Origin of the sequence: Obesumbacterium proteus (genome assembly GCF_001586165.1) — a bacterium.
GTDB classification, from domain to species: Bacteria; Pseudomonadota; Gammaproteobacteria; order Enterobacterales; family Enterobacteriaceae; genus Hafnia; species Hafnia protea.
In genome coordinates, this window is the sequence record NZ_CP014608.1 from 4882703 (window position 1) to 4939792 (window position 57090).

57 protein-coding genes, 2 tRNA genes and 1 pseudogene (2 of these 60 only partly in view) are annotated in these 57090 nt (G+C 49.0%); 20 read left to right on the forward strand and 40 right to left on the reverse strand.

All coding sequences use genetic code 11. From position 1 onward, the window contains the following. The 10 genes from infB to rlmE all read right to left on the reverse strand — a co-directional run. Positions 1-708, reverse strand: partial view of a translation initiation factor IF-2 gene (gene infB, locus DSM2777_RS22845; RefSeq protein WP_061555228.1) — the 5' end (the start) only. Its footprint begins 1995 nt before the window's first position; the window shows 708 of its 2703 coding nt (coding positions 1-708); its start codon is at positions 706-708; the stop codon falls past the left edge of the window. A gap of 24 nt (positions 709-732) precedes the next feature. After that, on the reverse strand, positions 733-2220 hold the full coding sequence (gene nusA, locus DSM2777_RS22850) for a transcription termination factor NusA (RefSeq protein WP_025798853.1): 1488 nt from the start codon (positions 2218-2220) through the stop codon (positions 733-735). Between the two features lie 21 nt (positions 2221-2241). Then, positions 2242-2694: a ribosome maturation factor RimP gene (rimP, locus tag DSM2777_RS22855; protein ID WP_025798851.1), complete on the reverse strand. Its 453-nt coding sequence runs from the start codon at positions 2692-2694 to the stop codon at positions 2242-2244. A 215-nt stretch (positions 2695-2909) separates the two neighbouring features. Continuing rightward, positions 2910-2986: transfer RNA gene (locus DSM2777_RS22860), tRNA-Met, on the reverse strand. 56 nt (positions 2987-3042) lie between these two features. Further along, positions 3043-3129: transfer RNA gene (locus DSM2777_RS22865), tRNA-Leu, on the reverse strand. A 126-nt stretch (positions 3130-3255) separates the two neighbouring features. Next, positions 3256-3591: a preprotein translocase subunit SecG gene (gene secG, locus DSM2777_RS22870; protein WP_025798849.1), complete on the reverse strand. Its 336-nt coding sequence runs from the start codon at positions 3589-3591 to the stop codon at positions 3256-3258. 223 nt (positions 3592-3814) lie between these two features. After that, positions 3815-5152 carry a phosphoglucosamine mutase gene (glmM, locus tag DSM2777_RS22875; protein WP_046459327.1) on the reverse strand — a complete coding sequence of 446 codons (1338 nt, stop codon included), beginning with the start codon at positions 5150-5152 and terminating at the stop codon, positions 3815-3817. A 6-nt stretch (positions 5153-5158) separates the two neighbouring features. After that, the gene (folP, locus tag DSM2777_RS22880) at positions 5159-5992 is read right to left on the reverse strand and encodes a dihydropteroate synthase (RefSeq protein WP_061555229.1); all 834 of its coding nucleotides are present in this window, start codon (positions 5990-5992) and stop codon (positions 5159-5161) included. Between the two features lie 116 nt (positions 5993-6108). Further along, the gene (gene ftsH / locus DSM2777_RS22885; protein WP_046459325.1) at positions 6109-8052 is read right to left on the reverse strand and encodes an ATP-dependent zinc metalloprotease FtsH; all 1944 of its coding nucleotides are present in this window, start codon (positions 8050-8052) and stop codon (positions 6109-6111) included. Positions 8053-8108: 56 nt separating this feature from the next. Continuing rightward, positions 8109-8735: a 23S rRNA (uridine(2552)-2'-O)-methyltransferase RlmE gene (gene rlmE / locus DSM2777_RS22890; RefSeq protein ID WP_025798842.1), complete on the reverse strand. Its 627-nt coding sequence runs from the start codon at positions 8733-8735 to the stop codon at positions 8109-8111. 140 nt (positions 8736-8875) lie between these two features. Here rlmE and yhbY point away from each other — a divergent pair, with 140 nt between their 5' ends. Beyond that, a complete protein-coding gene (gene yhbY / locus DSM2777_RS22895; RefSeq protein WP_040046298.1) occupies positions 8876-9169 on the forward strand; it encodes a ribosome assembly RNA-binding protein YhbY in 294 nt (97 codons plus the stop codon). 139 nt (positions 9170-9308) lie between these two features. Here yhbY and greA read toward each other — a convergent pair whose 3' ends face one another. Next, on the reverse strand, positions 9309-9785 hold the full coding sequence (gene greA, locus DSM2777_RS22900; RefSeq protein ID WP_025798838.1) for a transcription elongation factor GreA: 477 nt from the start codon (positions 9783-9785) through the stop codon (positions 9309-9311). Positions 9786-10061: 276 nt separating this feature from the next. Here greA and dacB point away from each other — a divergent pair, with 276 nt between their 5' ends. The 3 genes and pseudogenes from dacB to pmrB all read left to right on the forward strand — a co-directional run bounded on the left by dacB (position 10062) and on the right by pmrB (position 13257). After that, on the forward strand, positions 10062-11495 hold the full coding sequence (dacB, locus tag DSM2777_RS22905; RefSeq protein WP_061555230.1) for a serine-type D-Ala-D-Ala carboxypeptidase: 1434 nt from the start codon (positions 10062-10064) through the stop codon (positions 11493-11495). A gap of 37 nt (positions 11496-11532) precedes the next feature. Beyond that, complete coding sequence (pmrA, locus tag DSM2777_RS22910; protein WP_061555231.1) at positions 11533-12195, forward strand: two-component system response regulator PmrA; 663 nt, start codon at positions 11533-11535, stop codon at positions 12193-12195. Then, positions 12192-13257: pseudogene (pmrB, locus tag DSM2777_RS22915) on the forward strand (two-component system sensor histidine kinase PmrB). Before pmrA ends, pmrB begins: the two are co-directional and overlap by 4 nt. A 68-nt stretch (positions 13258-13325) precedes the next feature. On the opposite strand, the gene cgtA reads toward pmrB, so the two are convergent. The 4 genes from cgtA to rplU form a co-directional block, all read right to left on the reverse strand. Continuing rightward, positions 13326-14504: an Obg family GTPase CgtA gene (cgtA, locus tag DSM2777_RS22920; protein ID WP_025798833.1), complete on the reverse strand. Its 1179-nt coding sequence runs from the start codon at positions 14502-14504 to the stop codon at positions 13326-13328. Between the two features lie 66 nt (positions 14505-14570). Next, entirely contained in the window at positions 14571-15512 is a 942-nt protein-coding gene (locus tag DSM2777_RS22925) for a DMT family transporter (RefSeq protein WP_156088301.1), read from the reverse strand. 90 nt (positions 15513-15602) lie between these two features. After that, complete coding sequence (rpmA, locus tag DSM2777_RS22930; protein WP_004093693.1) at positions 15603-15860, reverse strand: 50S ribosomal protein L27; 258 nt, start codon at positions 15858-15860, stop codon at positions 15603-15605. 18 nt (positions 15861-15878) lie between these two features. Further along, a complete protein-coding gene (rplU, locus tag DSM2777_RS22935; RefSeq protein ID WP_004093692.1) occupies positions 15879-16190 on the reverse strand; it encodes a 50S ribosomal protein L21 in 312 nt (103 codons plus the stop codon). A 259-nt stretch (positions 16191-16449) separates the two neighbouring features. Here rplU and ispB point away from each other — a divergent pair, with 259 nt between their 5' ends. After that, positions 16450-17421: an octaprenyl diphosphate synthase gene (gene ispB, locus DSM2777_RS22940; RefSeq protein WP_061555232.1), complete on the forward strand. Its 972-nt coding sequence runs from the start codon at positions 16450-16452 to the stop codon at positions 17419-17421. A gap of 214 nt (positions 17422-17635) precedes the next feature. Continuing rightward, on the forward strand, positions 17636-17947 hold the full coding sequence (locus tag DSM2777_RS22945; protein ID WP_043490711.1) for a helix-turn-helix domain-containing protein: 312 nt from the start codon (positions 17636-17638) through the stop codon (positions 17945-17947). Positions 17948-18000: 53 nt separating this feature from the next. Here the strand turns inward: DSM2777_RS22945 and mdh are convergent, their stop codons facing one another. After that, the gene (mdh, locus tag DSM2777_RS22950) at positions 18001-18939 is read right to left on the reverse strand and encodes a malate dehydrogenase (protein WP_025798823.1); all 939 of its coding nucleotides are present in this window, start codon (positions 18937-18939) and stop codon (positions 18001-18003) included. Positions 18940-19407: 468 nt separating this feature from the next. On the opposite strand from mdh, the gene argR reads away from it, so the two are divergent. The 3 genes from argR to yhcN (DSM2777_RS22965) all read left to right on the forward strand — a co-directional run bounded on the left by argR (position 19408) and on the right by yhcN (DSM2777_RS22965) (position 20956). Further along, a complete protein-coding gene (argR, locus tag DSM2777_RS22955) occupies positions 19408-19878 on the forward strand; it encodes a transcriptional regulator ArgR (protein WP_004093684.1) in 471 nt (156 codons plus the stop codon). 414 nt (positions 19879-20292) lie between these two features. Then, a complete protein-coding gene (gene yhcN, locus DSM2777_RS22960; protein WP_025798820.1) occupies positions 20293-20556 on the forward strand; it encodes a peroxide/acid stress response protein YhcN in 264 nt (87 codons plus the stop codon). Positions 20557-20692: 136 nt separating this feature from the next. After that, positions 20693-20956: a peroxide/acid stress response protein YhcN gene (yhcN, locus tag DSM2777_RS22965; protein ID WP_025798818.1), complete on the forward strand. Its 264-nt coding sequence runs from the start codon at positions 20693-20695 to the stop codon at positions 20954-20956. 180 nt (positions 20957-21136) lie between these two features. Here the strand turns inward: yhcN (DSM2777_RS22965) and mpl are convergent, their stop codons facing one another. Further along, positions 21137-22516, reverse strand: coding sequence for a UDP-N-acetylmuramate:L-alanyl-gamma-D-glutamyl-meso-diaminopimelate ligase (mpl, locus tag DSM2777_RS22970; protein WP_061555233.1), 1380 nt, complete (start codon positions 22514-22516; stop codon positions 21137-21139). A gap of 168 nt (positions 22517-22684) precedes the next feature. Between mpl and fbp the strand changes: the two genes are divergently transcribed. Beyond that, a complete protein-coding gene (gene fbp, locus DSM2777_RS22975; protein ID WP_025798814.1) occupies positions 22685-23689 on the forward strand; it encodes a class 1 fructose-bisphosphatase in 1005 nt (334 codons plus the stop codon). A gap of 134 nt (positions 23690-23823) precedes the next feature. Then, positions 23824-24354, forward strand: coding sequence for an inorganic diphosphatase (gene ppa / locus DSM2777_RS22980; protein ID WP_025798812.1), 531 nt, complete (start codon positions 23824-23826; stop codon positions 24352-24354). Between the two features lie 76 nt (positions 24355-24430). On the opposite strand, the gene DSM2777_RS22985 is transcribed toward ppa, so the two are convergent. The 3 genes from DSM2777_RS22985 to tamA are packed head-to-tail and all read right to left on the reverse strand — an operon-like array spanning position 24431 to position 30443. After that, positions 24431-24784 (reverse strand): gamma-glutamylcyclotransferase family protein, encoded by a 354-nt coding sequence (locus DSM2777_RS22985; protein WP_061555234.1) that lies wholly within the window; start codon positions 24782-24784, stop codon positions 24431-24433. Further along, a complete protein-coding gene (tamB, locus tag DSM2777_RS22990; RefSeq protein WP_061555235.1) occupies positions 24784-28710 on the reverse strand; it encodes an autotransporter assembly complex protein TamB in 3927 nt (1308 codons plus the stop codon). The genes DSM2777_RS22985 and tamB overlap by 1 nt, the downstream gene beginning before the upstream one ends. Beyond that, on the reverse strand, positions 28707-30443 hold the full coding sequence (gene tamA / locus DSM2777_RS22995) for an autotransporter assembly complex protein TamA (RefSeq protein WP_046460114.1): 1737 nt from the start codon (positions 30441-30443) through the stop codon (positions 28707-28709). Before tamA ends, tamB begins: the two co-directional genes overlap by 4 nt. Before the next feature lie 273 nt (positions 30444-30716). On the opposite strand from tamA, the gene msrA reads away from it, so the two are divergent. Together msrA and paeA are read left to right on the forward strand one after the other, a co-directional pair. Then, complete coding sequence (gene msrA, locus DSM2777_RS23000) at positions 30717-31337, forward strand: peptide-methionine (S)-S-oxide reductase MsrA (protein WP_156088305.1); 621 nt, start codon at positions 30717-30719, stop codon at positions 31335-31337. Positions 31338-31587: 250 nt separating this feature from the next. Further along, the gene (gene paeA, locus DSM2777_RS23005) at positions 31588-32934 is read left to right on the forward strand and encodes a polyamine export protein PaeA (RefSeq protein ID WP_061555237.1); all 1347 of its coding nucleotides are present in this window, start codon (positions 31588-31590) and stop codon (positions 32932-32934) included. 139 nt (positions 32935-33073) lie between these two features. Here paeA and DSM2777_RS23010 read toward each other — a convergent pair whose 3' ends face one another. Beyond that, positions 33074-33280, reverse strand: a complete 207-nt coding sequence (locus DSM2777_RS23010; RefSeq protein WP_004093669.1) for a DUF1107 domain-containing protein — start codon at positions 33278-33280, stop codon at positions 33074-33076. A 331-nt stretch (positions 33281-33611) separates the two neighbouring features. Here DSM2777_RS23010 and DSM2777_RS23015 point away from each other — a divergent pair, with 331 nt between their 5' ends. Continuing rightward, a complete protein-coding gene (locus DSM2777_RS23015; RefSeq protein WP_061555238.1) occupies positions 33612-34169 on the forward strand; it encodes a YtfJ family protein in 558 nt (185 codons plus the stop codon). 4 nt (positions 34170-34173) lie between these two features. Here the strand turns inward: DSM2777_RS23015 and cysQ are convergent, their stop codons facing one another. Beyond that, positions 34174-34914, reverse strand: a complete 741-nt coding sequence (cysQ, locus tag DSM2777_RS23020) for a 3'(2'),5'-bisphosphate nucleotidase CysQ (protein WP_061555239.1) — start codon at positions 34912-34914, stop codon at positions 34174-34176. 906 nt (positions 34915-35820) lie between these two features. On the opposite strand from cysQ, the gene DSM2777_RS23025 reads away from it, so the two are divergent. Further along, positions 35821-37770 (forward strand): bifunctional 2',3'-cyclic-nucleotide 2'-phosphodiesterase/3'-nucleotidase, encoded by a 1950-nt coding sequence (locus DSM2777_RS23025; RefSeq protein ID WP_061555240.1) that lies wholly within the window; start codon positions 35821-35823, stop codon positions 37768-37770. Positions 37771-37821: 51 nt separating this feature from the next. Here the strand turns inward: DSM2777_RS23025 and DSM2777_RS23030 are convergent, their stop codons facing one another. Next, on the reverse strand, positions 37822-38619 hold the full coding sequence (locus DSM2777_RS23030; RefSeq protein WP_061555241.1) for an aminoglycoside phosphotransferase family protein: 798 nt from the start codon (positions 38617-38619) through the stop codon (positions 37822-37824). Between the two features lie 130 nt (positions 38620-38749). On the opposite strand from DSM2777_RS23030, the gene ytfE reads away from it, so the two are divergent. Continuing rightward, complete coding sequence (gene ytfE / locus DSM2777_RS23035; protein WP_046457077.1) at positions 38750-39421, forward strand: iron-sulfur cluster repair protein YtfE; 672 nt, start codon at positions 38750-38752, stop codon at positions 39419-39421. A 70-nt stretch (positions 39422-39491) separates the two neighbouring features. Here ytfE and DSM2777_RS23040 read toward each other — a convergent pair whose 3' ends face one another. Next, entirely contained in the window at positions 39492-40112 is a 621-nt protein-coding gene (locus DSM2777_RS23040; protein WP_025798793.1) for a peptidylprolyl isomerase, read from the reverse strand. Positions 40113-40359: 247 nt separating this feature from the next. Between DSM2777_RS23040 and DSM2777_RS23045 the strand changes: the two genes are divergently transcribed. Beyond that, entirely contained in the window at positions 40360-41052 is a 693-nt protein-coding gene (locus DSM2777_RS23045) for an OapA family protein (protein WP_061555242.1), read from the forward strand. On the opposite strand, the gene DSM2777_RS23050 is transcribed toward DSM2777_RS23045, so the two are convergent. From DSM2777_RS23050 to rpsF, 5 genes are all read right to left on the reverse strand, one after another. Beyond that, positions 41049-41411 carry a DUF488 domain-containing protein gene (locus tag DSM2777_RS23050; protein ID WP_061555243.1) on the reverse strand — a complete coding sequence of 121 codons (363 nt, stop codon included), beginning with the start codon at positions 41409-41411 and terminating at the stop codon, positions 41049-41051. The two genes, DSM2777_RS23045 and DSM2777_RS23050, sit on opposite strands and share 4 nt — an antisense overlap. 137 nt (positions 41412-41548) lie before the next feature. Next, the gene (gene rplI, locus DSM2777_RS23055; protein ID WP_025798787.1) at positions 41549-41998 is read right to left on the reverse strand and encodes a 50S ribosomal protein L9; all 450 of its coding nucleotides are present in this window, start codon (positions 41996-41998) and stop codon (positions 41549-41551) included. 39 nt (positions 41999-42037) lie between these two features. After that, positions 42038-42265, reverse strand: coding sequence for a 30S ribosomal protein S18 (gene rpsR, locus DSM2777_RS23060; RefSeq protein WP_000135199.1), 228 nt, complete (start codon positions 42263-42265; stop codon positions 42038-42040). Positions 42266-42269: 4 nt separating this feature from the next. After that, positions 42270-42587: a primosomal replication protein N gene (priB, locus tag DSM2777_RS23065; protein ID WP_038501926.1), complete on the reverse strand. Its 318-nt coding sequence runs from the start codon at positions 42585-42587 to the stop codon at positions 42270-42272. 8 nt (positions 42588-42595) lie between these two features. Then, positions 42596-42994, reverse strand: coding sequence for a 30S ribosomal protein S6 (gene rpsF / locus DSM2777_RS23070; protein ID WP_025798785.1), 399 nt, complete (start codon positions 42992-42994; stop codon positions 42596-42598). A gap of 389 nt (positions 42995-43383) precedes the next feature. Here rpsF and DSM2777_RS23075 point away from each other — a divergent pair, with 389 nt between their 5' ends. Further along, positions 43384-43659: a YdgH/BhsA/McbA family protein gene (locus DSM2777_RS23075; protein WP_025798783.1), complete on the forward strand. Its 276-nt coding sequence runs from the start codon at positions 43384-43386 to the stop codon at positions 43657-43659. A 147-nt stretch (positions 43660-43806) separates the two neighbouring features. Here DSM2777_RS23075 and yjfP read toward each other — a convergent pair whose 3' ends face one another. Continuing rightward, entirely contained in the window at positions 43807-44556 is a 750-nt protein-coding gene (gene yjfP / locus DSM2777_RS23080; protein ID WP_061555244.1) for an esterase, read from the reverse strand. Between the two features lie 178 nt (positions 44557-44734). On the opposite strand from yjfP, the gene bsmA reads away from it, so the two are divergent. After that, on the forward strand, positions 44735-45043 hold the full coding sequence (bsmA, locus tag DSM2777_RS23085) for a biofilm peroxide resistance protein BsmA (RefSeq protein ID WP_052439942.1): 309 nt from the start codon (positions 44735-44737) through the stop codon (positions 45041-45043). Between the two features lie 171 nt (positions 45044-45214). Beyond that, complete coding sequence (locus DSM2777_RS23090) at positions 45215-45490, forward strand: YdgH/BhsA/McbA family protein (protein WP_046457081.1); 276 nt, start codon at positions 45215-45217, stop codon at positions 45488-45490. 2 nt (positions 45491-45492) lie between these two features. Here DSM2777_RS23090 and DSM2777_RS23095 read toward each other — a convergent pair whose 3' ends face one another. The 10 genes from DSM2777_RS23095 to hfq all read right to left on the reverse strand — a co-directional run. Next, entirely contained in the window at positions 45493-47127 is a 1635-nt protein-coding gene (locus DSM2777_RS23095; protein ID WP_061555245.1) for an isovaleryl-CoA dehydrogenase, read from the reverse strand. A 153-nt stretch (positions 47128-47280) separates the two neighbouring features. Then, on the reverse strand, positions 47281-48015 hold the full coding sequence (gene rlmB, locus DSM2777_RS23100) for a 23S rRNA (guanosine(2251)-2'-O)-methyltransferase RlmB (RefSeq protein WP_040046316.1): 735 nt from the start codon (positions 48013-48015) through the stop codon (positions 47281-47283). Between the two features lie 254 nt (positions 48016-48269). Further along, complete coding sequence (rnr, locus tag DSM2777_RS23105) at positions 48270-50822, reverse strand: ribonuclease R (RefSeq protein ID WP_046457083.1); 2553 nt, start codon at positions 50820-50822, stop codon at positions 48270-48272. A 41-nt stretch (positions 50823-50863) separates the two neighbouring features. Continuing rightward, positions 50864-51289, reverse strand: a complete 426-nt coding sequence (gene nsrR, locus DSM2777_RS23110) for a nitric oxide-sensing transcriptional repressor NsrR (RefSeq protein WP_025798770.1) — start codon at positions 51287-51289, stop codon at positions 50864-50866. A 279-nt stretch (positions 51290-51568) separates the two neighbouring features. Continuing rightward, the gene (locus DSM2777_RS23115) at positions 51569-52867 is read right to left on the reverse strand and encodes an adenylosuccinate synthase (RefSeq protein WP_040046318.1); all 1299 of its coding nucleotides are present in this window, start codon (positions 52865-52867) and stop codon (positions 51569-51571) included. 98 nt (positions 52868-52965) lie between these two features. Next, complete coding sequence (locus tag DSM2777_RS23120) at positions 52966-53166, reverse strand: DUF2065 domain-containing protein (protein WP_025798767.1); 201 nt, start codon at positions 53164-53166, stop codon at positions 52966-52968. Positions 53167-53286: 120 nt separating this feature from the next. Next, a complete protein-coding gene (gene hflC / locus DSM2777_RS23125; RefSeq protein WP_040046320.1) occupies positions 53287-54288 on the reverse strand; it encodes a protease modulator HflC in 1002 nt (333 codons plus the stop codon). Continuing rightward, on the reverse strand, positions 54288-55538 hold the full coding sequence (gene hflK, locus DSM2777_RS23130) for an FtsH protease activity modulator HflK (protein WP_046457084.1): 1251 nt from the start codon (positions 55536-55538) through the stop codon (positions 54288-54290). The genes hflC and hflK overlap by 1 nt, the downstream gene beginning before the upstream one ends. A gap of 70 nt (positions 55539-55608) precedes the next feature. Next, on the reverse strand, positions 55609-56889 hold the full coding sequence (hflX, locus tag DSM2777_RS23135; RefSeq protein ID WP_046457085.1) for a ribosome rescue GTPase HflX: 1281 nt from the start codon (positions 56887-56889) through the stop codon (positions 55609-55611). A 98-nt stretch (positions 56890-56987) separates the two neighbouring features. Then, on the reverse strand, positions 56988-57090 hold the end of the coding sequence (gene hfq / locus DSM2777_RS23140) for an RNA chaperone Hfq (protein ID WP_025798759.1). The gene runs 203 nt beyond the window's last position; 103 of the gene's 306 nt are visible here — the last part of the coding sequence; the start codon falls outside the window, past its right edge — the gene reads right to left on this strand; the stop codon is at positions 56988-56990.

Sequence of the window (57090 nt, forward strand, 5' to 3'; positions counted from 1 at the left end):
AGAAGTATCTTCTGCGGTCTCTGCTTCTGGCGCTTTGCCTTCGTTAGCTTCAGCCATTTTGCGAGCTTCTTCAGAAACACGCTTAGCGTCTTCTTCAAGCTTACGCAGTGCTTCTTCTTCGGCTTTGCGTTTCAGTGCAGCAGCTTCGGCTTCACGGCGCGCTTTCTCAGCATGCGCAGCTTTGGTTTTTTCGTCGGTATTTTGATTCGTCACTTTTTCACTTTCCGCTGCGCCACGCTTAGCTTTATCAGCGGCCTCACGTTTGGCTTGCTCTTCCAGGTTACGTTTCGCCTGATCTTCAGCAATACGCTTCGCTTTTTCTTCTGCTTCACGTTTTGCTTTCTCTTCAGTCTCACGACGAGCCTGCTCTTCCGCTTCACGCTGTGCCTGTGCTTCTGCTTCAGCCTGTTCAGCTGCCGCATCGCCTTTTACATAAGTGCGCTTTTTGCGGACCTCAATTTGCACGGCTTTGCTTTTTCCGCCAGTGCTTGGAACATTCAATGTGCTGCGTGTTTTACGCTGCAGCGTCAGTTTACCTGATGCGCTGCCATGCTCACGATTTAAATGAGCTAATAATGTTTCTCTTTCCTGTGGGCTCACAGAATCATTTTCTGACTTATTAATCCCTGCATCAGCTAACTGCTGTACCAGGCGATCAACGGAAGTCTGTATCTCTGCTGCCAGTGATTTTACGGTTACTTCTGTCATGCTGTTCCTTCCCGCTACAGTTCATTATTCACTATCGCCAAACCAGCAAATATTACGTGCGGCCATAATCAGCTCGCCGGCCTTTTCACTATTCAGGCCTTCAATATCTGCCAGATCGTCGATGCCCTGCTCGGCAAGATCTTCCAGCGTACAAACCCCACGAGCGGCCATTTTAAAGGCGATACCACGGTCTAAACCTTCCAGACCCAACAGGTCGTCGGCTGGCTTTTGGTCACCCAGGCTTTCTTCCTGAGCCAAAGCCAGAGTGGTTAACGCATTTTTTGCGCGCTCGCGCAAAGCGTCTACCGTATCTTCATCCAGACCGTCAATGGCCAGCAGTTCCTGTTCAGGAACGTAAGCCAGTTCTTCCAGAGTAGAGAAGCCTTCTTCAACCAATAGAGTTGCGAAGTCTTCATCAATATCGAGATATTTGGTGAATGTATCGATAGCTGCGTGAGCTTCGGCCTGATGTTTAGCCTGAAGATCATCAACGGTCATTACGTTCAGTTCCCAGCCGCTCAGTTGAGCTGCCAGACGAACGTTTTGGCCATTACGCCCAATTGCCTGAGCCAGATTGCTTGCTTCAACCGCGATGTCCATTGTGTGTTTATCTTCATCCACAACAATAGAAGCCACGTCGGCTGGCGCCATAGCATTGATAACGAACTGTGCTGGATTGTCATCCCACAATACGATGTCGATACGTTCGCCACCCAGTTCGCTAGAAACGGCCTGAACACGCGCACCGCGCATACCCACACACGCCCCTACCGGGTCAATACGTTTATCGTTGGTTTTCACCGCGATTTTCGCACGGGAACCCGGATCGCGGGCTGCGGCTTTAATCTCGATGACTTCTTCGCCGATTTCCGGCACTTCAATGCGGAACAGCTCGATCAGCATTTCTGGACGTGAACGGCTCACAAACAGCTGAGCGCCACGTGCTTCTGGACGCACGTCATACAGCACACCGCGGATACGGTCGCCTGGACGGAAGTTTTCACGCGGAAGCATGTCTTCGCGGCCAATAACGGCTTCGGCATTGCTGCCCAGATCTAATGAGATGTTGTCGCGATTTACTTTTTTAACCACGCCGGTGACGATCTCACCTTGGTGTTGACGGAATGCATCAACCACCATCGCGCGTTCAGCTTCACGTACTTTTTGTACGATAACCTGTTTTGCGGTTTGAGTCGTGATACGGTCGAAGGTTACAGATTCGATCTGATCTTCTACATACTCACCCAACTGTAAAGCTGGATCTTCAAACTGAGCCGCATCAAGAGTAATTTCGCGGGTTGGTTGAGTAACTTCATCAACGATAACCCAGCGACGGAAAGTATCGAAATCGCCAGTTTTGCGATCGATGCAAACACGAACGTCGATTTCTTGTTCGTATTTTTTCTTGGTGGCAGTCGCCAGTGCAGTTTCCAGTGCTTCAAAAATTTTTTCGCGAGGAAGCGATTTTTCGTTGGAAACTGCCTCAACAACAGCCAGAATTTCTTTGTTCATCCTAGTGGCCTCATCCAAACTTTAAAAGTGGGGTACCAGGTTCGCTTTCTGGATGTTGCTCAGCGCGAACACTTCGTCTTTTCCATCTACAGTAACCGTGATCATCTCGCCTTCGACAGCTTTAATAATACCCTGCCATTTGCGACGATTCTGCACCGCCATACGCAATACCAAAGAAACTTCTTCGCCCATAAAACGGACGTAGTGTTCAGCGGTAAACATCGGACGATCAAGGCCAGGAGATGAAACTTCCAGGTTATATGCAACCGTAATTGGATCTTCGACGTCAAGAACGGCACTGACCTGGTGGCTGACATCAGCACAATCATCAACATTGATCCCTTCGTCACTATCAATATAGATGCGTAGCGTTGAATGGTGACTGCGGATGAACTCAATACCAACCAATTCGAAGCCTAATGCCTCAACCGGCGCCGAAATCATCTCTGTCAATTTTTGCTCTAATGTGGACAAGCCCACCCCCAAGACATAAAAAAAGGGCTAAATAGCCCAGTGATTCTGTTGTCAGATAACAAAAAACCCCGAAAAATCGGGGCTTTATGCAACTGGACCCCATATACTGCCGAACGAATTCAGTGCCGCTTTCTGACAATATTTTTTTCAAAACACCCGTTTGAGTCGTTGGCTGAACGTAAACAGTATATTTGAAAAAAGATACTTTAGGAAAGTGGTTGCGGGGGCCGGATTTGAACCGACGACCTTCGGGTTATGAGCCCGACGAGCTACCAGGCTGCTCCACCCCGCGTCCGAATCGTGGCGAATACTACTCTAATAACGTTGAAAAAACAAGTTATCAAGGATTGGTACCGAGGACGGGACTTGAACCCGTAAGCCCTATTGGGCACTACCACCTCAAGGTAGCGTGTCTACCAATTCCACCACCTCGGCATTACGAAAGTGATAAGCCGTATTCAAAACTTATCACCTTTTACTTCAGTTTCTAAAAGATAGCTTTTAAAAACTTTACTGCTGAATTCTGTACTTCTTGGTTACTGCGGCTTCGAGCTAGTGCGATTAGTGAGGAATATCGCTACTTGGGGTTACCGGAGCTGCTGGTGCAGCAGGCTGCTCAGTTTTCACTGGCGCACCCAGATTTTCCCACTCACTGCCTTTCTTGCCTTGCTGACCGCTCAGGTTACCCAGAACCAGACTCAGTACGAAGAACAACGTCGCTAGGACAGCTGTTGTACGGGTCATGAAGTTACCAGAGCCGTTGGAACCGAACAAAGTTGCAGATGCGCCAGCGCCGAATGAAGCGCCCATATCAGCACCTTTACCTTGCTGCAGCATAACCATGGCAACTAAGCCAATTGATACCAGCAGGAAAATTACTAAAAGAGCTTCATACATAGTCGTACCTGTTTCCTTGCGGGATTTCCGCAGCCAAAAGCTTCAACCATTAAAGCAGACGAAAATAAGTCTACTGAAGCGGGTGTGAATACTACCCAATGCCGCCAAGGCGTGCAAGAGCAATTTATGATGTGTGGTGCGATTGCAGAAAAAACCAGCAAAACATCAAGATTCACTGGTTTTTCATCACATAACTACACTGACAAAATTGCTCGGCAGTTAGTTAGCCTGCTGCTTTCACGGCGTCAGCGATGCGGTTCGCCATTTCTGTCACTTGCGCATCATCTTCACCTTCCACCATCACGCGAATCAACGGTTCGGTACCTGATTTACGTAACAAGACGCGGCCACGGCCATTAAGCTGAGCCTCAACTTCTGCCGTCACCGCTTTTACGCTTTCTGTTTGCAGTGGATCATGATTGCCCGCAAAGCGCACGTTGACCAGAACCTGTGGCAATAGCTTCATGCCGCTGCACAGATCGTGCAAAGTCATGTGGTTACGCACGATAGCAGCCAACACTTGCAGACCCGCCACAATACCGTCACCGGTGGTTGTTTTGTCGAGGATAATCACATGGCCTGAGTTTTCAGCGCCTAAACGCCAGCCTTTAGCGGCCATCATTTCCAGCACATAACGGTCACCGACTTTCGCACGTGCAAATGGAATACCCAGCTGCTTCAGTGCCAGTTCTAAGCCCATATTGCTCATCAGCGTGCCTACTGCACCGCCGCGCAGGTTGCCCTGACGCAGATTTTCACGCGCGGTAAGATAAAGGATCTGGTCACCGTCAACTTTATTGCCTAAATGGTCAACCATCATGACGCGGTCACCATCGCCATCAAATGCCAAACCAACATCCGCTTTCTCGGCTAAAACACGAGCCTGAAGCTGACGGACATCCGTTGCGCCACACTCTTTGTTGATGTTCATACCATCAGGCTCACAGCCGATGGTAATCACCGTTGCACCGAGCTCACGCAGCACGCTAGGCGCGATGTGGTAAGTTGCACCGTTGGCACAATCGACAACAATTTTAAGCCCGCTCAGGCTTAATTCCGTTGGGAAAGTACTCTTACAGAATTCGATATAGCGGCCCGCAGCATCTACGATGCGGTTCGCTTTACCCAGCTCAGCCGACTCTACGCAGGTCAATGGTTTTTCCATTTCGGCTTCAATCGCTTCTTCAACCTCATCGGGCAGTTTAGTACCGTCGATGGAGAAGAATTTAATCCCATTATCGTAATAAGGGTTATGCGACGCGGAGATAACAATACCGGCTTCAGCGCGGAAAGTGCGCGTGAGATAAGCGACAGCTGGCGTTGGCATTGGCCCTGTGAAAGAAGCCGATAGCCCCGCCGCAGCCAAGCCTGCTTCTAAAGCAGACTCCAGCATATAACCAGAAATACGGGTATCTTTACCGATGATGATTTTACGCGAACCGTGACGCGCCAAAACCTTACCCGCAGCCCAGCCGAGCTTTAACACAAAATCAGGAGTAATCGGGCAGTCACCCACTTTTCCGCGAATCCCGTCCGTACCAAAATATTTGCGCTCGCTCATAAATCTTTATCCCTTCGCTGAAAGTGTAGCTTCGACGACACGCATCGCCTCAACTGTCTCTTTAACATCATGAACCCGAATAATATGGGCTCCTTGCATTGCGGCAATCACTGCACATGCCACACTTCCCGTCACGCGTTGTGTCGGACCAACTTTCAGAAGCTGACCAATCATTGATTTACGAGACATACCGACCAGAAGCGGTAGACCAAAATGATGGAAATGCGCTAGGTGAGCCAGAAGTTGGTAATTATGCTCCAGATTCTTGCCAAAACCAAAACCGGGATCAATCAATAAGCGGCTTTTATCGATGCCAGCCGCGGTGCATCGTTCAATTTGTGATGTCAGATAGCTATCTACCTCGGCAACCACGTCGGTATACACAGGTTTGTGCTGCATGGTTTTTGGATCGCCCTGCATATGCATCAAGCATACCGGCAAACCCGATTGTGCTGCCGCTTCTAACGCGCCGGGCTCACTCAGAGAACGAATATCATTGATCAACGTTGCACCCGCCTGAGCGCTAGCGGTAATCACTTCAGCTTTAGACGTATCCACCGAAATCCAAACGTCGAAATAGCGAGCAATCAGCTCAACGATAGGTACCACGCGTTCAAGTTCTTCTTCGGTGCTCACTTCTGCGGCACCGGGGCGAGTCGATTCACCGCCAACGTCAATGATGGTTGCCCCTGCGCTGATCATCGCTTCTGCATGGCGTAAAGCGGCATCCAATCCATTATGTTTACCGCCGTCGGAAAATGAATCCGGCGTGACATTCAGAATCCCCATCACTTGAGGATAAGTCAGGTCCAGAGTTAACCCTTGCGCTTTCAGCTGCATGCAGTCTCCATATATCATTTTTATTGTTGAGGTGGGTATTTGAACGCAAAAAAAAACCCCGAGCAAGTCGGGGTTTGTCTGTCAGCACACGATATTGGCTACATCAGCCAGCGCGATTACTTCTCGCCGGTATTGCCAGTCGTGATGTTGTCATCAGAAGATGGCGTATTCAGCTGCTCTTCCGCAGGCTTGTTCACTGGAGCTTGGGGAGCGCCACCGTTGTCTGAACGGTTATTTTGCTCTTCTTCCCAACCAGCCGGTGGACGAACTTCGCGGCGAGCCATCAAATCATCAACCTGTGGAGCATCGATAGTTTCATATTTCATCAATGCATCTTTCATCGCATGCATGATATCCATATTGTCTTCCAGCAACTGGCGCGTGCGCGCATAGTTACGTTCAATCAATGCTTTCACTTCTTGGTCGATGATGCGTGCAGTTTCGTCAGACATGTGTTTTGTCTTAGAAACAGAACGGCCCAAGAATACTTCACCTTCTTCTTCCGCATACAGCAATGGACCCAGTTTTTCTGAGAAGCCCCATTGGGTCACCATGTTACGAGCGATTGTGGTCGCCTGTTTGATGTCCTGTGATGCGCCAGTAGAAACGTTTTCAACGCCGTAAATCAGTTCCTCAGCCAAACGACCACCGTAAGCAACGGAAATCATACTTTCCAGTTTCTGACGGCTGTAGCTGATAGCATCGCCCTGTGGCAGGAAGAAGGTCACACCTAACGCACGACCGCGCGGAATAATCGTGACTTTGTGTACCGGGTCATGTTCAGGAACCAGACGACCGATGATCGCATGGCCTGCTTCATGATACGCGGTAGATTCTTTCTGCTCTTCGGTCATGACCATAGAACGGCGCTCTGCGCCCATCATGATCTTATCTTTGGCTTTTTCAAACTCAACCATCGATACAACGCGTTTGTTAGTACGGGCAGCAAACAAGGCCGCTTCGTTGACTAAGTTAGCCAAATCAGCACCGGAGAAGCCCGGAGTACCACGTGCAATAACAGATGCATCAATGTCTGTTGCCAATGGCACGCGACGCATATGAACTTTCAGGATCTGCTCACGACCACGCACATCTGGCAAACCAACCACAACCTGACGGTCGAAACGACCTGGACGCAGTAACGCAGGGTCCAGTACGTCTGGGCGGTTAGTTGCGGCAATAACGATAATACCTTCGTTGCCTTCAAAACCATCCATCTCAACCAGCATCTGGTTCAGGGTTTGTTCACGTTCATCGTGACCACCGCCCAAACCTGCACCACGTTGACGGCCTACGGCGTCAATTTCATCGATGAAGATGATACATGGAGCCGCTTTCTTCGCCTGTTCAAACATGTCACGAACGCGGGATGCACCCACACCGACAAACATCTCAACAAAGTCAGAACCGGAAATAGTAAAGAACGGAACTTTAGCTTCACCCGCAATGGCTTTCGCCAGCAAGGTTTTACCGGTACCTGGAGGACCAACCATCAAGATGCCTTTCGGGATCTTACCGCCCAGTTTCTGGAAACGGCTTGGGTCACGCAGGTATTCCACTAATTCAGCAACTTCTTCTTTTGCTTCGTCACAACCGGCGACGTCAGCAAAAGTGGTTTTGATCTGATCTTCGGTCAGCATGCGAGCCTTGCTCTTACCGAACGACATGGCACCTTTGCCACCGCCGCCCTGCATCTGACGCATAAAGAAGATCCAAACCCCAATAAGCAATAGCATTGGGAACCAAGAAATGAAGATTGAAGCCAGCAAGCTTGGCTCTTCCGGCGGTTCACCAACCACTTTTACATTCTTCGTTAACAGAGAATCCAGCAGCTTAGGATCGTTAACAGGAATGTAGGTCGTGTATTTACCGCTATCTTTCTTGGTTACGTTAATTTCACGTCCATTAATACGGACCTCACGTACCTGATCCTGATTAACCTCAGTTAGGAACGTAGAGTAATCCACCCTACGGCTGTTCGATTCGCTGGGCCCAAAGCTCTGGAACACAGACATCAGCACTACTGCGATGACCAGCCAGAGGATTAGGTTTTTCGCCATGTCACTCAAGGGATTAACCTCATATTACAACTGTGTTAACAATAAGCATCAGGGTACTATAGTTTCCGCCCTGTCGCTACGATGTATACTTCCCGCGAACGTGCTCGGGATGCATCAGGCTTACGAATCTTAACCTTCGTAAACAGGGAGCGGATCTGCGTAAGGTACTCGTCAAAGCCCTCTCCCTGGAACACTTTCACCAAAAAACTACCGCCAGGGGCTAAAACATCCTTGGCCATTTCCAGCGCTAATTCAACCAGATACATTGAGCGTGGAATATCTACCGACGGCGTGCCACTCATGTTGGGAGCCATATCTGACATCACAACCTGTACTTTATCCTCGCCTACGCGTTCGGTCAGCGCTTTGAGAACTAATTCATCACGAAAATCGCCCTGAAGGAAATCGACACCAACGATAGGATCCATAGGCAGAATATCGCAGGCAATCACTCGCCCGCTGTTTCCGATTTGTGTGACCACATACTGTGACCACCCTCCCGGCGCAGCACCCAAGTCGACAACGGTCATCCCTGGTTTAAACAGTTTGTCAGTGCTTTGTATTTCATCAAGTTTAAACCAAGCACGAGAACGAAGTCCCTTTTTCTGCGCCTGAATTACATATTTGTCACTAAAGTGTTCGTGCATCCAGCGGTTTGAGCTGGCGGAACGTTTTTTACCCATCTGATATTAACTCTCTAAACAACAGTTTCATCCACTCAGTTGCTTCGGAGTGTCCATGACTATGTAAGACCGATTTGGTGATACACTGGAGATGGCGGTAGAATGTACCGTTTTCAATCCCAACCTAAGCAAAAAAGACGATGAATCTGAATAACAAGCAAAAACAGCACCTAAAAAGCTTGGCCCATCCGCTCAAACCTGTTGTGCAGTTAGGCAACAATGGTTTGACTGAAGGTGTTCTCGCTGAAATTGAACAGGCGCTAACGCATCATGAACTCATCAAGGTGAAAATTGCCGCTGAAGAGCGCGATACCAAAACCTTGATTGCTGACGCCATCGTCCGAGAAACTGGTGCGTGTCAAGTGCAGCTGATCGGTAACGTATTAGTCATTTACCGCCCAAGCCAAGAACGCAAGATCAGTTTACCGCGTTAATACCTTTTCGTATAAAGAAAAGATATAGCACAAACTGAGATGCTTTCTCACCCTAATAGAAAGGCCGCATTGCGGCCTTTTTCTTATCTTTACAAAACTTATTGCCGATTGTACAAACTCTCAGCAATATTCAGAAAAATCAGATGTATTCGACCTTCAGAATTTCGAATTCAACTTCACCGCCAGGGGTTTTGATCACCACAATATCCCCTTGCTCTTTACCGATAAGGCCGCGTGCAATCGGTGAGTTCACCGAGATGCGGTTATGTTTAAAATCAGCCTCATCATCGCCAACAATCGAATAAGTCAGCTTATCTTCAGTGTCGAGATTCTCAACGCTCACCGTACAACCAAAAATCACACGGCCAGTATTTGGGATTTTAGTAACATCAATCACGTTAGCGTTTGAAAGCTTCGCTTCGATTTCCTGAATGCGGCCTTCACAGAAACCTTGCTGTTCACGAGCTGCGTGGTATTCGGCGTTCTCTTTCAAGTCACCATGCTCGCGCGCATCGGCGATGTCGGCAATGATTTGCGGACGACGAGTACCTTTCAAATACTCTAACTCTTCACGCAGTTTTTCTGCGCCACGCAACGTCATAGGAATCTGGTTCATAATTTAGTCACCTTAAAATCTATTCTGCTTAAGTCGCCCTCATCCTGACGCCATCGTTCGATGGCCGGAAGCGATCGGCTGAAGGTTCGAAAATGCGCCCTCAGACCTTGGCGTTGAATAAAAAAATATTAACTCGGGGCCAAAAAACCCAAGTTAAAATCGATTTTGCATTTTGACGGCTATTTTAACGTAGAGTTCAGCAAGTATCATCGTTTACTTTAACCCTAGATGCACCGTAGTATGACAGGCACGTTACTCTGTAGTTATCCCGGGATTATGCAATTTTCACGAATTATCAGTGGATTGGCTTGTGCCTTAGCTTTTAGTACTCAAGCTGCGCCCGTCCAAGATTACACCCAATATTTGCCAGATGGCGCTAACTTAGCCCTTTTGGTTCAAAAAATAGGCTCACCGACCCCTGCCATTGATTTTCATGGGCAGCAAATGGCGTTGCCTGCTAGTACGCAAAAAGTCATCACTGCACTAGCGGCACTGCTTCAGCTCGGGCCTGACTATCGTTTTTCAACCACCATGGAAACCCGTGGTTCTATTAGCGACGGAAAACTGAAAGGCGACTTAATCGTTCGCTTTGGCGGTGACCCAACGCTGCGGCGCCAGCATATCCGCAATATGGTAACGGCGCTGAAAAAACAGGGCATCAATGAAATTACGGGGGATATTTTGATCGATACCTCCGTGTTTGCCAGCCATGACAAAGCTCCCGGATGGCCATGGAATGACATGACCCAGTGCTTTAGTGCGCCGCCTGCGGCAGCGATTGTCGATCGCAACTGTTTCTCGATTTCACTTTATAGCGCGCCGAAAGCTGGTGATACCGCGTTTATCCGCGTCGCGTCGTATTATCCCGTACATATGTTTAGCGAAGTGCGCACCTTGGCCAAAGGCTCGCCTGACGCGCAATACTGCGAGCTGGACGTTGTTCCGGGAGAGCTAAACCGCTTTACCGTTACGGGCTGCCTGACTCAGCGTTCTGAGCCACTACCGCTGGCATTTGCCGTCCAAGATGGCGCGAGCTACGCCGGTGCTATTGTAAAAGATGAACTTCGTCAGTCTGAAATTCAAATTGATGGCAACCTGCGCCGCCAAACAACGCCTAACACCGCTGCGACTATTTTGGCTCAGACCCAATCAGCCCCGCTGAGCAGCTTGCTGCATACGATGCTGAAAAAATCTGACAACATGATTGCCGATACCGTCTTCCGCACTATCGGCCATGAACGCTTAGGCGTTCCGGGCACATGGCGGGCAGGCGCTGACTCTGTGCGACAGATCCTGCGCCAAAAAGCAGGGATCAACTTGGGCAATACGATTTTGGTCGATGGCTCTGGTTTGTCTCGCCACAATCTGATTTCACCCGCCACCATGATGCAAGTTCTGCAATACATTGCGCAAAACGATCAGCAACTGAACATTATCTCAATGCTGCCTTTGGCAGGTCACGACGGAACCTTACAGTACCGCGGCGGTCTTCATGAGGCAGGGGTCGATGGGAAAGTCTCAGCGAAAACCGGCTCTCTGCAAGGGGTATATAATTTAGCTGGCTTTATTACGACGGCAAGCGGTCAGCGAATGGCATTCGTACAATATCTTTCGGGTTATGCTGTTCCACCACAGGATCAAAAAATCCGCCGTGCACCGCTGGTTCGCTTTGAAAGTCGGCTTTATCGAGATATATACCAAAACAATTAGTGATATCTAAATAACAGGCTATTTGAAGCTAAGTGCTATGAAAATACTGATTGTTGAAGATGATGAACTCATCCAGCAGGGGCTTGCAAAAGCCCTCGCTAACGAAAGTTACGCCTGTGATTGTGCCGCTACGGCGGCGCAAGCTAAAAGTTTGGTGCAAGTTGGGCAATATAGCTTAATCATTCTTGATCTTGGATTGCCCGATCAAGACGGCGCATCGCTGCTCCGCCAATGGCGACGCAGCGGCGTTGACATACCGGTTCTCATACTCACCGCACGCGATGCAATTGAAGATCGCGTTGGTGGTTTAGACGCCGGCGCAGATGACTATCTGGTAAAACCTTTCGCTCTGGTTGAGCTTCAGGCCCGTGTTCGCGCACTAATTCGTCGTTTTCAGGGCCATAGCGATAATCTGCTGCAGGTTGAGAACATTGTTCTCAACCTTTCAACCCAGCAGGTGACTTTCGAAGGCCAGCAAATTGAGCTCACACCGAAAGAGTTTGCCCTATTATCTCGCCTGATGATGCGCGCTGGCCAAACGGTCAATCGCGAGATCTTGCAGCAGGATCTTTATTCTTGGCAGGACGATTTAAGTTCTAACACGCTAGAAGTCCATATTCACAATCTTCGTCGCAAACTGGGTAAAGAACGCATTAAAACAGTGCGCAGCGTGGGCTATCGGTTGGAAAGCCAATTATGATCAGCATGCGGCGCAGTCTATTAATCATGCTGGCGCTGATTCTGCTAGTCACTCAACTCGCAAGCGCGCTCTGGCTTTGGCATGAAAGCCGCGAGCAAATCGGTTTTCTCGTCAACGAAACGCTCAGTGCCAAAGCACGTGATGCACACGTGGAAAAGGAAATCAGGGAAGCAATCGCTTCGCTGCTGGTTCCTTCTCTGGTCATGATGTCTTTCACGTTAATTTTATCTGCCATTGCCATCAGTTGGATAATTCGCCCCCCTCAATAAGCTGCAACGGAGACTCGACAAACGCTCCGCAGACAATCTCACACCGATTATCATTGATAGTAATATGCAGGAGATTGCGGCAGTTACCGGAACGTTGAATCAGTTATTTGCCCGTCTTAGTCACACCATTCAGCAAGAGCGATTATTTACCGCTGACGCGGCGCATGAATTACGCACGCCTTTAGCCGGTATTCGTTTGCACCTAGAGCTGTTAGAGCAAGGCGGTGTGGCTGAAGCACGTGCTTTAGTGACTCGCATCGACCAGCTCATGCATACCGTTGAGCAATTGCTGATGCTGTCGCGCGCGGGGCAAAATTTTGCCAGCGGTCATTATCAAACCATCGATCTGACGCAAGATGTTATTCCGCCGCTCAAAAGCGAACTTACCGAAATGCTGGCACTAAGGCATCAAACCTTAGAGATCGACACGCCAGAGCCTGCACAGGTTCTTGGTGATGCCGTACTGATACGATTGATGCTACGTAATCTCGTCGAGAACGCCCATCGCTATAGTCCTGAACATTCGACCATTCGAATCAAAACGGTCAGCAATGAAAAAGGCGTTGAACTTAAGGTTATCGATCAGGGATGTGGAATTGATGAATCTAAGGCTGGCGAACTCACACAGGCATTTCGTCGCATGGATCAACGCTACGGCGGCAGTGGATTAGGCTTAAACATCGTGATTAGGATCATGCAGTTGCATCAAGGAAAACTGACGCTCAAAAACGTTGAAACCGGCACAGGGCTCATCGCGAACTGCTGGTTACCCCATGACATTCTAGCTCGCTAGTATTAGATTTCGTGCATGAAAAAGGCTGCCATTGGCAGCCTTTTGCTTAACAAGCAGACTAAGCAGGATTACTTCTGATAAATGATTTCGACGCCTTCGTCGTCATCTTCATCCCAATCATCATCCCAGTCTTCGTCGGCTTCGGCTTCAGCCTGTTCCAACTGTTCGCGATGATAGTCATCCCACATGAACTCGGCTTTCTTGGCTTTTTCTTTCTCTTCTTCCACTTCAGCGTCACGTGGCTGTGTATCCAGGAAGTGCATAACATCCCAGCACAGCGCGTTAACGCCTTCGCGGTTAGCCGCAGAAATCAGATAGTGCTTGTCTTCCCAGCCCAGAGCGTCTGCAATCGCCTGTGCGCGTTGTTTGGCTTCTTCAGGATCAAGGATGTCGATCTTGTTGAAAACTAACCAGCGTGGCTTTTGGGACAGTTTTTCGCTGTATTGGCCCAGCTCGTTGATGATCACTTTCGCATTCTCGATAGGATCACTTTCATCGATAGGTGCTAAGTCAATCAGGTGCAACAGCACGCGGCAACGTTCCAAATGCTTGAGGAATCGGATCCCCAAACCAGCGCCTTCAGAGGCACCTTCAATCAGACCAGGGATATCCGCAACCACAAAGCTTTTTTCGTGGTCCATACGCACAACGCCAAGGCTTGGAACCAGCGTGGTAAATGGATAGTCAGCAACTTTCGGTTTTGCAGCAGAAACGGCGCGAATGAACGTGGATTTACCCGCATTCGGCAAGCCCAGCATGCCCACATCGGCCAGCAACAACAGTTCTAATTTCAGATCGCGCTTGTCGCCTTTGGTCCCCATCGTCTTTTGACGTGGAGCACGGTTTACGGATGATTTGAAACGGGTGTTACCCAGTCCATGCCAACCGCCTTTACCGACCATCAGCTTCTGACCGTGACGAGTCATATCGCCAAGGACTTCACCGGTATCTAAATCGACAACGCGCGTTCCGACTGGAACTTTGACCGTAATATCATTACCACGCTTACCAGTACAGTCACGGCTTTGGCCGTTCTGACCACGTTCTGCACGGAAAGACTTTTCAAAACGATAGTCAATCAGGGTATTCAGGTTTTCATCGGCCAGCAGATAAACATCGCCGCCGTCACCGCCATCGCCGCCGTCTGGGCCGCCACGCGGAATATATTTTTCACGACGGAAGCTGACGCAGCCATTGCCGCCATCACCGGCTTCGATGTGAATCGCTGCTTCATCTACAAATTTCATTTACTGTCTCCGTAAATCATTTACCGGGCTGCTTAAGCTGAGCAACCTAGCTGTGTAAGCTGTTAGCTAGTTTTGTTCGGCCCGACGCGGCCACCAACGGTGACCCACCGCGGAAAACATTGCTCCGGCTACCACCACAAGTGCTCCGATGTACCCCACCGCATTTAACGAAGGAGGAAGGAACATATCTGGCCATACCAAAGCTAACAAGTCAGAGAACATCAGGGTAAACAGCGGGGTTAACGTCACCACCGCACTGACCTGAGCTGCCTGCCAGCGCGCCATAGCTTCTGCTAGCGCGCCATAACCAATCAACGTGTTGGCACCACAAAATATGAGGCAGGCTAACTGCCAGCCATCCAGCTGAAAAATAACCGCTGGCTTCGCCAACGGAAATAAACATATCGCACATAAAGTGTACAACAGCCAAAGGATCTGTTGTGAAGCTAATCGCCGTAACAGCACTTTCTGAGCGACACCATAGCTTACCCAAACGGTCGCAGCGCCGACGCCGAGAATAACGCCCAGCGTATAGGCCGTGAGTTGGGTAAAGATTTCTTTCAGGCTGACGTTAAAAAATAACAGCAGCCCGCTAATCAACACACATGCGCCGATTACCTGAGTAATGCGCATCTTTTCTTTCAAAATCAGGACACTGGCAAACATCATCCCAACGGGAGATAGCTGGCCTATGACCTGTGATGCCGTAGGACTTAAATACTGCAACGAACTGCTGAACAGAACGAAGTTACCCAGTAAGCCGCAGGTCGCAATAATGAGCAGAACCAGCCAGCGTCGATGCTTAAAAACACGCATCGGCGGCAGTTGCTTACGTGAGTAAAGAATGAAAAACAATCCAACTGAAGCGATTAAAAAGCGATACCAGACAATGGTGTAAGGTTCCATCACCTGTAAAACCTGCTTCATTGCGATTGGCAATGCGCCCCAGAAAACCGCCGTAGTGAGAGCAAGACATATGCCCACTTTGACGTTCTGATTGCTTTCCATACTCAGCATCCTTGGCCTGATTTGGCCCTAAACGTAAAAAAGCCCCGCAAGATTATTGCGGGGCCTTACATCTATTTAGACGCGAAAAACTTATTCAGCAACGATGCTGATGAACTTACGGTTTTTCGGGCCTTTAACTTCGAACTTGACTTTACCGTCAGCCAAAGCAAACAGAGTGTGGTCACGGCCGCAACCTACGTTGTTGCCAGCGTGGAATTTAGTACCACGTTGACGAACGATGATGCTACCTGCCAATACTGCTTCGCCGCCAAAGCGTTTTACGCCCAGACGTTTAGCTTCTGAATCGCGACCGTTACGAGTCGAGCCGCCAGCCTTTTTATGTGCCATTAATCTGCTCTCCTAGAATTAAGCGCTGATACCAGTGATCTTAACATCAGTGAACCACTGACGGTGACCCTGCTGCTTACGATGATGCTTACGACGACGGAACTTAACGATAGTTACTTTCTCGCCACGACCGTGAGCAACGATTTCAGCCTTAACTTTGCCACCAGAAACAAATGGAACGCCAATCTTGATGTCTTCGCCATTGGCGACCATCAGGATCTGGTCAAACTCAACAGTTTCACCAGTTGCGATGTCCAGCTTTTCCAGGCGAATAGTCTGACCTTCGCTTACTCGGTGTTGTTTACCACCACTTTGGAAAACCGCGTACATATAAACTCCGCATTTCCGCACGCATGGTTCGTTGCCCAATACGCGCTATAAATATTCACAATAGGGCGCGAATTCTACGCAAAAATCATTCAGAAGACAAGGGTAGAATCAGGAGAAAAGAAGAAAAAAAACACAGTTCTCTTCGCGCCGTTTATCTAATACGTTTTTCAAGTACAATCATACTATAGTTGGTGGCTTGTGACAGCCTGCATGCGGGCTTTCGCCTGGCGGAAAATGGAAACACAGTTGAATTAATACAATGAACCTAGAACAAATTACTGAGTTAACCGCGCAGGACATGGCGGATGTAAACGCAACAATTCTTCAGCAACTAAACTCTGAAGTTAGTCTAATCAACCAGTTAGGCTACTACATTATTAGCGGTGGAGGTAAACGGATTCGCCCGATGATCGCCGTATTGTCGGCTAGAGCATTAAATTACGAAGGGAATAAACACATCACCGTTGCGGCGTTAATTGAATTTATTCATACCGCGACCCTGCTGCACGACGACGTGGTCGATGAATCCGACATGAGACGTGGCAAAGCTACGGCAAATGCGGCTTTCGGCAATGCTGCCAGTGTTTTGGTTGGTGATTTTATCTATACCCGCTCGTTCCAGATGATGACAAGCCTACAGTCTTTACGCGTTTTGGAGCTGATGTCCGAAGCAACTAACGTTATTGCTGAAGGTGAAGTTTTACAGTTGATGAACGTTAACGATCCGAACATTACTGAAGAAAACTACATGCGCGTTATCTACAGCAAAACGGCGCGTTTATTTGAAGCAGCGGCGCAATCTTCGGCGATCCTTGCTGGAGCCACGCACGAACAGGAAATCGCCTTGCAAGACTATGGGCGCTATCTTGGCACCGCATTCCAGTTGATCGACGATCTGTTGGATTACGATGCAGACGGGAAAACACTGGGTAAGAATACTGGTGATGACCTAAACGAAGGTAAACCAACATTGCCTCTGCTACATGCAATGAAGCATGGCTCACCTGAGCGTTCTGCGATGATTCGTAAAGCCATCGAAGAAGGCAATGGACGCCATTTGCTTGAGCCTGTGCTGGAAACAATGCATGAGGTGGGTTCACTCACGTACACCCGCCAACGAGCAGAAGAAGAAGCTGATAAAGCGATATTAGCGCTACAAGTATTGCCAGAATCAAGCCACAAAGATGCACTGATTGGACTCGCTAATATGGCAGTAGATAGAAAATTCTAATTTTCTATTTTTAGAAACAGAGAAAGAGCCGAAAGGCTCTTTTTTTTTATGAAAAATCGTTATTAAACATAAAAATAGAATAAACATAACGAGTTTCTTATTATTGAAATAATTGGAAATTAATTGAAATTTATAGAGTGTTTTTAGATAGTAGCAAGACACGCAAACCTTATTTCTCTCCCCCTGTTTATGTGTCATTGCAAAGGAATGAATTATGGCAGAGAGTCAATGCCTAGAAGATTGGCATCATGCAGATATTATTGCTGCATTGCATAAAAGAAATATTACGCTCAGTGGGTTATCAAGAGCCTCAGGGCTCTCAAGTACAACGTTATCGAACGCCTTGACTCGCCCTTGGCCAAAAGGCGAATTAATTATTGCTCACGCCCTAGGCATACACCCTTCTGAAATATGGCCAAGTCGCTATTTTGATATCAGTACGCATCAACTTATTGATAGACAGCGACTCATGCGCCAACGCAAGCCAAAAAAAATAAAACCGCCAGCAATAAAGGCCGGCGGTTAAATTCAGATTGAACAGGCAAACGGGTGTGTTAGCCACCCGTATTCCATCAACAATTATTTGTTAACGAAGGTTTCGCCCAGTTCGATATCTTTATGCAGAACATCTAACATGCCTTCCAGCGCTTTTTGTTCAAAGGCGCTTAAAGTACCAATAGATTTGCGTTCAACAATGCCTTCTTTACCCAGCAGCAATGGCTGCGCGAAGAAGCGAGCATATTTGCCATCACCTTCAACGTAAGCACATTCCACAACGTTGCTTTCGCCTTGCATAGCACGAACCAGAGACAAACCGAAACGTGCAGCAGCTTGACCCATAGACAGCGTTGCTGACCCGCCACCGGCTTTAGCTTCAACAACCTCGGTACCCGCGTTTTGAATACGTTTGGTCAGATCGGCAACTTCCTGCTCAGTGAAGCTCACACCTGGGATCTGAGACAACAGAGGCAAAATAGTCACGCCAGAGTGGCCACCAATAACAGGCACTTCAACTTCTGCTGGGTTTTTACCTTTCAGTTCACCAACGAAAGTATTTGAACGGATAACGTCCAGCGTAGAAATACCGAACAGTTTATCTTTGTTATAAACGCCAGCTTTCTTCAGCACTTCTGCTGCGATAGCGACCGTGGTGTTCACAGGGTTAGTGATGATACCTACACAAGCTTTAGGACACGTGCTAGCAACCTGCTCAATCAGATTACGTACAATACCGGCGTTCACATTAAACAGGTCGGAGCGATCCATGCCTGGTTTACGAGCAACACCAGCAGAAATCAGTACGATATCCGCGCCTTCCAAAGCTGGGCGAGCATCTTCACCGCTGAAGCCTTTGATTTTAACGGCTGTAGGGATGTGGCTGAGATCGACGGCGACACCTGGGGTGACTGGCGCAATGTCATAAAGGGAGAGTTCTGAACCTGAAGGAAGCTGAGTTTTGAGAAGAAGGGCTAAAGCCTGACCAATACCGCCGGCTGCGCCGAGAACTGCAACTTTCATTCTATACTCCTTGATTTATCTTTAATTTAAGAGTGCCGTGAATGCATTACCGCGCACCTTAGTCCATCATGTCTTAAAAAACAATCTGTTAACACAAAGATTGGGATATGACGCACTAATTCCATGTCCTACTGCAAGGTTTATAATGAAAAATAGCTTATGCATGAAAGATATAGGGCCACAGAGTAGGAATTCGTTGCGCACTTATCACAGCTCATTACCCGGCCATTACATTACACCCTTCTTTTACATCACAACAACATCATTTTAATAACAATCCATTTACGAATGCCGATGACATAGCCAAAGTTCCCGCCAACATATTCATTTTATGGGCAAGGTGGTAAAATCATCCCCTTGCCGGTTTGAACTCTATCGTGACCGACTTAACGTTTTCCGCACTTAAATTGCATAAAAATTCATTATTACGCATAATAATGTTCTCTATTTCTATTCCTACGGTGAAGAATGCGAACTCCAACAAAGCAAGAAGACTTGATCAAGGCATTCAAGGCGCTGCTCAAAGAAGAGAAATTCAGTTCTCAGGGTGAGATCGTGCAGGCTCTGCAAGATGAAGGCTTTGAGAATATCAACCAATCCAAAGTATCTCGTATGCTGACCAAATTTGGTGCCGTCCGCACACGAAATGCCAAAATGGAGATGGTATACTGCCTGCCAGCAGAGCTTGGCGTTCCTACCACGAGCAGCCCATTGAAGAATCTGGTTCTCGACGTGGATTACAACGAATCCGTTGTGGTGATCCATACCAGTCCGGGCGCTGCACAATTAATTGCACGCCTATTGGACTCATTAGGTAAGTCAGAAGGGATTCTGGGAACTATCGCAGGTGATGACACAATTTTCACCACGCCTGCAAAAGGGTTCTCCGTTGAGCAGCTGCACGACGCTATTTTGTCGCTATTTGATCAAGAGCTGTAATCCTGTTCTCAGGCCTGGTATCTATCAGGCCTATGATTTTCTTCCTGCTCCCCCTTAAACCTGCCGTACTCTTTTCCGCTTAATTACACAACTCATACAGCATGATTCGCTACTTCAAATAGCATTAATGGTCAATCAGCCCTATATCTATATTCCTACCGGTCACAAACGCTACAGACCGCACATTTTGCAACATGATGTTACTTTGTTGATTTAATTAAACTTTAGTCTTGAAAGTGTGTTTTTTGCACTGTTTTTATTCCATTTAGATCTATTCATCAAAGCAATATCAAACAAATAAACCTAACAAACCATTAGCTCGCTATTAATTTTTCAGGTTACTAGGTGTACACTTGTTTTCGTGATTTGAATCACACTTCAAAACTAAATAAAACAATATCTGAGGGATACATCATGAAAATCAAAACTACTATTGCAACTCTTGCCGTTCTTTCATCTCTTTCTTTCGGCGCATTTGCTGCTCAATTAGTTGATAACGCACAGGCATCAAAAATGCAGCCTGTTGGCACCATCAGCGTAAGCGGTGTAAGTGCAGCCCCTTCTGATATCAGAGCAGCACTGTCAGCTAAAGCCGACGCACAAGGCGCAACAGCATACCGCGTCGTAGAAGCCCGTAATGAAGGCTCTTTCCACGCAACTGCTGAAATCTACAAATAAAATACGGATTCACCTGCTTAACGGAGCACAAACTCCGTCAATGAATCGCTAAAGTTAAACCGCAGTGACCAAAAGAATATCGTCATTGAATCTAAGATCGAAGTACTGCGGCAGAATGAAAAATAGGAAAATAATCATGAAAATCAAAACTACCGTTGCTGCTTTAAGTCTTCTCTCTATGGTTTCTTTTGGTGCTTTTGCTGCGCAGTCCATCAGCGCACAGCAGGCGTCCTCTATGCAATCCATCGGCACCATAACCATCAGTGGTATTGATGGTTCGCCTTCAGATATCAAAGCACAGCTGTCTGATAAAGCTGATGCCAAAGGCGCTACCGCATTCCATATCGTTGAAGCTCATTTGGATGGCAACTACCACGCCACCGCTGAGATTTACCGCTAATTGCTAAGATGTTTCATCATAAGGCTGGCGCTTCCTGTGTCTAACCCGATTCAGCCAGCTAACACTATCGTCTAACCCGACGAACCCCATTGCCTCCGCTTGCGGAGGCTTTTTTTTATCAAAATGTTAGGCATAAAAAAGCCGTGGACTAAGCCACGGCTGATTCATTAGAGCGGCAACTTACTGTTGCTCAGCAATCTCTTGCTTATGCTCAAGCGCTTTCAACAGCTTGCTGTGGATCCCTTCAAAGCCACCATTGCTCATCACCAAAATATAATCGCCCGGCTGAGCCGTTTTAGCGATCATATCCACCAGCACATCAACGTCTGCGCTCCAGTGAGCCGGTTGAACACAGGCCTCTGCCACTTCAGTGACCAGCCACGGAATGTGATGTGGCTGGAATAAGAACACCTCATCCGCACGGCCAAGCGCCGGGGCTAGGTCATTCTTAGATACGCCCATTTTCATGGTATTAGAGCGCGGCTCTAACACAGCAAGAATGCGAGCGGTTCCACCAACTTTACTGCGTAAAGCCGCCAGCGTTGCCAAGATAGCCGTCGGATGGTGAGCAAAGTCATCATAAACCTTCACGCCGAAGGCTTCGCCACGAAGCTCTAAGCGTCGGCGGGCGTTGATAAAGCTACCCAAGGCACGGCAAGCATCGGCAGGCAACACGCCAACATGACGGGCAGCGGCAATCGCCATCAGACCATTATGCATATTGTGCTCACCCACTAAGCCCCAGTTAACCTCTCCCACGACTTCGCCATCCAGTAGAACCTCGTAATGGCTGGCATCTGGATTGAGCTTACGCGCGTTCCACGTTCCCTCTTCGCCACTCAGTTCTTGTTCGCTCCAGCAGCCCATCCCCATAACCTGTTTCAGATTGGCATCGTTACCCGGCAAAATAATTCGGCCTTTGCCCGGAACCAAACGCACCAGATGATGGAACTGTTTCTGGATCGCTTTCAGATCGTCGAAAATGTCCGCATGATCAAACTCAAGATTATTGAGGATCAAAGTGCGCGGGCAGTAGTGCACGAACTTGGATCGTTTATCAAAGAAGGCACAGTCGTACTCATCGGCTTCGATCACAAAGAATGGGCTATTGCCCATACGGGCGGAAACGTCAAAGTTTCCAGGAACGCCACCAATCACAAAGCCCGGCTCATAGCCGCACTCTTCCAAGATCCAAGTGACCATCCCTGCCGTTGTCGTTTTGCCGTGAGTACCGGCAACCGCAATAACCCAACGGTGGCGCAGAACTTCATCATGCAGCCACTGTGGACCAGAAACGTATGGGATCCCTTGCTCCAGAATAACTTCCACGCAAGGGTTACCACGCGTCATTGCGTTACCAATGATCACCAAATCAGGTACAGGATCCAAATGGGAAGGATCATAGCCTTCCATCAATGTGATCCCTTCTTTTTCAAGCAGCGTGCTCATCGGCGGATAAACATTGGCATCAGAACCCGTCACTTCATGTCCTAACGTCCGAGCCAGCAAAGCAAGGCCGCCCATAAATGTGCCGCAGATTCCAAGAATATGAATGCGCATATCGTTTCCAGTTGATTACATCGAGTCAGTTCACATTCTAACGCTGTGAACGGCTTAGGCGAAATGGAATTACCTAGGAATCACTTTATACATTGGCTAGAATAGCTGCGAAAACGTTGGCGGTTTGTAAATAAATCGCTACTCCTTCGCAGAATCAGGGAATGTGTCATGAAAACTTTAGGCGAGTTTATCGTCGAAAAGCAGCAAGATTTTCCACACGCTACTGGCGAACTAACCGCTCTCCTCTCCGCAATTAAACTGGGTGCCAAAATTATCCACCGCGATATAAACAAAGCGGGTTTAGTGGATATTCTCGGTGCAAGTGGTGCGGAAAACGTGCAGGGTGAGGTTCAGATGAAACTGGATCTCTATGCCAATGAAAAACTCAAAGCCGCCTTAAAAGCGCGTGGAGAGGTGGCGGGTATCGCATCGGAAGAAGAAGACGATATTGTTATCTTTGAGGGCGACCGCGCCAACAACGGTAAATATGTCGTTTTAATGGATCCGTTAGACGGTTCTTCCAACATCGACGTTAACGTGTCGGTCGGTACGATTTTCTCTATCTATCGCCGCATTACGCCAATTGGGCAGCCGGTTACCGAAGAAGATTTCCTGCAACCGGGAAATTGTCAGGTTGCCGCTGGTTATGTGGTTTACGGCTCTTCAACGATGCTGGTATACACCACTGGCAACGGGGTTCATGCCTTTACCTATGACCCATCGCTGGGCGTATTCTGCCTGTCACATGAACGCGTGCGTTTCCCTGAAAAAGGCAATATGTACTCCATCAACGAAGGGAACTACATCAAATTCCCTCTCGGCGTGAAGAAATACATTAAGTATTGCCAAGAGCAAGACGAAGCGACTCATCGCCCTTATACCTCACGCTATATTGGTTCTTTGGTTGCCGATTTCCATCGTAACCTGCTTAAGGGTGGTATCTACATCTACCCAAGCACCGCAAGCCATCCATCTGGCAAGCTGCGTTTGCTGTATGAATGTAACCCTATGGCATTCTTAGCAGAGCAAGCGGGCGGTAAAGCGACCGACGGTTTCCGTCGTATTCTGGATATCGCACCGGAAAAACTGCATCAACGAGCACCTTTCTTCGTTGGCACCAGTTCTATGGTAGAAGACGCTGAACGCTTCATGAGCGATTTCCCAGACGCCTAATCCTGCCTCCCGGTAAATTTCAAGCGTGAGGCGACAAACCGAACGCTTGAAAGATGTCGGGCAGACTGTTCATTTGTGGAGTGACCGCTATAATAGCCGTCACTCCATTTCTGGTTTGATTAAAGGAAACCGACATGAGCTTGATTAACGTCCCTGCTGGCAAAGATATGCCAGAAGACATCTACGTAGTTATCGAAATTCCAGCTAACGCTGATCCAATCAAATATGAAGTAGACAAAGAAACAGGCTGCCTGTTCGTAGACCGTTTCATGTCTACCGCAATGTTCTACCCATGCAACTACGGCTACATCAACCACACCCTGTCTCTGGACGGTGATCCGGTTGACGTTCTGGTCCCAACTCCGTACCCACTGCAGCCAGGTTCAGTCATTCGTTGCCGCCCAGTTGGCGTGCTGAAAATGACTGACGAAGCCGGTGAAGATGCGAAACTGGTTGCTGTTCCACACAGCAAAATGACCAAAGAATACGATCACGTCAAAGATGTGAACGATCTGCCTGAACTGCTGCGCGCCCAAATCTCCCACTTCTTTGAACATTACAAAGATCTGGAAAAAGGCAAGTGGGTTAAAGTTGAAGGTTGGGATAACGCTGAAGCCGCTAAAGCTGAAATCGTTGCCTCTTTCGAGCGCGCTAAAAACAAATAATTGTTTTCACGTGCACGAAAAAAAACACCGCCATTGGCGGTGTTTTTTTATGTTTTACTGTCAGATAAGCAGCGTGTTATTCGCCACATTCCTGATCGCGTTTCAACCAGTCGCCGCATTTGATACGTGGCAAACTGTCTACCGAGTACAGATAGATATATATCCACGCACTGCCAAATGGCGTTTGAATCAGCTCTCTACGATAATCCTTGCTGTTGCTCTTCAGCTCATCCAGCTCGGCTAAAATGGAAGAGTTAATGCGATAGACTTCGCAAAACACCTTTCCCTCGCCCGGAACTACTGCCGGGAAATGGCCGAGATCGTACATCTCGTACCCTTCAAGCTCACATTCACCCAGCAACATGGCGTTAGTCATCCAATGACTATTGCCCTGCTTACGACGTAGACTTCCATATACAATAATTCGCATCACTCAAACTCAAACTGATAGAGCAAATCGAGTGCCTGATCGAGTCCAGACACCGCTTCCAGATATAATTTTGGCATTAGGCGATAGCGTAACGTTAGCGTCGCCAACGAATCAAATATCCCAACACCATATTTTACCTGTAATCCTGGTAGTACATAACCACTCACAACAACCTGTGAGCTGTCTCCAACGCCCTGAGCGTCCAGAGATAAATTACTCACGCCAAAGGTTTCGCCGATTTTACCCACCAGCTTACCACTTTGCGCCACACCCATGCCGATCAGCATTGATGTCATGGCATTACTGTCCGTTCCCGAACTTTCTAATCCTTGCCCACGCAGCAAATAAGACAGCGCCATCTGCTGTGACATGGCAGGATCTGAGAATACTTCTAGTTTCGGCTGATCAGCAAGTCCTGTTACACGTACCCCGGCAGTTACGTCATCTTCCGTGGCGTCAGGGTTACGAATTGCCTCAATATTCAGCAATGGCTGCTCTGGTGGCCCAGAGAAGATCAGTTCACCTTTGCGGATCAACAAATCTTGTCCATACGCGGCAAAACGACCTTCAGGAATATTCACCTGACCATTTAAGCCAAGACCATGTTCGTCTTGAACCATCTTCAGATCGCCCTGCAATTTCGCTTTCAGACCGAATGCATCCAAGCGAACGTTAGGGCCAATGTGAATATTCAAATTACTGTTAATCGGAATCGACGCCGACGCAGGCGTTATCGGCTGACGCTGGTTATTCAGCATCACCTCATCCGACGATACCGACACCGCGCTTTCAGGCAGTTCCTGCACCGTAATTCGCGCCCAAGGAATACCCACCGAGCCGTTTAAAGCAAACATCTTCGGCGTCGCTTCAAACACAATATCCGGTGACACATCCAAACGCACCATCGGCGGAACAGTTACGCGAACGCGATCTCCTTTCACTGCAATCTGCGCTCGCCATGCATCAATCACACGCCAATCCGCATTACCCGTCAGATTAAGTTGCCCACGCGAGGTTTTGATCACCCCTTGCAGCGCCGAACTCATCCCCGCAAAGTTAACCGCTAGATTGCCGTCAGTGATATCAAATGGCATAAACTGCCCATCGATATCTACTTTATCTAGCGCCATACGTCCGAAGATCTGCGGCTGCTGAGCGTTACCACCTAAGCGTAACGCCGCATTCAACATCCCCTGCGCTTTTTCTCCAGACATCAGCGCAGGATTCAACATCGCCAGCGAGATGCTCTTGATGTTCACGTTACCCGACAGATTTCTGCGTCCTTGAGGATCGGCAATCTGAACGTTTCCATCGAGCTGGCCATTGCCAGCAATTCGTATCAGCCAATCAAGCTGAGCACGACCATGATTCAGCGCTGCGTTCAGGTTTAACGTGTCAAAGGCAATAGGTAGCTGATTCCCCTGAACGGCCTGCTGCACCTTAACGCCTTTGCCAATAAGCGAAACTTTCGCCTCCGGCAGCGCCTGACCTTCCTTCCAGCTCACGTCCGCTCGCCCGGTAAATACCCCGTTCAATGCGGTATCTGGCCCCAAGAACGGCTTAATCATGGCTAAATCGAAGCGGTTTAATACCACGCTGGCGTTGCCGCTCGCGCCTGCTTCAATCGTTTTCGGAACACAAACCTCAGCGTTCGGGTTTAACCAGCAATGTGGGCCAACGCTAATCTTCTGCTGCTGATTAAGATAATCGAGCGCGATAGGTCGGGTTAAGCGCCACTCGCCAACCGGAGTATCAAAGCGCGTATCGTTTAAAGTCCCCTGCCAGCGCTCAGTGGCGCGATCAAAACTGCCTTTCAGCGCTAACTGACCAGAAAGCGGATCGCCATTGATTTTCAGCTGCAGCTGATGCTGTTTCTCACTGCCTTTGGCATCCAGCGTTAATAGGCTTATCAGGAAATCATCCTGTTTCAGTTGCTCAACGCGCGCGTTCAGATTGCCTTCAATCTGCTCGCCAGAACGAACATCGCCGTCCAGCTTCACTCGATTGATGGTTAGCGTCTGCCACTGCAAACCAGACGCCGTGAGATCGGCCAATACCTGCGGCGCTTTTAGATTGCCACGCAGTTTCAACGTGCCTTTCGCCGTGCCCGCTAAACCCGGCAGATTACCATCAAGGCGAGGCGCATCAATAACGGCATCCAGCGCCCACTTATCAGAGAGCTCGCCGGTGATATCAATCTTGTTGCGGCCTAGGCCAATATGCATCTGTGGAATTTTCCACTGACCCGCCTGATTGCCCGTCAGATTCCCACGCACATCAACCTGATTTTGCTTCACGTTACCATCGAGCTGAAGCACCGGAACACGTAGCTGCCAGTTTCCACCGTATAAACTGCCCTGCGTTTCAATATTGCCGTTCAGCTTAGCCGGCCATTCAGGCCACTGTTTCGCCGTATTGATACCATCAAGCGTGAGCTTACTCTTCCAACTGATGGCTTTGCTCCAATCAACCAAGGCTGAAAGATCGGTATTCCCCTGCAAAGCAGCGACACGCAAACGAGTTAAATTAAATTGTTGGTCGGTCCCTTTACCATCAAGGGTAATTTTGGCTGCTGGAATTTCATTGCCGCTAACATCGGTTCGCAATGACAGCGCATAGGCCTTACCACTACCGTTCAAGCGCAGGCGAATATTTTTCGCTTGATACTCTGGCGTCCCCACCAAAGGCCACTGCACGCCTGGGCTTTCCAGCGTCAAAGCCAGTGGTAAGCCCGCCGTGGCTAATTGGGTTTCTGCCGCTAACGTCGCTTTTACCGGGCCGGATAAATTAGCATCCAGCGTTAATACATCGCGCAGATCGCCTTTGATACCGAGCTTCAATTTTTCGCCTTTAACCGGATCAACGTTCAAATCTGCATTCAGGCGGAAATCCATCGGCCACTGATCGCTCAGCGTCGCCTGACCATGCATGGATACGTTACCCTGCGGCGAACGAACCTCCAGCGTATGCAAACGCAGCGCGCTATCTTTAGTCACTGCCCTCACCAGCAACGAATTCACCACAATATCGCTGTCGCCGGTGATACGTAATTGCTCACCAGAAATCCGCTTAACGGTCAGATCCAGTGGCAAACGCAGTTCTGGCAAATCAGGCAGCAATGGTTTAGCAAACAGCTCAGCCAGTACTTCACCTAATGGCTTCTCAATCGCTGCTTTTTCCGCCTCAGCCTGTGCATCTTTCTGCGCTTCGGCCTTTGCCTGCTCAGGCTTGGCAACCTGCTTCACCACGTGCTCCGCGGCATCGGAAGCTGCCTGCTTGGCGCTATCGGCTGCGGCATCCATCGCTGCCTGAGTCACCGGCTTATCTTTAACAGCAACCGCAACCACCTGATCCTGAACCGGCGTTGCAGGCGTTTTCGGCAATGCCACCAGCAGAGACTTAATGTTGGTTGGCAACAGCGTTAAGCCGCGATCTCGCCATTCAGCACCGGTTCGAAACTCTTCCAAAGAAATAGCGGTGTCATCGACCGTGACGTGAACGTTATTGATACGCAGCAAACGGATCGCCACGGGATAAGGCGCTTTCAGCTCGGTCAGCGGTTCACTGGTGGTTTCTGGCGTAGGCTCAGAAGGTGCCAACTCTTGCGTGTTAATAGCAACGTCAATCTGATTGGCCGTTAGAGCATTCAGGCACAGTTCGCTTTTTTTCAAGCAGCCGATATCAACTGCCAGATGAAACTCACCAGCTTTCACTTTCACACCGGGCATTTGGTAAGAAACGCCGGTTAACGTTAGATTACGCCACCCGCCGGTTACGCCCGCGATATCGAGGCCCGGCACCCAACGCGCCGCGCTGTTGATAACAAAATGAAGCCCCGGCGTACTGATTACGGTGCCAATTAGACCAACCACCAGCAATACGAGCACCAGCAAAAAGATCAGGCTGAATTTGATTACACGTCTCATAGTTCAGGCCCCAATCCGATGTAAAACTGCAAATCATGGTTATCTTTATCACCAACCGGTACCGCAAAATCGAGCTTGATTGGCCCAACCGGTGATTCCCAGCGCACGCCAACACCCGCGCCGGTATAAAAATTACTGCGTTTGATATCGTTCACCGCTTCACCAGAGTCCACAAAGGTGGCACCCCACCACTTTCCAGTGACGTTATATTGATATTCCAATGAACCCGTAGCGAGTTTGGAAGCACCGGTTAACTTGCCGGAGCTATCTTCCGGTGAAATTGATTTGTATTTATATCCACGAATACTGCGGTCACCACCGGCGAAGAAACGCAGGTTTGGCGGCACTTTCTCGAAGTTATTGGTTTCAATCCATCCCACGTTTCCGCGTACCACAAAGCGATGTTTTTCGGCTAACGTGCGGATCCACACTTGCTGAGCCTGCACTACGGCGAAGTCAACGTCAGAGCCCCACGTGGTATCGGATACATCAAATGAATAGCGCTGGCTATCACCCCATACCGGCATGAGCCCACCGCGAGAGCGGGTGCGGTTCAGCATAATCCCCGGATACAACAGCATGGTGTCGTTCGACACTTCACCCTGCGTAAAGTGGTTAAGGCTCCAACGCAGGTTAACCGAACGCTGCCAGCCACTCGACAGATCCCAATATCTCGCCACGTTCAGCGTGGTGGTATCTTCTTCGGTATCATTGAGATCGGTACGCTTAAAACCGCCCTGCAATAGGTAATATTGCTCAATCGGGTTCTTTAGCAGCGGAATTTTGTAGCTGAAATCTGCGGTTTGTTCTGGTGCAGAAAGGTTAAGCGAGGTTTCGAAACTGTGCCCATACGAGTTAACCCAAGGACGTTTCCACGTCGCCTGTACGCGCGGCCCCACGTCGGTAGCATAGCCACCGCCAAGCTCAACGGTATTACGCACTTTAGGAGAAACCACCGCGTCTAGCGGCAGCTCTTTATCGGCGGTTGCCTGTTTAAAATCAGGCGATACCACTACCGAGTTGAACCAGTTGGTAGCGGATAGACGACGGCTGAATTCAGCCAACTGCTCAGAAGTGTAATATTCACCCTGTTTGAAAGGCACCAAGTGCTGCAAATACTCTTCTCGGATCTGCGAACCTTCAAAAGTCACATCGCCAAAGCGGTAGCGTTTGCCGCTATCGAAATCGATATCCCAAAATGCTTTGCGCTCATCCTCGATAACACCAAGCTGATGCACCGGCATCGTGGCGTCGAAGTAGCCTCTGCGCACCGCAATAGACGTTAGGGAGTTCTTGAAACTATCGTAAGTGCCATGGTTAAGCACAGTGCCAATTTTAGGCTCACCGGTTTTTAGCAGTTCTTTATAGGCAGAATCATCTTTAGCCTGCCCTAAAATTTTCACGTCAACGCCCGCAATCAATACGGGTTCACCGGCCTTCACCTTCGCAATCAGCAAGGGTCTTTCAGGCGGTTTTTTATCTTGATAATCAAATTCAATGGTTGGCTGATAATAGCCGAGCGCTTTCAGCCCCCGCCGAATAGACTCATCAACTCGGGCGCGAAAACGGCCATCGTTGCTGACTTCATCATTTTCGATGGTGGAAAGACTGGCTCGTACGTTCTGTTCGAGCGACCCGCTTAAACCTTCAACTTTTAAGCGAACTTGCGCTGCATTGGCCAATGGGGATGCCAAAAAGAGGCATATAAAGCCAAAGAGACGAAATCGTGGCACGCGAACTCCTGAAGTTTACCCTACCCGTAAAACATTCCGTCTGTCAGGGGGAACTGCTATCCGACGGAATTCAAAAATGTGCATGTGCACCAGTTTGCAATGCCATTAGTAACATGGTTGCAATAATTAGGCATATTGTGCGCAAAGTAAGTATGAGATACAACTAATGACCGAATTGATCTAAATAAAGTAATCACTAAAGTTATGTATATAGTAGCTGAGTGATACATAAATCTAAGACAGGAGCCTCCTGTGGCTAACGCAAATCATAATATTCAACCACTTACGGCAGAGCACGCGCTTCCTGGCCGCAATACCCCTATGCCTATTGCTAAAACACACGCGGTGAACGGAAATTCTATGACCGAGGTTCCAGAAGGAATGGAAACCGCCATTTTCGCTATGGGATGCTTCTGGGGCGTAGAACGTTTGTTCTGGCAGCAGCCGGGGATTTACAGTACGGCGGCTGGATATAGCGGCGGATTCACACCCAATCCAACCTATCGCGAAGTATGTTCTGGCCAAACGGGTCACGCGGAAGCCGTGCGCATCGTGTTTGATCCAAAAATCATCAGCTATGCAAAATTGCTTGAGCTGTTTTGGGAAAATCACGATCCCGCTCAGGGCGATCGTCAGGGAAATGACATTGGCAGCCAATACCGTTCTGCTATCTACGTGCTTACACCGCAACAGCAGGCTGAAGCGCTGACCAGCGAAACTCGCTTTCAGAAAGCGATGAAAGAAGTCAACGACTCGCGCGAAATCACCACCGAAATTAGCGCGGCCAAACCGTTCTACTATGCAGAAGATGAGCACCAACAATATCTGTATAAAAACCCGCATGGCTACTGCGGCCTGGGCGGCATTGGGGTATGCCTGCCGCCACAGCTTTAATATTGTCGAGAACCCGCTTCACGATTAAAATTGGCTAATAGCAATGGCTTATGAAGAAGTGAGCACCTTTTAATCTCTAGCTGGTTTCTCATGGCTGCTGCTATACTAGACGCGGGTCACAGAAATGTGGCCTCGTTAATAGTAGTTAGTACGCGGCATAGTGCGCAAAAACTAGCCGTTTTTTGTTAAACTCCCATTAATCACTGCCCTTCACTATTCCCCGGAGCACTCCGGTCGAAGCGGATAAATTATGTTAAACAGTATTTTACTGATCCTGATATTGATCGCGATAAGCGCCTTTTTTTCCATCTCGGAAATTTCACTGGCTGCCTCTCGCAAAATGAAATTGAAAACAATGGCTGATGAAGGCGATATCAACGCTTCTCGTGTCATTGCACTCCAAGAACAGCCTGGTTACTTCTTTACCGTGGTACAAATTGGGCTAAATGCCGTCGCTATCCTCGGTGGTATCGTCGGTGACGCCGCATTTTCTCCAACCTTCCGGATTCTGTTTGACCGCTTTATGGCACCAGAAATCTCCGAGCAGGTCAGCTTTATTTGCTCATTCGTGTTGGTTACCAGCTGCTTTATTTTGTTTGCCGACCTCACACCGAAACGCATCGGTATGATCGCCCCTGAAACGGTCGCCGTTCGGATCGTCAACCCGATGCGCTTCTGCCTGTTGGTATTCAGACCTTTGGTATGGTTCTTCAACGGCCTTGCCAACATGATCTTCCGCTTATTTAAGCTGCCAATGGTACGTAAAGACGATATTACGTCTGATGATATCTATGCCGTCGTTGAAGCCGGTGCACTCGCGGGCGTACTGCGTAAGCAAGAGCACGAGATCATCGAGAACGTATTTGAGTTGGAATCTCGCACGGTTCCTTCTTCTATGACGCCGCGTGAAAGCATCATCTACTTCGATTTGAGCGAAAGCGAAGAAAGCATCAAAGAAAAAGTCTCTACTCATCCGCACTCTAAGTTTTTAGTTTGTGATGGGGCAATCGATCACGTGGTGGGCTACGTTGACTCCAAAGATTTGCTGAACCGCGTATTGGGCAATCAAAGCCTCGTGCTCAGCAGCGGCGTGCAAATTCGCAACGTGTTAATCATTCCTGATACGCTGACGTTATCTGAAGGGTTGGAGAGTTTTAAAACCGCCGGTGAAGACTTCGCTATTATTCTGAACGAATATGCGTTGGTGATGGGTATCATCACGCTTAACGACGTAATGACCACGCTGATGGGCGATCTGGTTGGTCAAGGCCAAGAAGAGCAGATCATCGCTCGCGATGAAAACTCGTGGCTGGTTGAAGGCGTTACGCCAATTGATGATGTGATGCGCGTGCTGGATATCGAAGAGTTTCCGCAGAACAGCAACTATGAAACCATCGGCGGCTTCATGATGTATATGCTGCGCAAAATTCCAAAACGCACCGACTACGTCAAATACGCGGGTTATAAGTTTGAAGTTGTTGATATCGACAGCTACAAAATTGATCAGCTGCTAGTAACTCGCTTGGCTGAACGTCCAGCGCCGATCATTCCCGATGCGGCTGGCGATTTAGAAAAAGCAAAAGAAGCAAATACCTAAGCTCAGCGCTTCAAACTGAATGACAGAAACACAAACGGCCCGCAAGGGCCGTTATCATTTTCCTACTTTCTAGCCTATCAACTCTAGCCTATTCGCTCTAGCTTAGTAGCAACACAGCAGGGAGCTCTTCCCAATCTGCCTATGCCATTTCGGCCTGCAGTCGTGTGACTTGACGATTGATCTCAGACATCGCGCTGAGGTGGCGTTTGTCTCGCACTTTCGGGGGAAGAACCTTCCCCATGTCGAACTCGAAAGCGCCGACATCCTTGATATATAACCGTCCACGAAACAGGGTTTTTACATACTTGGCGACAAGAAGCGGATTGTAGCGTTGGAAGATTTTCATTGTTGTGTTTACCTCCCGGTAATGACATGCGGCAGGGTATAAAAATTCAATCAGCCAAAACGGCTGCACGGCCCCTATCCGCGTAATGGAGTATAAATATAGACTGCTTTCACAACTTTGGGTTCCCATAAAGCGGCATTTTTCACTATATTTACCTCAACTGACAGAATGGTATGCAAAAAGTCATACCCAGTATGAAATAATCGCGCAAAAAATGGGGTTTTAGCCTTACAGAATAAAACTTTCGATCACACTTCAAAACAGGACAGACCTCCGATCACAATCTATGCTTTTGACACGATCGTTCTGACTGTTTATTTAGGGAGCCTGCATGAAACTACAAAAACACTACTTACTTCCGTTGCTGCTGCTATCGATGTCAGTTTCGGCACATAATTTTCAGCAAGACCAGCGCGTCGCGCCCGTGGGTATCAGCGACCGTGGAGAGCTGAACTATCAGAATAATGAGTTTAGCTACAAAAACTGGAACAGTGCCCAGTTGGGAGGAAAAGTACGAGTCATTCAGCATATCGCTGGACGTACTTCTGCCAAGGACATGAACGATCCATTAATTGAAGCCATCAAGAAAGCTGGTTTGCCGCACGACAGATATCAAACCACCACCATCGTGAATACTGATGACGCGATTATTGGAACAGGGCCATTCGTTCGCAGCAGTATTGAAAGCAGCAAGAAGGAGTTTCCGTGGTCGCAATTTATCGTTGACGATAAAGGTGCTGCGAAAAAAGCATGGGACTTACAGCCAAAAGGATCGGCGATTGTCGTTCTGGATAAACAAGGCAACGTAAAATTTGCGAAAGATGGCGCGCTGACGCCGCAGGAAGTACAGCAGGTTATCGGCCTGCTGCATCAGCTGTTAGGTTCTTAAAAGCCTAAAAGAGAGAAACACGGAACCCCGGATTCAGGAAGGATTCTGCCGGGGTATAATCCAGCGTTTTCCCCTGCCAATCGCGGATCTGCGCACCAGCAGCAAGCGCAACCGCATGCCCCGCCGCCGTATCCCAAACGTTAGTTGGCCCGAAGCGTGGATAAAGTTGAGCTTTCCCCTCTGCGACTAAACAGAATTTCAGCGAAGAACCTACGGCAACCGTTTGATGCTCACCCAACTGAGCCAAATAATCTCTCAACTCGTCATCGGCATGGGAACGGCTTACGACTACCAGCGGTGGATTAGCATTGCTGACGTGGATTTGCTCGCGCACACCATTCTCTTCTTTCCAAGCTTTACCGCGCTCCGCACAATACAAAGCATCGTTAACCGGCGCATAAACCACGCCCATCACAGGGGCGCCGTTTTCGATCAGGGCGATATTGACCGTGAACTCACCGTTGCGGCTAATAAACTCCTTGGTGCCATCTAACGGATCCACCAGCCAATAGCGTTGCCAATGTTGGCGGATCGCCCACGATGGCGGATCTTCTTCAGACAGCAAAGGGATCTCAGGCGTCAGTTTCGCCAAGCCATCGCGGATCACACGATGCGCCGCCAGATCTGCCGCAGTGACTGGAGAGTCATCAGATTTATGCTCTACGTTAAGAGGTTTATCGTCTTGATAGACGACCATTATTGCCTCTCCGGCCTCACGCGCCAGTCGGGAAATTTGTTCTAACATACCTACCTCTTTAAACAATGATGTCGTTTAGAAGACTAGTTTTTTTTGTGTTGAATAGCCATCTTTTGGTGGGTATAGCGGAGTGTTTCGCACTTCTAGAAAAACAGAGTGATGATTAACCTATCTGATATTTATGTAATCGCGATGTAAGGTTTCGACCGCCTCTCAGCAACGGTATTCACATGCAAACTAAGTGAAGGCGTCCGAGTCGGGTGCGCCAGCGCGCGCACCCAACACCCGCGCGCTTTTATCCGAGATGCCATCTCCGCTCCGGTTTGGTATCGCCCATCCCGGGCGCCCCAAACTCCACCGGTACATCCCTGTACCGGTGGCTCTCTCTACCAAAACTTAAACAATTAAAAGATAAAAAAAGAAGAGATAAGAAAATAAGAAAATCTTTGTCTTTTCAATGTTAGATGGAATGCATTTTAGAGCCGCCAGCAGGGATGCTGGTGGCAGGTTGAGGGCGTACAGGATGTACGCTCCGAGACCGGTCGGCCAAACGGCTCGGTGAAAAGCGCGAGAGTCGAGAGGTTGCGCGCTGGCAACCTCTCGTCGGACGCCTACGCCAGTAGTTTCATGGAAACACAGATGCTCACGGGCGGACTAAATCTTTCACCGTTCTAACATAAAATATTCTAGACGTAAGGTAGCGTTTGAGCCTCCACACTCGGACGCCTACACCAGTAGTTTCATATAAACGCAGATGCTCACGGGCGGACGAAACCTTACACCATATCTAGCATACTCAGGCAGTGATTAAACCACCCCACCCCCCCCCATCTGTGAACTCCCCCACGGACGCCTTCTCCTTTATCTGGCAGAGTTCACACTTCTGGAAATACCTTCATCGTAGTTACACGTTTAATTGCGATGCTTGTCATAAATACACTCATGGAGATCACCATGTCCGCTCGCCCCCTTTCTTACTCTCTGCTGGCCCTGCTTATTGCTGGTTCTGCGCAGGCTGCGACCGTTGATTTACGCATACTCGAAACCAGCGACCTGCACAGCAATATGATGGATTTCGATTATTACAAAGATAAGCCCACTGAAAAGTTTGGCCTAGTGCGTACCGCAAGCCTCATCAACGATGCTCGCCATGAAGCCACCAACAGCGTTTTAGTCGATAACGGCGATCTCATCCAAGGCAGTCCATTGGGCGATTACATGGCAGCGAAGGGATTGAAAGACGGCGAAGTTCATCCCGTTTATAAGGCGATGAATACGCTGGATTACACCGTGGGCAACATCGGTAACCATGAGTTTAACTATGGCTTAGATTATCTGAAGAAAGCGCAGGCCGGAGCGAAATTTCCCTATATCAATGCCAACGTGGTCGATGCCAAAACCGGTGAACCGATTTGGAAGCCGTACCTGATCGCTGAAAAGCAGGTCAAAGACCGTGATGGAAAAATGCATACGCTGCGCATCGGCTACATTGGTTTTGTGCCACCACAAATCATGACCTGGGATAAGTCCAATCTGGCGGGCAAAGTGAAGGTAAATGACATCACTGAAACTGCCCGTCGATATGTACCGCAGATGAAAAAAGAAGGCGCCGATCTGATTGTCGCCATTCCACACTCTGGCTTATCCAGCCTTCCTTATCAGGCCATGGCTGAAAACTCGGTTTACTATCTGAGCCAAGTGCCGGATATCAACGCCATTATGTTCGGTCATTCACACGCTGTTTTCCCGAGCAAAGATTTTGCCGATATCAAAGGTGTTAATATTGATAAAGGCACGTTGAACGGTATCCCTGCCGTGATGCCTGGACAATGGGGAGATCATTTAGGTCTGGTCGATCTGGTGATTAACAACGATCAAGGCAGTTGGAAAGTCGAAGAGGCAACTGCGCAGGCACGTCCAATTTACGATCTCGCGAATAAAAAATCATTGGCGGCAGAAGACGCAACTTTAGTTAAGGTGCTGAAAGACGATCACAAAGGTACCCGTGATTTCGTCAGCCAGCCTATCGGTAAATCCAACGGTAATATGTACAGCTATCTGGCGCTGATCCAAGACGATCCAACGGTACAGATCGTAAATAACGCCCAACGTGCCTACGTGGAACACTATATCCAAGGCGATCCGGATCTGGCCGATATCCCCGTGCTGTCTGCCGCAGCGCCGTTTAAAGTTGGCGGGCGTAAAAACGATCCGGCCAGCTATGTGGAAGTCGAAAAAGGTCAGCTTACCTTCCGCAACGCCGCCGATCTTTATCTGTATCCAAATACGTTAGTGGTCGTCAAAGCCAGTGGCGCCGATGTGAAAGAGTGGCTGGAATGCTCCGTTGGGCAGTACAACCAAATCGATGTGAACAGCAACAAGCCTCAGGAATTGATTAACTGGGACGGCTTCCGTACCTACAATTTCGACATCATTGACGGCGTAAATTATCAGGTTGATGTTAGCCAGCCTGCGCGCTATGACGGCGAGTGTGCACTGATAAACCCTAAATCCGAACGTATTAAGGCACTCACATTCAACGGCAAACCGATCGATCCTAAAGCCCAATTCCTCATCGCGACCAACAACTACCGCGCCTACGGTGGCAAGTTTGCAGGAACCGGCGATAAGCATATTGCGTTTGCTTCACCTGATGAAAATCGCGCCGTACTTGCCGACTATATTCGTACCGAAACCCAAAAACATGGCGCAGTCACTCCGCAGGTCGATAACAACTGGCGGCTCGCGCCGATTCACAGCAAAACCCCGCTGGATATTCGCTTTGAAACTTCACCGAGTGAAAAAGCGAGTAAATTCATTTCTGAACATGCCCAGTATCCGCTTATCAGCAAAGGCCAAGATAATCTAGGTTTTGTGCTGTATCAGATTGATCTACAGAAGTAATACTAAGTCCCCCCGCTAGTTAGTAGTGGGGGGATATTCTTTATAAACCAATCAGATATCCAATTCGTCAGCGGCAAATCTCGCGATGCTCATGCGGCTAGCAACATAATCCAACTCATTATCTTCTAGAAACCAAGCCGCCGATAATCCCGCGTAGGCCATAATCCACATCAGCAATCTTTGCCTATCTAAGTTTGCTGCCTGCGTAACCACGGCGAGCTGGCGCAAAAAACGCTCGCGCTGTGTACACGTTGAAAGCTCAGGATTGCAAAACAAGTTTGCATAATCATAACCGCGCTCTCCGAATAAGCCTTTTGGATCAATCGCTAGCCATCCACGCTCACCAAAATCTAAAACATTTCCATGGTGTATATCACCGTGTAAAACCACTTCGTCTTGTGGGCTAGACAGCAACGTTTCGGCAACCGAACAACACAATGACATTAGTGAACCATGAGATACAGCCTGCCGTAATGCGTTAAAACGCTGATGCAGTGTCTCCAGCGGAGGTGTCGTTTCTTCACGGCGAGTGTGCAGCTGAGTAACCACACGGCAAATAATCTGGCTCGCCTCATCGTCTTGGCTATGTTTAGCCATATGCAGCAGATTTTTGGCTCCGCACGCACGCTCCATCAGCAAGGCTTCGTTATGATGAGCAACAACCTTCGCAGCACCATTGCCATTCCACCATTGCATTAAATCGGCACCACGGCGCTCCTCTTCAACCAGAGCAAGTTTCAGCATTAATGGAATGCCATCGCATAATACTGGCAGTAGCTGACTGCTATGTGTCTGTATCGGTGCGCCATCAGCCTGTAAATTCCACCGAGTTAACCAATGGGAAAACATCATCTCTCCTCACTTTTTATTTGTTGGATTATCGCAAATGACTCAACAACCCCCAAAGAGTTATGGCTTAATCTATAAATTGCATTTAAAATGCACTTTATAAAATATAAGCATCCTGAGGAACATAACTATGGCACTACGCGATCTATCATTAGGCGAGCTAGCAATCACCATCCCACGTGCAACGCGTCTTTTCCGTCAGCATGATATGGACTTCTGCTGTGGCGGCAAACAAACTTTATTGCGCGTAGCCACCAAAAAGAATCTGAATGTGGATGAGCTAGAAGCGCAGCTGGAAGCCCTTAAGAGCGAGCCGAACAACGCCACCGCACACGACTGGCGTACAACGCCGTTGGCTGAGATCACGCCGTTTATTGTTAAGCGCTATCACGATCGTCATCGTGAACAACTGCCTGAGCTGATCCTCATGGCGGAAAAAGTAGAACGCGTACATGCCGACAAGCCAACCTGTCCAAAAGGTTTGGGTAAACAGCTGAACTTAATCTATCAAGACCTCAGTCAGCACATGATGAAAGAAGAACGTATTTTGTTCCCGCTGATTGAGCAAGGGATGGGCGCACAGGCTGGCGGTCCAATTTCAGTGATGGAAAGCGAACATGACGACGCCGGTGAACAGCTGGAAGTGATTAAGTTCTTAACCAACAATGTCGTTCCACCTGAAGGTGCCTGCAATACTTGGCAAGCCCTCTATGCTGGAATCAACGAATTCATCAATGATCTGATGGAGCACATCAGCCTAGAAAATAACTTACTCTTCCCACGTGCGCTGCGTGGCGAATAACAAACCTGTCACTCTAGAACGTAAAAAGCCGGCAAACGCCGGCTTTCGCATTAATTAACGTTAATCCAAATTACAAGATTTCTAGCAGTTCAACGTCAAATACCAATGCGCTGTATGGAGGGATAGAAGCACCCGCGCCGCGTTCGCCATAAGCTAAGTTATGAGGAATATACAGCTGCCATTTTGAACCGACTGGCATCATAGTCAGTGCTTCGATCCAGCCTGGGATCACGCCATTCACTGGGAATTCTGCTGGTTGGCCACGTTCAACGGAGCTATCAAATACGGTGCCATCAACCAAACGACCAGTATAGTGGACGCGAACCTGATCCTGACGAGCTGGAATAGTCCCTTCACCTTTTTCCAGCACTTTGAACTGCAGGCCAGATTCGGTCACGGTAACATCATCATTCTTAGCGTTTTCTTCCAAGAATTTCTGACCCGCTTCAGCCAAGCCTTTTTGCTGTTCGCGACGCACGGCGTCTGCGCGTTCGTGGATTTCACGCAGCGCACGATGAACGGCTTCTACAGGAACCGCCGGAGCATTCCCTTCCATCGCGTCGCGCAGGCCTGCCAACAGGGCTTCAGGCTGTAAACCTTCCAGACCAGACTCATTCAGCTGCTGGCCAACTTGCAGACCAATACCATAACTTGCTTGCGCTTCTATACTGTCAAAAGAAGGGGTCGACATGGTGTTTCCTTTAATCTTTAAAATGTAGAAGACGAAGCATAGCAGCGCAGGAGCCTAGGGTAAAATCTTGCGTCCAGAAGGATGACTTTTATCTAGGAAAAAGAAACAATAACACTTCATTTACTTGATAAGATAAAGACAGGTTATTGCTCCTAGGTAATAGATATCATTTTTCAGAGTATTAACCTGTCACCTAGCGTCGATTTTCTCTACGCTTACGACTAAGGCACCATCAAGAGAGGTCATCATGGGCAGAATCACGCCCAGGAGAAGAAGAAGCAGGCGGGTATATCAGCCCGTTTTGCGTACATGGCTCAACCTACGTCAGCGGATCTCCCCAGAACCGCAGGATCAGGAAACGGAGCATCCTATGTCTGCTAGTACGTCTGCCAAGCTGCTGGATAAGCTGAAAGTGGTTAAACAGCACCTCTACAATGTGTGGCATATGCCCGATCGCTTCGATTGGATGGAGCCGCTACCTGCTTTCCACCGCCGCTGGGTGATTGTCGCTACAGTGGTGCTTTTGCTGTCTCTTCTATGGCCTTACTCTGACCCACAAGATGCTCGTTATGTGCCTGAACAACCGCAGGAAAACGAAGTGCCTTTACAGGCTGGGATGCAAAATAACGATGCTCCACCGCCGCCGCGCGTAGCGCCAACGAATCAAACCGCCGAAAATGGCTGGCAGGAATATCATATTCAAGCGGGTCAAACCCTAGCGCAGCTATTCCGCGATAACCAACTTGATGTTAATGATGTCTTTGCCATGGCGCAGGTTGAGGGCAACGACAAGCCCTTGAGTAACCTAAAAGCTGGGCAAGAAGTTGAGATCCAGCACAATGCGCAAGGTCAGGTCACTGCACTTAAAATTGAAACTGTCACGAACGAACAAATCGAGTTCCGCCGCGAATCTGACGGCAGCTTTCGACGAGTTCGCTAAGCGCTAACCTGCTGTAATAGATATTCACGCAGTACAATCGCCTGATTGTGCTGCTCATCTCGGCTGCCATAGAGCAGCGTCAGTGATTCATCGTGCTTTAACAGCTCAACTAATTCTTCACAGGCTTGATTATCCTTCAACTCTGCTCGATATCGCTCACCAAACTCTTGCCAAGACACGCGCTGCTCATGAAAAGCATGACGGAGCTCATTGCTGGGCGCAACGGCCTTAAGCCACTGCACGCCTTCAAGGCGAACTTTGGAGATACCACGCGGCCATAAGCGGTCGGTGAGGAAGGTATTAGCAGGATACGGGGCATGGACGTCGTAGACGCGGGCGATGTAGATGGTGGCAGGCATAAGAGTCTCCTCGACAGAACTTATGCTAGTTTACGCCGTTTTTCACGATAACCCGAGATTCTGACGAGAATAGAATGCAAAACGCCGGCACAAGGCCGGCGCTTTGACGAGTTACATCGTTAATAGCTTTTCAGCTATTACTCAGCAACTACAACGACATTCAGCTGTGCGAATACGTCGCTGTGTACCTGGAAGTGAACTTCGTGATCACCCAGAGTACGCAGAACGCCATTCGGCAGGCGAACTTCGCTTTTCGCTACCTGAACACCGGCTGCAGTAACTGCATCAGCGATGTCGCGAGTACCGATTGAACCAAACAGTTTGCCTTCGTCACCCGCTTTAGAAGCGAGAGTTACAGCACCCAGTTCGTTGATCTTAGCAGCACGAGCTTCAGCAGCTGCCAGAACGTCAGCCAGTTTGGCTTCCAGTTCAGCACGGCGTGCTTCGAAGAACTCGATGTTTTTCTTAGTTGCAGGAACAGCTTTGCCCTGTGGAACCAAGAAGTTACGTGCGTAACCTGCTTTAACGTTAACCTGATCACCCAGGCTACCCAGGTTTGCTACTTTATCAAGCAGAATAACTTGCATTACCTTATCCTCTTAAAGTCGTTAATGGACAGCAGCCGATTACTGATGACGATCAGTATATGGCAGCAGAGAAAGGTAACGTGCGCGCTTGATAGCACGAGCCAGCTGACGCTGGTACTTCGCACGGGTACCGGTGATACGGCTAGGTACAATCTTACCGCTTTCGGTGATGTAGTTTTTCAGCGTAGCGATGTCTTTATAGTCAATCTCTTGAACGCCTTCCGCGGTGAAACGGCAGAACTTGCGACGACGGAAATAACGTGCCATATGGCTAGTCTCCAGAATCTATCAATTCAATCTGCTCGGCATGTAACACTAACTTGGTCAAACCATTGCGGCCTTGATGGCTACTAATGAAACCTTGAACCGTTAGCATACTGCCGACCGTTAATCTGTGGGTAGTTGCTTGAAATGCTTGTCCGCTGACAATCACAGGCATTCTGCACCATGCTTGTCTGCTAAGTCCGGCTTCCTGCTGTATCGATCTGTGCTCAAGCACAAACTGACAGTGCGGGATTCCAGAAGGACTGACCTTTCGAATGGGAACTTTGCACACTGTGCCAGTCAGAACCAGACGATTTGAGGTCATTGCAGCAATTACTCTTCAGAATCCCCAGCATCAGCATCATCAGCGGTTTCGTTAGCGAAGTCTTCGCGGCGATCGCCACGACGTTCGTCTTTCGCTTTAACCATTGGTGAAGCTTCAGTTACCGCGTTTTTAGTACGCATAACCATGCTACGGATAACGGCGTCGTTGAAGCGGAAGTTAGTTTCCAGCTCATCGATCGCTTCCTGCGGAGCTTCAACGTTCAGCAGAACGTAGTGGGCTTTGTGCAGTTTGTTGATCGGGTAAGCCAGCTGACGGCGGCCCCAGTCTTCCAGACGGTGAATCTGACCAGCAGCGTTAGTGATGGTTGCACTGTAACGCTCGATCATGCCCGGAACCTGTTCGCTCTGGTCAGGATGGACCATAAAAACGATTTCGTAATGACGCATCGAATTGCTCCTTACGGATTATTCAGCCTCCTGATAGGGTCAGCCGCGGCCCATGGAGGCAAGGAACGTGTTTGTGTGCGGCTGAAAAATGACGCGTAATCATACTTGCGCAGGGTAGGAAACTCAAGGTAATTGGCGAAATTATTATCGGGGGGAAGATCAGCAGAAGAATAGTGCCGGTATTTGCCTCTCGAAGGCTGCCAGCAAGGCATAAGCATTTATTGCCAAAGATATTCAGTTTTTTTGAGCCTAAACAGCAAAAAATGTAGCTATCAATTGAATGAATGAAGACTAAACTATTTATATCGGCAACGGATAATGCTGTTTACCCAATAAATCGCCAATCTAGAAGTTATTCAACCTAAATCAACAACATTGAGGAGAATCCGATGAAATCTATCATCGCCCTCGTGACGACATTAACCCTGTTTGCCGCCACCAACGCACTCGCTGCCACTGAAATCACCGGTCGTCAGGCCAATAACCTGATCGCCAATGAATATGCAGTGATTAGCGTAAACCATGATGTCCAGAATGTGCAGGAAGCCTTGCCTCAGCTGCAACAAGAAGCCACGGCACAAGGTGCAAAATATTATCAGGTGATTGTGATGCATGAACCTGAAAGCAACGGACAAATGCACGTGAGTGCAGCCCTATTCCGCTAAAAACCGATGCAACACCAGAGAGCAACGCAACAACCTAAAATAGTTCAATAAAAGGTTGAGACAATCCTGCCAAAGACCAAACAATAACAACGAGATATATCGCTACGTTGCCCTGTATGACACCCATCATACGGGGCTTTTTTTTGCTTAAAGATGGCGAGTAAAGAACTGAACACCCACGTCTAATGCCGACACCGTGATCTTATGGCCAATCGCCGGTTCAGTTTCGAAGCGAACCTGTGCAAGCAAATTCTGTTCTCCCAAATCACGAATCAAACGACGACTCTCTTCGGCAGGAACAAGGTCATCAGCCAACCCATGCCAAATCAGCAAAGGTTTATCGGCCAGTTTCTCCAACCGATCAACGACTTGATAATCTGCCAAGAACGCTAAATCCGTAGCCAGTTGCTGGCGTGTCTCGGGGGTTTGAGCCTCAAAAGGCGGGAAAAGCGTGGGTGCCAGCGAAAGATAATAGCCCGACCCCATAAACGACGCGGCGGCTTGGATCCACGGATAGCGCACCTTCGCCCCCAGCGTGGTCATTCCCCCCAATGACGCACCGCATACGCCAACGCGATTATCTAAAATAAGACCTTCTCGTTGATAATGCTGATAAATGTTCGGCAGTTCATCAATATTGGATTTTAAAATATCCCAGAAGTGGGCTAAACGGTACGTGCTGTCGCCGTTAAAACGAGCGCCGTGCAAATTAGCCTCAGGCAAGATGGTACGAAAACCCGCTTTAGCAAACGCATAGCCAAAGTAGGAGTAAACCTCTTTCGATGAGGTAAAACCATGATAGAAAAAGATTGTGGGTAACGGCTGTCCCTGTTTTCCAGCCGGAGCCGCATGTAATACCGGGATACCGTCGATCACTTCATCAAACATCTCAACCATTTTCTCATCACTCCGCAGGCCACGTATCAATGGCAAATAATGAGCCGTCGCTTAACGAGAAACAATCACTTCTGGTTCTATCTTATGGCGCAGTCAGGAATTACTCTCCGCCTGCTGGTCAATTCCGCACCATGCAGGATACAATTGAATAACTTGCCTACCTTTAACAGACCATACCATGAAAAATATAAAGCTTTCTTTTGTACTCGTAGTGACGCTGTTTTTGACCGCCTGCGGCGTCATGAACAGCAAACCTGTGCCACCACCTGCACCGGGTGCGCACGCTCAAGAAGTTCGCCGTGACCAAACCAGCGGATTGGATCGTATGCGAACCATCAGCGCACAGGTTTATGGTAGCCCGATGAACGCTCAGGAAGTTATTCAAAAACAAGCTGATGAAGCAGGTGCCACTTACTATTACGTCATTATGGTCGATGAAACCGGCGTACCGGGACAGTGGTATGCTCAGGCCATTTTATATAAGTAAGTTTGTGAGACTTATTTAACAAATCCTATACGCCTCAGTAAAAGTCTACGCGCTCTGTCTCATTATCAGGCAAAGCTCGTGGACTTTTTTTTATTATCACGCTGTTATGAATACGTTAATACAACTGAGCAATTTTATCTGGACGATGAAATATGCGTAAGGAGTTCGCCGATGAACAGATCCCCCGTGCTCACCACATTGTTACTTTCAATTGGTTTAATTAGCGCATCCGCTCAATCAGCAGAAAACGTTAATGCCGATCTCACTACCGGGCTGAATCAGGTCGGTATCATTTCAGTGCACGATATTGTGGGAGAACCCCACGATGTAGAACGAGTCATTGCGCTCAAGGCCGATGAACAGGGCGCAAGCTACTACAGAATTTTGACCATGGATGAAAACACGCCGCAGCACACATGGCACGTTACCGCGGCGTTGTATAGCTAAGGCTAGCTCGCTAACCCCATCGCCCGCTGTAACAGGATCTCTTGGGTTTTATTGTTGATGATGCTAACCCCATCATAGGAAAAATATTCTTGGCACCACGCTTGAGCAATATCAGCCGGCGCAAAACGTAAAAGCTGAGCCGCCGCATTCACATTAAACAGCTCGTCGCAAACGATCCTCGCTTCAGCCTCATTGGGTTTCTGTAAACGTTTCGACAAATTCCGCCACGCCTTATCAAATAACGCGCTTTGCCCTTTCACGTCAGCCAGCTCTAGATTAAGCATCTCTTCCATATGTGGATTTTTACGCCATACACGTAATACGTCTAAGCACATGATATTGCCGGAGCCTTCCCAAATACTGTTTACCGGTGCCTCACGGTATAAACGCGGTAGCTCGCTCTCTTCGCAATAGCCAATTCCCCCTAACGCCTCCATGGCCTCTGCGACAAAAGGAACGCCCTGTTTACAGATTGAATACTTAACCGCTGGCGTCATTAAGCGGCCAAACAATTTCTCACCCTGCACATGCGGCATTTCCGAGGATCGGCAAAGACGAAACAGCAGCGATGTTTGTCCCTCAAGTCGCAGCGCCATTTTGGCTAACACCTGACGCATCAGCGGCTGATCGGCTAAAGGTTTACCAAATGCCTGTCGCTGCAACGCATGGTAAAACGCCACGGTAAACGCCCTTCTCATCAATCCATGGCTGCCCAGTGCGCAATCAAAGCGCGTTGAGCTTCCCATCTGTAATATCAGGCGAACCCCCTCGCCTTCATCGCCTAACAGCCACCCCGTCGCATCCTGAAACTCAACTTCGGCGCTCGCATTTGAACGATTACCCAGTTTATCTTTCAGCCTTTCGATGCGAATCGTGTTGCGCGTGCTATCCGGCAGGATACGAGGCACAAAAAAGCAGGAGAGCCCGCCGCTAGCCTGCGCCAAAATCAGGTGCGCATCGCTTTGCGGAACAGAGAAAAACCATTTATGGCCCACCAGCCGATAAGGCTGACCATTACCACGACCTTCTAGCGGTGTTGCCTGTGTCGTATTGGTAAGCACATCCGAACCGCCCTGTTTTTCCGTCATTCCCATGCCGATGAGCAGCCCTTTTTTCTGTTCTATGGGCAACGTGTGCGGATCATAACGGTCAGACAGTAACCCCGTTAGCCATCCGCTCATTGTGGTAGGCAACGTTTTTTGCAGTAAAGGAATCGCGCCAAAGGTCATCGTGATTGGACAAAGCGTACCGGCCTCAACTTGGCTATGCAGCAGAAAACGAGCGGCGCGTGCCGCGAATGCTCCTGCCGGTGCATCTGCTTGCCACGGCAAATTATGCACCCGATTTTCAGTTAATCCCTGCATCAGCATGTGCCAAGCGGGATGAAAGCGTACATCGTCGATACGCCGTCCAGCCGCATCGTAGCGCAGCAGCTCAGGAGGATTGGCGTTTGCCATCCGGCCAAGCTCAAGCGATTCTGCCGAACCAAGCTGTAGGCCGACCGCGCTTAGCAGCGCAGAATCCCAGCCCGCCAGCTCTCGTTCAACGGCTTCTTGGAGCGGAATATCAGAAAGATAGAGATTACTGTTACTCAGAGGGTGCGGTTGATTAAAAACCGTATGTGTTTGCCACGTCATATCCAGTGTCCCTTGCGGCCCCGTTAACCGGGTTAAGTCACTAAGTATGATCGTTTAGGCTGATTTTGCTGGAGGGCAGTTCACAAAAGAGAAAGGGCGGCCTAAGCCACCCTTTGTAACGCTGTATGTTCAGTTAGGCAATATTACGCAGGCCTATGAACGCTGGCGCACGGCCTCAAACAGGCAAATACCGGTCGCGACAGAAACGTTCAGAGAAGAAACGCTGCCCGCCATCGGAATGCTGATCAGTTCATCGCAATGTTCGCGGGTCAAACGACGCATACCGTCGCCCTCTGCGCCCATCACCAGCGCCATTGGGCCGGTCATTTTGCTTTGATAAAGATTGTGATCAGCTTCGCCCGCCGTACCGACGATCCATACATTTTGCTCTTGCAGGAAACGCATGGTACGCGCAAGGTTTGTAACGCGGATCAACGGAACAGTTTCCGCTGCGCCACAGGCCACTTTTTTCGCCGTGGCATTCAGCTGAGCAGAACGATCGCGCGGAACGATCACGGCATGAACGCCAGCCGCATCGGCGCTACGTAAGCAAGCACCAAGGTTGTGCGGATCGGTTACGCCGTCGAGAATCAATAGGAAAGGAGGCTGTTCCAGATTTTCCAGCAACGCAGGCAAATCATTTTCCTGATACTGACGTCCTTCGCGCACACGGGCAATAATCCCCTGATGCACTGCGCCTTCAACCTTCTCATCCAGCCACTGACGGTTTGCAACTTGAATCACAATGCCCATCTGCTCAAGTTCAGCAATCAGCGGCATCAGACGACGGTCTTCACGACCTTTCATCACGAAGACTTCAAGAAAACGTTGTGGATCGCGCTCAAGCAATGCCTGAACCGCGTGAATACCGTAAATCATTTCGCTCATATTTTTATAACGCTATAACGTCAGCCGCCTGAGTCTTCGCTTTCGCACAGACCCAGGCGGGAATGAAATCAAAGGCAGCTGATGCTCGCGCTGCCTGTTATTTAAATCAGACTATCACTCTGTAATGCCGTTCGTTCAAAAGATCGAGATACACGGGGCTAGCACACCGCGGGGCGCTCCGGCAGCTAAAGCTGCTACGACCCCATCGGTGTACTTCCCCCTAAAATCACGCTTAAGTGAACAGCCTTAGACTATCACTCGGCGGCTTTTTTACCGGCACGTTTGGCCTTGGTGGCCGCAGCGATTTTCTTGGTCTTCGCCGAAACTTTTTTAGCTTTTGGCTTAACGGTTGTCTGATCGTGATCTTTGGCATTTTTAGCTGGTTTTGCAGGTTTGCCAGATTTATCAATTTTCACTGATTTCTCTTTTTTACCTGCACCGGCTTTGCCTGCTCGTACTGGCTTGCCATTTTTATCTTTACGGAATGCACTATCCGGTTCGAAATTGGCCGGCATCTTACCACCGCGACGCTGTCCACGAGAAGGTGCTTTATCTTCTCTGAGGGTACGCTTCGTGCGTTCTTTCTCGGTTTTGCCTGCGCCACGCGGGGTACGAGTGCTAGAAAGAAGAACAAAATCAATCTTACGCTCGTCCATATGCACCGCGTCTACGCGGATTTCAACTTTGTCGCCTAAGCGATAAGTTTGACCGGAAGATTCGCCAATCAGACGCTGACCCACGTTATCGAAGCGGTAATAGTCGTTGTCCAACGCAGAAACATGCACCAAGCCGTCGATAAACAGATCGTCTAAGCGCACGAAGAAACCAAAGCCGGTCACGCTAGAGATAATCCCAGTAAAGGTTTCACCCACGTGATCCTGCATAAAGTCGCATTTCAGCCAGTCTGCAACGTTACGTGTGGCTTCATCTGCGCGGCGCTCGGTCATGGAGCAATGCTCACCCAGCTGCAACATCTGCTCTTCGTTATAGTGCCAACCGCCGGTTTTCGTCCAACCCGCATGGTCGCCGCCGTGCTCTTTCGCCAGCAGATACTTGATTGCACGATGCAGGCTCAGGTCAGGGTAACGACGGATCGGAGACGTAAAGTGCGCATAGGCTGATAACGCCAAACCGAAGTGACCACGATTTTCTGGATCGTAGACCGCCTGTTTCATGGAACGCAGCAGCATCGTTTGCAGCATTTCATGGTCAGGACGATCCGCAACTTCATCCATGAGATCGGCGTAATCTTTCGGTTCAGGCTTCATACCGCCGCCCAGCGTTAAACCTAACTCACCCAGCACGCTGCGCAGAGAAGTTAAGTGGTCATCGCTTGGACGATCATGGATTCGGTACAGCGCAGGCTCTTCATTCTTCTCAACAAAACGCGCTGCCGCGATGTTGGCCAGAATCATACATTCTTCGATCAGCTTGTGCGCATCGTTACGTACCGTTGGCTCAATGCGTTCGATACGGCGCTCAGCGTTGAAGATAAATTTGGCTTCTTCCGTTTCAAACGCAATACCACCACGCACTTCACGCGCGTGATCCAGTACTTTGTAGAGGCTATGCAGCTCTTCCAAAGGCTTAACCAACGGACGATAGTGTTCACGCAGCTCTTCGTCACCGGCCAAAATATGGGCTACTTTGGTGTAGGTTAAACGTGCGTGGGAGCTCATCACCGCTTCGTAGAATTTGAAAGATGTCAGGCGACCCGTTGCAGAAACGGTCATTTCGCACACCATACACAGGCGATCGACCTGTGGGTTCAGCGAACAAAGTCCGTTAGAGAGCACTTCCGGCAGCATAGGAACGACCTGTGATGGGAAGTACACCGAGTTACCACGGCTACGCGCTTCGTGGTCCAGCGCGGTATTTGGGCGAACATAGTAACTTACGTCGGCAATTGCCACCCACAAGCGCCAGCCACCGCCGCGTTTTTTCTCACAATAAACCGCATCATCAAAGTCACGTGCGTCTTCGCCATCGATGGTAACCAGCGGTAAATCACGCAGGTCTACACGGCCTTTCTTAGCCGCTTCTGGAACTTGCTCGCTTAAATCAGCAACCTGCTTTTCAACCTGCTCAGGCCAAGTATGTGGAATTTCATGCGTGCGCAAAGCGATATCCACCGCCATGCTGGTGCCCATGTTATCCCCCAAGACTTCGACAATTTTCCCCACGGCCTTGGTGCGACGCGTTGGACGTTGAGTGAGCTCAACCACAACCACGTAACCCATACGGGCACCGGCAATAGATTCTGGTGGGATCAAAATATCAAAGCTTAAACGGCTGTCGTCTGGCACCACAAAACCAACGCCTGCGTCGGTAAAGTAGCGACCCACGATTTGGCTCTGTTTCGGTTCCAGAACACGGACAATGCGTGCTTCACGACGCCCTTTACGATCGGTGCCAACAACTTGCGCCAGCACAACGTCGCCGTGAATACACAGCTTCATCTGTTCCGAAGAGAGGTAAAGATCGTCGCGGTCTTTACTCCCTTCAATGCGAATGAAACCGTAGCCATCACGATGGCCAATCACGGTTCCCTTCTTCAAATCGAGACGCTCTGGCAGCGCATAGCACTGGCGTCGGGTGAAGATGAGCTGTCCGTCGCGTTCCATCGCTCTCAGACGGCGTCGCAGTGCTTCTAAATCTTCTTCACTCGTCAGATTTAGTTCACGCGCGATCTCCTCACGGCTAACGGGCGTGGTGTGCTGCGACAGATGCGTCAGGATAAACTCGCGGCTTGGGATCGGTGAGGCGTATTTCTCTGCTTCGCGTTCCTGGAAAGGATCTTGTGACATTGCGGTTCCTCCGTAGTCATCAGCAATTGCTGCTGGATTGATTATTCAACCAGCAACAACTTATAAAGCGGTGAGTTTTCTTCAATTAAATCGGCCAAAGTACATTGATCTAACTCGGCCAGAAAAGCCTGCGTGGCTCTTTGCAAAACTTGCTTCAAGCGGCAGGCTGTCGTGATATGGCAAAACTCGTGAGAGCAGTTAACTAGCGTTAAGGGCTCAAGCTCTCTTACCACGTCACCAATACGAATATCTTTTGCTGGTCGTCCCAAACGAATGCCACCGTTCTTACCTCGAACGGCAGTCACAAAGCCAGCACGGCTCAACTGATTAATAATTTTAACCATGTGATTACGAGAGACGCCATAGACATCAGTTACCTGCGTGATATTGGTCATCTGATCGGCAGGCAGGGATGCCATGTAAATCAGCGCCCGTAACCCAAAATCAGTAAAACTTGTTAACTGCACGGCTACCTCTAAGTCTAGCTTGGCGTTATCTCGCGATAACTGAGTATAAAAATAGAATATAAAACGAGATATCAATACTGGGAATTCATCCCAAAAATAGATCTGTATATTTGGATAATAAACCAGCCACGGCAAAAGCCACTAGCTATTTAGCAAGAAGAGTACGTTTATCGGGGATATTTGGTGTTTATGCTCGCGGATTTCAAGCGCGAAGGGAATGCCCTAAAGTAATAAACCGGGCAGAGCCCGGTTCATCAAGAGACAACATAATGCAAACTATTACGCGTCGAACGGGTCGCGCAGGATCATAGTCTCTTCACGGTCAGGGCCAGTAGAAATGATATCAACTGGAACACCCGTCACTTCTTCTACACGCTTGATGTAGTTCAGTGCAGCCTGTGGCAATTTGCTGTGATCTTTAACGCCGAAGGTGGTTTCTTTCCAACCTGGCATAACTTCGTAGATTGGCTCAATGCCTTCCCAGCCTTCTGCGGCCAGCGGAGTGGTGTCAATTTCACGACCATCCGGCATACGATAACCTACACAGATCTTCACTTCGTCTAAGCCATCCAGCACGTCCAGTTTGGTCATGCAGAAGCCAGACAGAGAGTTCAGCTCTACGGCACGGCGAACGGCAACAGCGTCCAACCAGCCGGTACGACGACGACGACCGGTAGTTGCACCGAATTCGTTGCCTTTAGTACACAGGAACTCACCCACTTCATCAAACAGCTCAGTTGGGAATGGACCTGCACCTACGCGAGTAGAGTAAGCTTTAACGATACCCAACACGTAGTCTACACAGCGTGGACCCACGCCAGAACCGGTAGCAACGCCGCCTGCGGTGGTGTTAGAAGAAGTCACATACGGATAGGTGCCGTGGTCAATATCCAGCAACGTACCCTGTGCGCCTTCAAACATCACAAACTCGCCTTTCTTGTGAGCTTTGTTCAGCAGATCGGCAACGTCAACCACCATGGCAGTGATGATGTCGGCAACAGCCATAACTTCATCCAGCACGGTTTGGTAGTCAACTGCTTCAACTTTGTAGTAATTAACCAGTTGGAAATTATGGTATTCCATAATTTCTTTCAGCTTAACTGCAAAGGTTTCTTTATTGAACAGATCGCCAACGCGCAGACCGCGACGAGCGACTTTATCTTCATACGCAGGACCGATACCACGACCTGTTGTACCGATAGCCTTCGCACCGCGTGCTTTTTCGCGCGCGTTATCCAATGCCACGTGATATGGCAGGATCAGAGGACAAGCTTCGGAGAGTAACAGACGTTCGCGAACAGGGATGCCACGGGCTTCCAGTTCGGTCATTTCACGCATCAGAGCGTCAGGTGCTAATACCACACCGTTTGCAATAATGCTGGTTACGTTTTCGCGCAGAATTCCTGACGGAATCAAATGAAGAACGGTTTTTTCACCGTTAATGACTAGTGTATGACCTGCGTTGTGACCGCCCTGATAGCGCACAACATACTTGGCCCTTTCGGTTAATAGGTCTACGACCTTGCCCTTACCTTCGTCACCCCATTGGGTGCCTAGTACGACGACATTCTTACCCATTTCACTATCACCACGTTGTTAAAAATGGATTCTACCATCACATTTCGGAGCTTTCAGCACTTTTCAGCACACGATTGCGCAAAAAAATCCGAAGATGTTTAGCCCCCCATACGGCTACGCAACATGTAGTAGATAACTAACCCTGCAACCACTAGACCGCCGCCATAACGACGTAAAACTCCGTCAGGTAATTGAGCCATCGTTGCAATCATGCGCCGCCAAACTCGTGGAAAAAGCATTGGTCCGAGTCCTTCGACGATCAAAACCAACCCTAATGCCATCCAAATTGTAGAGTTCATATTCCCTCTGGCTGTCGACAAAATCAAAAAACAAACAAAAAAAAGGCCCGCAACTAAACGGGCCTTTTCTCATCAAGTTTCCAAAACGCACTTTATTCAGAACGTTTTCTCTAGCAAAGATTATTTAGCGGCTGCATTACCGTTTGGTGATTTCATGTATTTGAAGAAATCACTGTCTGGGCGCAGAACCATCACATCTTGGCCATCTTTGAAGCTATTTTCGTAGGCTTTCAGGCTACGAATGAAGGCGAAGAAGTCTGGATCTTGGCTAAATGCATCAGCAAACAGCTTAGCGGTTACCGCATCACCTTCACCGCGAGTAATACGTCCCTGACGCTCAGCTTCAGCCAGTGTACGCGTTACTTCATAGTCAGCGGTCGCACGTAACTTCTCGGCTTCTTCCTGACCTTGTGAACGGTGACGACGTGCTACGGCTTCACGTTCTGCACGCATACGCTTGTAGATTGCGTCAGAAACTTCAGCTGGCAGGTTGATTTGCTTGATACGAACGTCAACCACTTCGATACCCAGAGCAGCCATACTGTTCGGGTTTACTGCTGGTTGTTTACCGCTAGTTTCACGCTCAACACGTGCTGCTGCGCTCGCAATGGCATCATCTGCATCGCTTGCGGCGGCATCGTCTACCGTACCGGTGTTCAATGCATCACGCACATCTTCCATCAGCTTACCGCGGGAATCCGTTACGATATCTTTGATGTCCAGACGACCGATTTCAGAACGCAGACGGTCACTGAATTTACGTTTCAACAGCACTTCTGCTTGAGAAACATCGCCGCCACCCGTTGCCAAGTAGTAACGACTGAAATCGCTGATGCGCCACTTGATATAAGAGTCAACAATCAGGTCTTTCTTCTCTTTGGTAACAAAACGGTCAGCTTGGTTATCCATAGTCTGGATACGTGCATCCAGCATTTTGACAGATTCAATAAACGGTATTTTGAGGTGCAGGCCCGGTGCATACACCAAAGGCTTGTTCTCATCATCACGCAGAACCTTGCCAAAACGCAGTACGATGCCGCGCTGGCCTTCAGTCACCACAAACAGTGATGCGTACAATACCACCAGGATAACAATGAGAACGAGTAATAGAGACTTACGCATTAGTTATTCTCTCCCTGACGATTGGTATCGTTACGCTGAGCATTCGCTCGGCGCTGGTCCATCACGCTGCTGCTTGAATCTGAATTACTGGATGACTTGGTTGCCGCAGGCGTTGGGTCTAAACGAATCAGGCTAGTATCCTGACTGCCAGATTTCGCCGCTGCGTCAGTTTTGCCACCGCGCATCAGCTGATCCAAAGGCAGAACCATCAGGTTATTGCTCTTATCATCAACCAACACTTTACGGGTGCTACCCAATACACGTTCCATGGTTTCCAGATACATACGTTCACGCGTGATTTGCGGAGACGCTTTGTATTCAGGCAACAGGCGAGCGAAACGACCGACTTCACCCTGAGCTTCCAGAACGGTACGATCTTTGTAAGCACGCGCATCTTCAAGAATACGTTGTGCCTGACCGTTCGCACGAGGCTGAACTTCGTTGGCGTAAGCTTCTGCTTCACGAATGTATTGCTGTTCGTTTTCACGCGCGGCAATCGCATCATCAAATGCAGCTTTAACTTCTTCTGGCGGACGCGCTGTCTGGAAGTTTACGTCCAGCAGGGTGATCCCCATTTTGTAAGGCTTAATGGTTTCTTCCAGCACTTTCTGGGTATCAGTACGAATAATAGTACGACCTTCAGTGAGGATTTTATCCATTGAGTATTTACCAATAACCGCACGCAGCGCGCTGTCAGTTGCCTGACGCAGACTGTCATCCGCATTGGTTACGTTGAACAAGTACTCTTCTGGATTGGTTACACGGTACTGCACGTTCATCTCAACGCGTACCACGTTCTCATCCGAAGTCAGCATCACGCCGGACGCTGCCAGTTCACGCACAGATTCCACGTTAACCGGAGTCACTTCATCAACAAAAGTCGGTTTCCAGTTCAAACCTGGCTGTACCAGATGACTGAATTTACCAAAACGTGTCACGACGCCACGTTCGGCTTCTTTAATGGTATAGAAACCACTTGCTGCCCAGATGACAACCACAGCTGCAACAGCAAGCCCAACCACTTTGCCACCCATAGGTGCGCGTGGATTGCCTGAATTGCTAGAACCCGTGCCTTTACCGCCCAGTCCACCCAGCTTTTTGCTCAGTTTACGGAAGATATCATCCAGATCCGGAGGCCCCTGATCGCGACCACCTTTATTGTTGTTTCCGCCGGAGTTGCCGCCATTATTACTGCCGCCCCCCCACGGGTCGCGGTCCTGTCCGTTATTACCGGGCTGATTCCACGCCATGTTTCGCTCCATTCTTCAATGATTGGTGTTCTTCAGACTCATTTGAGTAGGTGATATTAACCAAGTGTTACTAAATAATATACTTTAGTAATTCTTGTTCACGTTTACAAAGTCGATGCCACTCCACAATTGGGAGCCGGATCTGTAATCCAATACTGCCATCTTCTTCGATCCACTCTTTCTCTATTGCCTGAAGCTGGTAAAAACGGCTACGTAAACGTCCTGCCTCAGGCGGCAATCGCAACTCGTAGCTTGCAATTTCTCCGCTCAAGCGCTCTGTTAACGCTTGGAACAATAAATCAATTCCCGCCCCAGTTTGTGCAGAAACCCAAACTCGAATAGGTAAATTCTCATCGTTCCGATCGATACGCGGTTCGAACTCATCCAGCATATCAATTTTGTTCATTACAAGCAGTACAGGAATTTCATCTGCTTCAATTTCTGCTAATACAGTATTCACTGCATCAATATTCTCATCAACACGAGCATCAGATGCATCAATTATGTGCAATAAAAGTGATGCCTGACGGGTTTCTTGCAGCGTTGCCTTAAACGCGGCCACCAAATCGTGGGGCAGATGGCGAATAAACCCAACCGTATCGGCGAGAACGGTGGTGCCAACATCAACGACGTCAATACGACGTAGCGTCGGATCAAGCGTAGCAAACAGTTGGTCAGCAGCATACACGTCTGCTTTGGTTATGTGGTTAAACAGCGTTGATTTTCCGGCGTTGGTGTAACCCACCAGTGACACCGTTGGAACATCCGCACGACTACGCGCACGACGCCCTTGGTCGCGCTGTTTTTCAACGCGTTCCAGACGAGACAAAATCAGGCTGATGCGATCGCGCAGTAAACGACGGTCTGTTTCAAGCTGGGTTTCGCCCGGACCACGTAAGCCGATCCCACCTTTTTGACGTTCAAGGTGAGTCCAGCCACGCACTAAACGCGTAGCTAAATGGCGTAGCTGAGCAAGTTCAACCTGCAACTTACCTTCATGGGTACGTGCACGTTGAGCAAAAATGTCGAGGATCAGGCCCGTGCGATCAATCACGCGGCACTGGCATAATTTTTCCAGATTGCGTTCTTGGGCTGCGGATAATGCGTGATCAAAAAGAACGACGGAGGCACCGGTTTCTTGAACCGCCTGAGCGATTTCTTCGGCTTTACCTTCGCCAACAAAATACTTTGGATGCGGGGCCTTGCGGCTGCCGGTAACAACGCGTAATGCTTCTACGCCCGCGGAGGAGACTAAGGACTCAAACTCTCTGAGATCTTCAATATCTCTTTCTTGGGAGAAATAGACGTGAACCAATACGGCCTGCTCGCCGGCTTCGTAACGGTCAAACAAACGTGAAACCTCTCAAGCGGATAGGACCGATGAGAACGGAGAGCATCAATGACAAACGATCATTAACACCCTCCGACTGAGATAACGAACGATGCGGCTTATTCAGCGTCATCGCTGTCCTGAGACGACGGTGAAGACGCCTGATTGCTACCGTGGTAGTTGCTGCTGCCGCCAGTTCCCGGATTATTGCTATGATGAGAA

Excerpts from the sequence above, each read along its gene's own strand:
- nusA (WP_025798853.1), bottom strand. The coding sequence starts at position 2,220 with ATGAACAAAGAAATTCTGGCTGTTGTTGAGGCAGTTTCCAACGAAAAA.
- secG (WP_025798849.1), bottom strand. The coding sequence starts at position 3,591 with ATGTATGAAGCTCTTTTAGTAATTTTCCTGCTGGTATCAATTGGCTTA.
- glmM (WP_046459327.1), bottom strand. The coding sequence starts at position 5,152 with ATGAGCGAGCGCAAATATTTTGGTACGGACGGGATTCGCGGAAAAGTG.
- folP (WP_061555229.1), bottom strand. The coding sequence starts at position 5,992 with ATGCAGCTGAAAGCGCAAGGGTTAACTCTGGACCTGACTTATCCTCAA.
- ftsH (WP_046459325.1), bottom strand. The coding sequence starts at position 8,052 with ATGGCGAAAAACCTAATCCTCTGGCTGGTCATCGCAGTAGTGCTGATG.
- rlmE (WP_025798842.1), bottom strand. The coding sequence starts at position 8,735 with ATGGGTAAAAAACGTTCCGCCAGCTCAAACCGCTGGATGCACGAACAC.
- yhbY (WP_040046298.1), top strand. The coding sequence starts at position 8,876 with ATGAATCTGAATAACAAGCAAAAACAGCACCTAAAAAGCTTGGCCCAT.
- greA (WP_025798838.1), bottom strand. The coding sequence starts at position 9,785 with ATGAACCAGATTCCTATGACGTTGCGTGGCGCAGAAAAACTGCGTGAA.
- dacB (WP_061555230.1), top strand. The coding sequence starts at position 10,062 with ATGCAATTTTCACGAATTATCAGTGGATTGGCTTGTGCCTTAGCTTTT.
- pmrA (WP_061555231.1), top strand. The coding sequence starts at position 11,533 with ATGAAAATACTGATTGTTGAAGATGATGAACTCATCCAGCAGGGGCTT.
- cgtA (WP_025798833.1), bottom strand. The coding sequence starts at position 14,504 with ATGAAATTTGTAGATGAAGCAGCGATTCACATCGAAGCCGGTGATGGC.
- DSM2777_RS22925 (WP_156088301.1), bottom strand. The coding sequence starts at position 15,512 with ATGGAAAGCAATCAGAACGTCAAAGTGGGCATATGTCTTGCTCTCACT.
- rpmA (WP_004093693.1), bottom strand. The coding sequence starts at position 15,860 with ATGGCACATAAAAAGGCTGGCGGCTCGACTCGTAACGGTCGCGATTCA.
- rplU (WP_004093692.1), bottom strand. The coding sequence starts at position 16,190 with ATGTACGCGGTTTTCCAAAGTGGTGGTAAACAACACCGAGTAAGCGAA.
- ispB (WP_061555232.1), top strand. The coding sequence starts at position 16,450 with ATGAACCTAGAACAAATTACTGAGTTAACCGCGCAGGACATGGCGGAT.
- DSM2777_RS22945 (WP_043490711.1), top strand. The coding sequence starts at position 17,636 with ATGGCAGAGAGTCAATGCCTAGAAGATTGGCATCATGCAGATATTATT.
- mdh (WP_025798823.1), bottom strand. The coding sequence starts at position 18,939 with ATGAAAGTTGCAGTTCTCGGCGCAGCCGGCGGTATTGGTCAGGCTTTA.
- argR (WP_004093684.1), top strand. The coding sequence starts at position 19,408 with ATGCGAACTCCAACAAAGCAAGAAGACTTGATCAAGGCATTCAAGGCG.
- yhcN (WP_025798820.1), top strand. The coding sequence starts at position 20,293 with ATGAAAATCAAAACTACTATTGCAACTCTTGCCGTTCTTTCATCTCTT.
- yhcN (WP_025798818.1), top strand. The coding sequence starts at position 20,693 with ATGAAAATCAAAACTACCGTTGCTGCTTTAAGTCTTCTCTCTATGGTT.
- mpl (WP_061555233.1), bottom strand. The coding sequence starts at position 22,516 with ATGCGCATTCATATTCTTGGAATCTGCGGCACATTTATGGGCGGCCTT.
- fbp (WP_025798814.1), top strand. The coding sequence starts at position 22,685 with ATGAAAACTTTAGGCGAGTTTATCGTCGAAAAGCAGCAAGATTTTCCA.
- ppa (WP_025798812.1), top strand. The coding sequence starts at position 23,824 with ATGAGCTTGATTAACGTCCCTGCTGGCAAAGATATGCCAGAAGACATC.
- DSM2777_RS22985 (WP_061555234.1), bottom strand. The coding sequence starts at position 24,784 with ATGCGAATTATTGTATATGGAAGTCTACGTCGTAAGCAGGGCAATAGT.
- tamB (WP_061555235.1), bottom strand. The coding sequence starts at position 28,710 with ATGAGACGTGTAATCAAATTCAGCCTGATCTTTTTGCTGGTGCTCGTA.
- paeA (WP_061555237.1), top strand. The coding sequence starts at position 31,588 with ATGTTAAACAGTATTTTACTGATCCTGATATTGATCGCGATAAGCGCC.
- DSM2777_RS23010 (WP_004093669.1), bottom strand. The coding sequence starts at position 33,280 with ATGAAAATCTTCCAACGCTACAATCCGCTTCTTGTCGCCAAGTATGTA.
- DSM2777_RS23015 (WP_061555238.1), top strand. The coding sequence starts at position 33,612 with ATGAAACTACAAAAACACTACTTACTTCCGTTGCTGCTGCTATCGATG.
- cysQ (WP_061555239.1), bottom strand. The coding sequence starts at position 34,914 with ATGTTAGAACAAATTTCCCGACTGGCGCGTGAGGCCGGAGAGGCAATA.
- DSM2777_RS23025 (WP_061555240.1), top strand. The coding sequence starts at position 35,821 with ATGTCCGCTCGCCCCCTTTCTTACTCTCTGCTGGCCCTGCTTATTGCT.
- DSM2777_RS23030 (WP_061555241.1), bottom strand. The coding sequence starts at position 38,619 with ATGTTTTCCCATTGGTTAACTCGGTGGAATTTACAGGCTGATGGCGCA.
- ytfE (WP_046457077.1), top strand. The coding sequence starts at position 38,750 with ATGGCACTACGCGATCTATCATTAGGCGAGCTAGCAATCACCATCCCA.
- DSM2777_RS23040 (WP_025798793.1), bottom strand. The coding sequence starts at position 40,112 with ATGTCGACCCCTTCTTTTGACAGTATAGAAGCGCAAGCAAGTTATGGT.
- DSM2777_RS23045 (WP_061555242.1), top strand. The coding sequence starts at position 40,360 with ATGGGCAGAATCACGCCCAGGAGAAGAAGAAGCAGGCGGGTATATCAG.
- DSM2777_RS23050 (WP_061555243.1), bottom strand. The coding sequence starts at position 41,411 with ATGCCTGCCACCATCTACATCGCCCGCGTCTACGACGTCCATGCCCCG.
- rplI (WP_025798787.1), bottom strand. The coding sequence starts at position 41,998 with ATGCAAGTTATTCTGCTTGATAAAGTAGCAAACCTGGGTAGCCTGGGT.
- rpsR (WP_000135199.1), bottom strand. The coding sequence starts at position 42,265 with ATGGCACGTTATTTCCGTCGTCGCAAGTTCTGCCGTTTCACCGCGGAA.
- priB (WP_038501926.1), bottom strand. The coding sequence starts at position 42,587 with ATGACCTCAAATCGTCTGGTTCTGACTGGCACAGTGTGCAAAGTTCCC.
- rpsF (WP_025798785.1), bottom strand. The coding sequence starts at position 42,994 with ATGCGTCATTACGAAATCGTTTTTATGGTCCATCCTGACCAGAGCGAA.
- DSM2777_RS23075 (WP_025798783.1), top strand. The coding sequence starts at position 43,384 with ATGAAATCTATCATCGCCCTCGTGACGACATTAACCCTGTTTGCCGCC.
- yjfP (WP_061555244.1), bottom strand. The coding sequence starts at position 44,556 with ATGGTTGAGATGTTTGATGAAGTGATCGACGGTATCCCGGTATTACAT.
- bsmA (WP_052439942.1), top strand. The coding sequence starts at position 44,735 with ATGAAAAATATAAAGCTTTCTTTTGTACTCGTAGTGACGCTGTTTTTG.
- DSM2777_RS23090 (WP_046457081.1), top strand. The coding sequence starts at position 45,215 with ATGAACAGATCCCCCGTGCTCACCACATTGTTACTTTCAATTGGTTTA.
- DSM2777_RS23095 (WP_061555245.1), bottom strand. The coding sequence starts at position 47,127 with ATGACGTGGCAAACACATACGGTTTTTAATCAACCGCACCCTCTGAGT.
- rlmB (WP_040046316.1), bottom strand. The coding sequence starts at position 48,015 with ATGAGCGAAATGATTTACGGTATTCACGCGGTTCAGGCATTGCTTGAG.
- rnr (WP_046457083.1), bottom strand. The coding sequence starts at position 50,822 with ATGTCACAAGATCCTTTCCAGGAACGCGAAGCAGAGAAATACGCCTCA.
- DSM2777_RS23115 (WP_040046318.1), bottom strand. The coding sequence starts at position 52,867 with ATGGGTAAGAATGTCGTCGTACTAGGCACCCAATGGGGTGACGAAGGT.
- DSM2777_RS23120 (WP_025798767.1), bottom strand. The coding sequence starts at position 53,166 with ATGAACTCTACAATTTGGATGGCATTAGGGTTGGTTTTGATCGTCGAA.
- hflC (WP_040046320.1), bottom strand. The coding sequence starts at position 54,288 with ATGCGTAAGTCTCTATTACTCGTTCTCATTGTTATCCTGGTGGTATTG.
- hflK (WP_046457084.1), bottom strand. The coding sequence starts at position 55,538 with ATGGCGTGGAATCAGCCCGGTAATAACGGACAGGACCGCGACCCGTGG.